Source organism: Klebsiella sp. 1SOBk10mer (assembly GCF_046602535.1).
Classification (GTDB): Bacteria; Pseudomonadota; Gammaproteobacteria; order Enterobacterales; family Enterobacteriaceae; genus Klebsiella; species Klebsiella quasipneumoniae.
Genome location: NZ_JBKIUP010000004.1, coordinates 282777 through 340447, shown reverse-complemented (window position 1 = coordinate 340447; position 57671 = coordinate 282777). Strand labels below are relative to the sequence as shown.

The window sequence follows — 57671 nt, the reverse complement described above, 5'->3', positions numbered from 1 at the left end:
TCGCAGGCCATTTCTACGCCCAAATATTTCAAAATATTGGAGAGAATCAGGACGTTACGAGGACAACGATATGCACGCAAACTGCACGCTGGCATAACTCAGGATGCAGTATTGTTATAAATCATATGGTTATATTACTTTCGGGTGCGGGTTCAACTCCCGCCAGCTCCACCAAAATTCTCCATCGGTGATTACCAGAGTCATCCGATGAAGTCCTAAGAGCCCGCACGGTGCAAGCCCTGCGGGCTTTTTTGTGCCTGTTGTTGTTCGAGAACATCCGGCTAAATCCTGTGATTATTGGTATACGATTTCACAAAGGAGTGTCTGTCGATCACGGCTGCTTTCGGTATTTCAGGTGTTCAGGTCACGCATATTCTGGACAGCATCGCACTATTTCGGGGCTACCCGGCGACAATAAGAACCGATCAGGGCCCCGAATTTACCTGCAGCGAACTGGATCAATGGGCCTTTGAACATAGTGTTGAGTTACGCTTAATCCAGCCGGGCAAGCCAACTTAGAACGGATTTATAGAGAGTTTCAACGGTCGCTTTCGGGATGAATACCTGAATGAGAACTGGTTCAGCGAAGTTCTTCATGCCCGGAAAATTATTCATGACTGGCGGCATGACTATAACGAGTCCAATCCTCATTCATCGCTGAATTACCAGATGACATCTGAATTTGCAGCAGGCTGGCGAAACAGGAAACATGAAGAAAAATCAACCTGAAGGTTATATCTAATACTGGAGGCAGATCAATAAAACGAAACACCAGCAGGCAGATGATTTCCCAGATAAAAGCAACAGCTATTCAGGTTACAGCCTGGAATTGCGATCATTTATCCCCAGAGATATCTATAGATTTAATTTTTTCAATAGCAACAACATTTCCAGACATCGCTTCATTGAGAACTTGTACAGCAGAACTAGCATCGCGGTTCTTAATGGACATGTAGACCTTAATATGAGCCTCCACGCTCTCAAGAGTAATACCCAGTGCACGGTTGAGCTCTTCAAGATAATAGTAATAGATATCTTTAATTGAGCTCATAACATTGTAAAAGACACTATTATGGGAGGCCTTGACAATGGCCAGATGGAACTCGTAATCCGCTTCTGAATACTTTTTATAGTCACCCTTGTTGATCAGCATATTGTTCAATGCTTCTTCGAGCTGACGAATATCGTCTTCGGTAGCGTTCAAGACCGCGAGTTCCACACATTTAAATTCCACGGTTTGGCGGAAAATCATCATATCGTGAAATTCTTCGCGACTCAGGTGCATGATTGGACGGGGCTCGTTACTCAACATGTGTGGAGTGAAGTTTTCGCTCACGTAGCTGCCGCTACCCTGCCGTGTCACCACTATCCCAAGATCACGAAAACGCTGTACCGCACTACGTACACTGACACGGCTAACGTTAAATGAGGCAGTTAGCTCCGCTTCCGAAGGTAAACGACTACCTGGCGCCCAGCTGCCGTCCAGCAGCTTGCTGCATATCTGATCATAAATTTCATTTACAACATTTTGTTTTTGAATGGATTTTATGCTCAAGATGGGTATCCGTTAAGATGTCGCTGAAGTAATTTATTGTATAACACTTCACTTTTAAGAACAAAGCGCCCGGCTGGACGCTTTTCACCGTTAATCGAAACGAATGAGCACCTTAGCAGAGACATTTTTGTCTGTGGCGGTAATCAATGCGTCTTCAATTTGCTGGGGCGGGAACTCGGCGCTGATAAGCGGGCGAGGATCGACACGACCATCTTCCAGCCAGCGTACCGCGGTGATGAACTCACCGATAAAACGGAATGACCCGACCCAATTGAGTTCTTTAACCAGCATCGGAGACACTGGCCAGCTTACCGCGCTGGCGCCCATCCCCACCTGAACGATGGTGCCTGCAGGGCGGGTGAAATCGACGGTGGATGTCACGGCAATCGGCGCGCCAGAGGCCTCAAACACGACATCAAAATAGCCTTTATGCTGCTGATAATAGACAACCTGTTCTTCAACCCGCGGATCCATCACCGCAGTGGCCCCCATCTGGCGAGCCAGTTCCAGGCAGCGAGGGCTGAGATCGGACGCCACCACTTCAGATGCTCCTGCACTGCGCGCCGCCGCGACGATCAGACAACCAATGGGGCCTGCGCCAATCACCAGTACGCGTTTGCCGGTCAACTGGCCCGCCTTTTTTACTGCATGAATAGCGACCGCCAGCGGTTCCGAAAAGGCCATCACGTTTGCAGGCACGCGCCTATCGTAAGGAATACATTGCTCCGGTTTTACCACCACGTATTCAGAAAAACCGCCATTGACATGTGGATTGAACTGCGCGCTGCCCATAAAGCACATGGAGCCGCACAGATTTTGATGGCCGGAAAGGCACATCTCGCACTGATTGCAGGGGCTGGACGGGTTCACAGCAACCGTCTGGCCAACTTTCAGCTCGCTGCCCGCTGGCACTTTGCTGATCACGCCAACAAACTCATGGCCAATCACCATCGGATGCTTGAGGACAGACATCCCCGCGCGGCCATGCTGATAGTAGTGGATATCAGAGCCACAGATGCCGCCGCAAGCGACCTTCACGACGACATCATATTCATCATGCTCGATTTCACGTGATTCAAAGCGTACGTCTTTTTCCGCATGGGCCAGACAAGCGTTACAGGTTATTTTTCCCATTTTGATGATGACCTCATTATTTGTTGGCAGTTGCCGGATTAATGGTATTCTTATCCACGGTGTCGGCATTCTTTTTTTCAGGCAGGATCACTTCAATCTTTCCCACCAAGAATATGTAGGCTAATAAGCCCAGTCCGGCGACGCCTGCGATATACCACATGGCGTACTGGAAGTTTTGCGTGCGCTGGAGAATAACCCCAATAACAATTGGGCTAACGATCCCAGAAAGGTTCCCGCAAATATTTAAAAAGCCGCCCATCGTGCCAAGGAAATTACGAGGAATCACATCGCTCCAGACCACCCAACCCAGGTTTGAAAAGGCGTTAGCAAAGAACGCAACAGACAGAATGATAATCGCAATAACCGGCTGGTTTTCAAAGAAATTGACCAGACCGATAATCATGGTGACGCATAGGCCAGCCATAACGGGTAATTTTCGTGCCAACGTTCGGGATTTTCCTTTTTTCAGCAGCATGTCGCTTAGCGTACCGCCACAAAGCACCCCCAGCATCGCCATAATATAGGGAAGCATAGCACCCACCCCGGCTTTTGAAATAGAGAGATGCAGCCCTTTTTCCAGGTAAACAATAAACCAGGTCAGGAAAAAATAGAGTGTAGACGAGCAGGCAAACTGGGTGATGAACAGGCCCCAAATCGTTTTTTTGCTGAGGAAGAACTTAATATCTTGCCAGCTGATTTTTGCACTCACGGAGGATTGGTTCGCCGAACCATAGCCGCCGCCTGCTTTGATATAATCCAGTTCTGCCTGGTTCACAGCGGTGCTGTGCTGTGGATCGCGGTAATACATAAGCCAGTAGATGCCAAACAGAATCCCGGCGCCCCCGGACAGATAAAACGACATTTCCCAACCGTAATTAGCCACAATAAAGGCGAGGGCAGGTGTCAGCAGCGCGAGACCAAGGTATTGTGCACTGGAATAAATCGCGGTCGCACGGGCTCGCTCATGGTCTGGGAACCAGGTTGCGATTATTTTCGTGTTAGACGGGAAGGACGGTGCTTCGGCAACACCAATTAATGCGCGGCAGGCCAGAAGCATGGCAAATGAAGCGGTTGCCGTCGCGAATAAATTGTGTGAGGCGAACCCCATCATAAAGGTAAAAATACTCCACAGAATAATTGCACCACCGTAAAGAATACGTGAGCCAATGCGATCAAGAACATAGCCGACAGGAATTTGACTGGCGGCGTAGGCCCAGGTAAACATGGAGAAAAGCAAACCCAGTTGTGTTGGCGTCAGACTGAAATCATTCTGGATATTCGAACCAGCAACGGCAAGATTGGCGCGATCCATATAATTAATTGCAGTCACAATAAACAGCAATGTGAGAATAAAGAGTCGTTGTCTTGAAGCCTTCATAATGATACCTGTGTTATATCGGCATGCATCGGGGTGAACACATGCCATCAATTTTAAAGGCGGGTAGGTAGAGTACGGGCGGCTTATAACACGGCGAGCCAGCCACCATCGACGTAAATAATCTGCCCGTTGATATAATCGGATGCTCTGGATGATAAGAAGACGGCCGTGCCGATAAGCTCATCCGGACGACCCCAGCGCTGAGAGGGGTTGCTGCTTTTCACCCAGGCGTCGAACTGTTTGTCTTCGATAAGTGCAGTGTTCATATCCGTCAGAATGTAGCCCGGCCCAATGGCGTTGGTCTGGATATTAAACTGTGCCCATTCTGCGGCCATCGAGCAGGTGAGCATTTTGATACCGCCTTTTGCCGCCGTGTACGGGGCAACGGTCGGTCGTGCAGCCTGGCTGGTAAGCGAGCCAATATTAATGATTTTGCCGCCACTGTTACGGGCCATCATCCGTTTTGCCGCCGCGCGGGACACCAGAAATGCGCTGGTCAGGTTAGTGTCGATCACCTTCTGCCAGCTTTCCAGCTCCAGTTCGACCATCGGTTTACGGTACTGAATACCGGCGTTATTGATCAGGATATCCACACTGATCCCTTCTGCATCGAGTTTGCTAAAAGCCGCCTCAATCGCCTGTTCATCGGTGACGTCAAAAGCCACGCCTTGTGCGTCGTAACCCTTGCTTGTCAGTGTATCCACGGATTCGGCCAGCAGTGTGTCGCGAATATCATTCAGGATGACCCGTGCGCCTGCAGCGGCAAGGCCCTCTGCGTAGGCAAAGCCCAGTCCGCGTGCAGAACCCGTCACCAGCGCCGTTTTCCCGGTTAAATCAAATAAAGCGTTCATGTTGTTTCCTCATTCGTTTAATTTGTATGACGACTGTCTTTTTTAAGGTTGAATTTTCATCCTGACAAAATCAACAGTTCACCTATGAATTTGCAACAAGGATCACAAACAGCTCCACTTCGCGATCATGTTATTAATATTAAATTATTGAATTATAAGTATTTGTTTAATTTTAATTGAACGCAATTTGATCGCTATCACAGAATGGCACTCTAAGCGATCCTTTGTAAAAGAAGCGTGATATAACAGCACCAAGTTGTAGGACAACTTACAAATATACACCATGTCATCCACAACGGTATGACATGCGGTAAATTCGCTGAGTTGAGGAGAGAAAGTGAGTAACCTGAAAATCACTAACGTGAAAACAATTCTGACGGCGCCGGGCGGCATTGATTTGGCGGTCGTTAAGATAGAAACCAATGAGCCGGGGTTGTATGGGCTGGGATGCGCGACCTTTACGCAGCGTATCTTCGCGGTAAAAAACGCGATCGATGAGTACATGGCGCCTTTTCTGATCGGCAAAGATCCGACCCGTATTGAGGACATCTGGCAGTCAGGCGCGGTGAGCGGTTACTGGCGCAATGGCCCGATCATGAACAATGCATTGTCCGGCGTGGACATGGCGCTGTGGGATATCAAAGGTAAGCTGGCGGGGATGCCAGTTTATGATCTGCTGGGCGGCAAATGCCGTGATGGGATCCCATTGTACTGTCACACTGACGGTGGCGATGAAGTTGAAGTGGAAGATAACATCCGCGCCAGAATGGAAGAAGGCTACCAGTACGTTCGCTGCCAGATGGGAATGTATGGTGGTGCGGGGACCGATGACCTCAAACTGATCGCCACGCAGCTGGCACGTGCGAAGAACATTCAGCCGAAACGTTCACCGCGCAGCAAAACGCCTGGCATCTACTTTGACCCGGATGCCTACGCCAAAAGCGTTCCGCGTCTGTTCGACCACCTGCGTAACAAGCTCGGTTTTGGCATCGAATTTATTCATGATGTCCATGAGCGCGTCACCCCGGTGGCCGCCATTAACCTTGCAAAGACACTGGAACAATATCAATTGTTTTATCTCGAAGACCCAGTCGCACCGGAAAATATCGACTGGTTGAAAATGCTGCGCCAGCAGTCTTCCACGCCAATATCCATGGGCGAACTGTTTGTCAATGTTAATGAGTGGAAGCCGCTCATCGACAACAAACTGATCGACTACATTCGTTGTCATGTGAGCACCATCGGCGGTATCACGCCGGCGAAGAAACTCGCTGTCTATAGCGAACTGAACGGCGTGCGTACCGCGTGGCACGGTCCTGGTGATATTTCACCAGTCGGGGTCTGCGCCAATATGCATCTGGATCTGAGTTCACCGAACTTCGGCATTCAGGAATACACGCCCATGAACGACGCGCTGCGTGATGTCTTCCCGGGTTGCCCGGAGATTGACCTCGGCTATGCCTACCTGAACGATAAGCCTGGCTTGGGTATCGACATTGATGAAGCCGAGGCGGCGAAATACCCGTGCGAGGGGGGGATCCCTTCCTGGACAATGGCGCGCACACCTGACGGCACGGCTTCAAGACCGTAAATAATAAAGACCCGGCTTAAATTTGCCGGGTCTTTATTACAGCTAGCCACTCAAAATAATGAGTCCGACGAATCACCATAAAAATCCAACGCATAAATACGCCTTTCCCTATCAATACCGTCACCACTCTTTTTGCGCCTTCCCTTCTAAGCAACCTATAAACATCCCCAACAGAATTGATCTACTCCTGCACTAATTACGCCGCTGCCAGCCCATCGGTGATTACCAGAGTCATCCGATGAAGTCCTGAAAGCCCGCACGGCGCAAGCCCTGCGGGTTTTTTTGTTACCTGTGCGGTCATATTCTCTGTATCAATCTCGAGCATCATCTATGCTTGTTTTGCACTACGATGCCATATCGTAAAAAACCATGGTGCAAAAACATACCTAACCAATTGAAATACCAAACTAATACCGAGTAGCAACTACGCGATGGCGACGGGCTGGCGTTGTTGATTAAGCCATTCGGCAGAAAGATCTGGTTCTTCAAATACACTCCCCCGGCGCTGAAAAAAAGGGCCACCATCAGCATTGGACCCCACCCCGCTTGGTGCCAAATGCCAACGCTGCAGCCATAATCTCACCATGGCGTGATGTAACAGATGACGACTGATGGTTATCTTCGTCAGGTACGTGATGTTTCTAAAGACAAAGAAAGGCGAATCATGGGCAGATTTCAAGGTAAACGCATCCTTATCACTGGCGGTACCAGCGGTATGGGATTTGCAGGCGCACTGCGCATTGTTAGTGAGGGCGGCAATGTTGCCATTACGGGCCTCAATGATGAAAGGCTGAAGCGCGCCCGTAGTCTACTGCCTGAATCATCTCTCATTCTGAAAAACGATGCAGCCAGCGAAGCAGATATAAGCGTTCTTCAGGCAGCGATAAGCGGCTGGGGTTCACTCGACGGACTATGGCTTAATGCTGGCTTCGCAGAAGTAGGTGCTCCGGAATCGGTGACAGCGGATGCTTTTAACCGCATGATGAATGCTAACGTCCGCGGCCCGATGCTGCAGCTTGCCGCTCTTTCTGGATCCCTCAATTCAGGCGCGTCTGTTCTTGTCACCTCATCTTCATCTGTATATGAAGGTGCGGCAATGACCAGCCTCTATGCAGCAACGAAAGGCGCAGTTGTCGCAATGGTTAAAAGCTGGGCCTCTGCGCTGGCTGTGCGGGGTATTCGCGCCAATACGCTGGTACCGGGTCCGATCGAAACGAACTTTAGACATTTCATGCCGGAAGAGTCGCGTCAGCAGTTTGAGGATTTTGTTGTCAGCCAGGTCCCCCTCGGCCGGGCAGGAACCGCGGAAGAAGCCTCTGCTGTCGCACTTTTCCTGCTTTCTGATGATGCATCCTATGTCACCGGCAGTCAGTACGCGGTAGATGGCGGGCTGGTGCATTACTAGATATGGCAACACCGGCATCATTTCCTGATTCAGATCCTCAAACCCCCACTGTAGAAGTGGGGAAAATAACGGCCCCTGCTTACATCAATAAACAATCCGTTACTCCAGAATCATCCATTTTTCGCTTAAAACAGCCCGGCAATATCCGAACGCAACGAACAGATTCAATGTGCAATATCTCCCGTTACCCAGACTGCCCATCAAACCGGTGAACACCAAAATGGTTCATTTGAAAGGATAAACGTGGTATTCAGGCATGGCGGGCGCGTGAAGAATCACTGACTGTTGATGCAGCGATGACATATCAGGCCAGCGACAGCAGTGTTATGTCCCTACCGCAATCTCAACTGGGCGGGGCGTTTATTCGGATGAGAAGGACTCACTCGGGGAGGGGGGCAATAATGGCAGATTCAGAACGCGATAAACCAGCTGCGTTGTCATTAAATATCGGCAGTAAAATAAGACGACTACGGCAGTCCCGGGGGATTTCGTTAAACGATCTGTCTAAATTGTCAGGGGTTTCAAAGGGAGCGTTATCCAAGCTGGAATCAGGATCTTCCAGTCCCCGAGTTGATACGCTGGACGCTATCGCCACCGCGTTACGTTTACCGGTCGGCGATTTGCTAAGCGGCAGCAGGATGTATCCCCGCTTTGAAAAATATCGCCCTGTGCCGGGCGATTATTCGCAAATGATGAAATTCCGCATCGGCCCCGGCAATACCTCCGAGATATGGTTGCTGCAAATGGAACCGCGGGTCACCATCCACAGCCCCGGACATTCAGAGGGGGCGCATGAACATATTCTGGTACACAGCGGAACTCTGCGCCTGCGCTTGAGCCAGTATGAAGTCATCACCCTGGAGCCCGGGGATTTTTATGCCTTCTCTGCGGAGATTGCGCACACGTACAGCGCAACGGAAACGGCGGTTAGCGCGATGGTGGTGATGACTCACCTCGAGCCCGGTTAACTCCGCCGCGCCATTATCGGACCTGGAGACCTGAGATATGGCGCCAGAGTTTCGGGCATCTGTTCACTTAAAGAAACAAAAACGGTCCGCTGAATGCCTGAGGGAAAATTATTTTAAAAATAAAATTAATTAAATTCAGTCGATTGATTGCGAACTGATAAATATCTTCCCCCGTCATCGGGAAACCCGTTGTTCAGTTTGCGGGTTAACTGTATTGTTATTTCGAACAGCAGAGCCGGCCTGCTTGCGCTGTATTTTCCCACAAAGCAAAGCAGGCGTAATAGCCGGAAAGCTGGCCATAACACGGTCACTTTCCTGATGATCCTGGCGTCTTTTTATTAGCGATCAATATCGCCTAACCCGGCTGTGCGCCGTGCGGCCCAATGCCTGCTCTTTTTTTATGACGAAATCAACCCACCCGCATTAAATATGTGTGACGGAGAAGATGAATGCGTAAAGTTAATTTAAAAGACAGTTTTGCTCTGTTCAGCGATTACTGGAGCCCGAAAGTTGTCGGCGAAATGAATAACGAATATGTCAAACTGGCTAAATTATCCGGAAAATTTGACTGGCATCATCATGAACAGGAGGACGAGCTTTTTCTTGTGGTCAGCGGCCGCTTGCGAATGGGCTTAAGAACAGGCGATATTATTCTTGATGCCGGTGAGTTTATTATTGTGCCGAAAGGAACTGAGCATTGTCCTGAAGCGTTAACCGAAGAGTGCTGCGTCGTTTTACTGGAGCCAAAATCGACCCTGAATACGGGTAATATCGTCAATGAACGTACCGTGCGTGAACTGGATAAACTCTAATCGTCTGGCTGTGCGGAACAAACCGGGCCAGGGGTCGTTTTAGCGTTACCAATTACCCGCCCCCCCTCTCAGGATAAGACCACCCACAACATCTCGCACAACCCTTGCACCCTCCGGCCGCGTCCGCGGCCGGAGGGATAGATTTACCCCTTGGCAGAATACGCGTCCAGCATGGCTAGGACCGCCCGACGCGCCGCATCGTCTGCGATATTGTCAGGCAGCGCATCAGCCCGCAGATTGACATAAGCGTCAGCAGCCCTTCGGATGGCAATCCCGACAGAGTGACGATCGTGCGTTGCCAGGGTGGAAGTCAGCAGGCCATCGGGATCAATGCCGAGGGCTTCTATTCGGCGAACGCCGCGTTGCGGTAGATTGGCACGACGGAACAGCATCGGCCCCAGTACTTGTTCCCGGAAGAAAGACAGCATCCCCAGCGCTTCGAAGAGTTCGCCCCTGCCCAGTTTAACCACGGCATAATGCAGCCAGATCCAGGCTCGGGACTCAAACCACTCCGGCGTCATGTTCGGCCAGTGCGCGCTAAATTTTGCCAGCTGTCGCTCGAGAGCATCGTGATCTCGGGTAAATAGCACGGCAGGCTCTTCAACGCGCTGAGTGAGCATGTCCAGGGTGATAAATTTGAGATCGACATGCAGAAGTTGCGGGCCAAACAGACAGATCAGCAGGCGAGGCTCGCCGACGTGTTCCCCGGTGAAAGCATGTAGCAGATGGCCGAGGGTTCCGGCGAACGCCATACGCTGAGCCATGATTTCGTCATAATAGAGAGGGTCGACCACCACCACGAAATCGAGATCGGAGTATTGATCAAACCCGCCATGGATAAACGAGCCGCCGGCGAGAAGGGCGAGGATCCGCGGGTCAGACTGTAATTTAAGCTTCAGTTGCTCTGCAAAACTTCTGTGTAAATCGGGGAGCGTATTAAACATACTTTTTCCTGTTCACAAAAAAGACAAAGCATTACAGAATATCGAGCGATTCATCAGCAGACCAGATATTTCTGCTGGAACCCTACCCTCCATCGCGAAGCGCTAAATGCAAGCAATACTCCCCTCAAACCACCTCGCTCATCCACTCAGCAAACGCCCGCACGGCGGGAGAGAGAAAACGCTGGTGCGGATAGAGCAAAGTGACGGGTACCGGGGGCGGCTGCCAGTCCGTCAGCACTTCCACCAGTCTCCCCTCCTGCAGGTGGTCAGCAACGATATTCTCCGCCAGCTGCGCCAGCCCGAAGCCCGCCAGGCACATTTTTATATAGAGCCCCGTTTCATTCACCGCGGCGGTGCCGCTGACGGGTACAGAAAAAGTCTCGCCGTGGCGAACGAAGCGGAACTCATCGGCCCGCCTCGCCTGGCCGGAGAAATAATGCACCGCCCGGTGCCGAGAGAGCGCCTCCGGTGACGGCGGCACGCCATATTCCCGAAGATAGTCCGGTGACGCGCAGGTCACCCAGCGAAAGCGGCCCAGAGGCCGGGCCACCAGGCTGGAGTTGTTCAGCTCTCCCGTGCGTATCACGCAGTCGATGCCTTCCTGAATGAGATCGACCGGCCGATCGCTGACGCCGATCATCAGGTAGATGTCAGGGTAGCGTCGGTAAAAGTCTTGCAGATGGGGCATGACGATGAAATGCGCGATGCCCGCGGGCATATCAACCCGCAGACGCCCCTGAGGCCGCGCGACAGACTCGCCCAGGCTGGATTCGCTATGTTCGATGAGGGCGAGAATTTCCCGGCACTGCGCCAGATACTGCATCCCTTCCGGAGTCAGGCTCACCCGCCTTGTGGTCCGGTTCAGCAGCCGCACCTTCAGGTACTTCTCAAGGCTTTTAATGGTACTGGTGACAGTGGAGGCAGGCAGGGAAAGGGTTTCCGCGGCACGCACGAAGCTCCCTGCCTCTGCGACGCGCATAAACATCTGCATAGCCTGGATACGATCCACCTTCTTTCTCTCCTGTAGCGAGCAGCTTACCGACAGATGGCATGATTATTCGTTGATTATGAATAATGAAAACAATTTAGGCATCTTTTTGCGCTTAATCGCCTGGCGTATCGTTGCACGGTGGATGACGAATGAGGGGTTGAAAATGACCATGACCTCAACAAATATCCATACAATCAACAAATTAAATAACACGCATAAAGGAAAAGTCATGTCCGTTCAGGCTGTCGAATTACGTAAGGCCTATCGTTTATTGCAGGTCGGGTCCACCACCATGATTTCCGCAAAATATGATGGCGTCGAAAATGTCATGTCAGCCGCCTGGGTTGGGCTGGCAGGCGAGCGAAAAGTGGTGGCCTATATCGGCACCCAGGCCTTCACTCGTCAGCTGGTGGAAAAGAGCGGCTATTTCGTCGTGCAGATCCCCGTAGTCAGCCAGATGGCAACCGTCCTCTACGCTGGCGGGCGCAGCTATGCCGATGCGCCGGATAAAAACGACACCATCCCCTTCTTTTATCAGCCGGAGTTCGATCTCCCCCTTGTCGCCGACTGCGCGGGCTGGCTGGTGTGTAAAGTGATGCCTTACCCGGACATCCAGCAACAGCACAATCTGTTTATGGGTGACATCGTCGCCGCCTGGAGCGATGACCGGGTATTCCGTAACGGGCACTGGATTTTTGATGATGCGCCGGACGAGCTGCGGACCGTTCACTATGTCGCTGGCGGGCAGTTCTATGCCATCGGCAAAGGCAGCAAATTCGATCATGGACCGGGTAAGGACTGACCCTCCCCGGTCATGAAGATCACTGACGAGATGTCTGCGCGGCAGAGCGGCTGATACTCCGGCGCCAGACGCCGGGCGCCTGGCCATACTGGCGCTTGAAGCTGCGGTTGAAGGACTGCTGGGAGTCAAAGCCGAGGGCGATCGCCACGTTGAGGATCGGCTCGTTGCTGTGGGCTAAGCGTTCAACCGATTTTTGCAGCTTTTGCGCCCGGATATACTCCCCGAGGGGGTGCCCGGTATGTTCTTTGAAGATCCGCTGCAGGTGCCACTTCGAATAGCCGGCTCGCCGGGCAACGGTATCAATATCCAGACGGCTATCAAGATGGTTGTCGATCCAGTCGATCAGATCCTGAATGATGGCGCCAGTGTTCATCATATTTCCCCCTCGCGGCCGGTTAAAAGCATCTTTAGCAGTTGCATTAAAAGGTGGCCTGGTTTTACACAAAATGCAAGTTTTATTGTTGCATTTAAAACCCTGCCAGGATCGCGCCTTTTTTCTCCGGCGAGGATCGCACATAAAGTGCAACAATTATTCTTGCACTTAGTTAAGCGCCTTCCTACAATCGCCGCGATAGTGTATTCGAAATTGTTACAATTTTGTGGCGATGATCGACACAAATGGCCTTAAGCCAGCCCGGACAAAGGAAGTGGCGCAACCTCTCAGGCTGCGTCTTGCCCGGCGGCTACAATGACTGGAATAAAAATAATGAGCCTGCAAAAAACCTGGGGAAACATTCACCTGACCGCGCTCGGCGCGATGATGCTCTCCTTTCTGCTCGTCGGCTGCGACGACAGCGTCGCGCAAAACGCCGCGCCGCCCGCGCCTGCCGTCAGCGCCGCTAAGGTGTTGGTGAAGTCGATCAGTCAGTGGGATAGTTTTAACGGTCGCATTGAAGCGGTGGAGAGCGTTCAGCTCCGCCCCCGCGTCTCGGGATATATTGATAAAGTGAATTATACCGACGGCCAGGAGGTGAAAAAGGGCCAGGTGCTGTTCACGATAGACGACAGAACCTATCGCGCCGCGCTGGAGCAGGCGCAGGCGACGCTGGCGAGAGCCAAAACGCAGGCCAGTCTGGCGCAAAGCGAGGCGAACCGCACCGATAAATTAGTGCATACCAACCTCGTCTCCCGTGAAGAGTGGGAGCAGCGCCGGTCAGCCGCGGTTCAGGCCCAGGCCGATATTCGCGCCGCGCAGGCGGCGGTGGATGCCGCGCAGCTTAACCTCGACTTCACCAAAGTGACTGCCCCTATCGACGGCCGCGCCAGCCGGGCGCTGATCACCAGCGGCAACCTGGTCACGGCGGGCGACACCGCAAGCGTGCTCACCACCCTGGTCTCGCAGAAGACGGTGTACGTCTACTTTGACGTCGACGAGTCCACCTACCTGCACTATCAGAATCTCGCCCGCCGCGGGCAAAGCGCCTCCAGCGATAATCAGGCGCTTCCGGTGGAGATTGGCCTGGTTGGCGAAGAGGGCTATCCCCATCAGGGCAAAGTGGATTTTCTCGATAATCAGTTAACGCCGAGCACCGGCACCATCCGCATGCGCGCCCTGCTGGATAACTCGCAGCGGCTGTTCACGCCGGGGCTGTTTGCCCGCGTGCGTCTGCCGGGCAGCGCGGCGTTCCAGGCTACGCTTATCGACGACAAAGCGGTGCTCACCGATCAGGACCGCAAATATGTCTATATCGTTGATAAAGATGGCAAAGCGCAGCGACGTGATATCACGCCGGGGCGGCTGGTCGACGGTTTACGCATCGTGAAGCAGGGTCTGAAGCCTGGGGATAGCGTCATCGTCGACGGCTTACAAAAAGTGTTTATGCCGGGTATGCCGGTTAACGCCAAAACCGTTGCCATGACCCCCAGCGCCGCCCTCAACTGATCCCTTATCAGAGAATCCAAGACATGGACTTTTCCCGCTTTTTTATCGACAGGCCCATTTTCGCCGCGGTGCTGTCGATTTTAATTTTTATCATCGGGTTAATCGCCATCCCGCTGCTGCCGGTGAGCGAATATCCTGACGTCGTGCCGCCCAGCGTGCAGGTGCGCGCGGAGTATCCCGGCGCCAACCCGAAAGTGATCGCCGAGACCGTGGCGACGCCGCTGGAGGAAGCGATCAACGGCGTTGAAAACATGATGTACATGAAATCGGTCGCCGGCTCCGACGGCGTGCTGGTGACCACCGTGACCTTCCGCCCGGGTACCGACCCGGATCAGGCGCAGGTTCAGGTGCAGAACCGGGTCGCGCAGGCCGAGGCGCGTCTGCCGGAGGATGTGCGCCGTCTGGGGATCACCACCCAGAAACAGTCCCCGACGCTGACCCTGGTGGTACATCTGTTTTCGCCAAACGGTAAGTACGACTCGCTGTATATGCGCAACTACGCCACGCTGAAGGTGAAGGATGAGCTGGCGCGCCTGCCCGGCGTCGGCCAGATCCAGATATTTGGCTCCGGCGAATACGCGATGCGCGTCTGGCTGGATCCCAACAAGGTGGCCGCCCGCGGTCTGACGGCCTCGGATGTGGTGACGGCGATGCAGGAGCAAAACGTCCAGGTCTCCGCCGGTCAGCTTGGCGCCGAGCCGCTGCCGCAGGAGAGCGATTTCCTGATCTCGATTAACGCCCAGGGCCGTCTGCATACCGAAGAAGAGTTTGGCAATATCATTCTGAAAACGGCGCAGGACGGCTCGCTGGTCCGCCTGCGCGACGTGGCGCGCATCGAGATGGGTTCCGGTAGCTATGCGCTGCGCTCCCAGCTCAACAATAAGGATGCGGTCGGGATCGGTATCTTCCAGTCCCCTGGGGCTAACGCCATCGATTTGTCGAACGCCGTGCGTGCCAAAATGGCCGAGCTGGCCACCCGCTTCCCGGAAGATATGAAATGGGCGGCGCCGTACGACCCGACGGTTTTCGTCCGCGACTCCATCCGCGCGGTGGTGCAGACGCTGCTGGAGGCGGTCGTGCTGGTGGTACTGGTGGTGATCCTGTTCCTGCAGACCTGGCGCGCATCGATTATCCCGCTGATCGCGGTGCCGGTATCGGTGGTCGGTACCTTCAGCATTCTCTATCTGCTGGGCTTCTCGCTGAATACCCTGAGCCTGTTCGGGCTGGTACTGGCGATTGGTATCGTGGTGGATGACGCCATCGTGGTGGTGGAAAACGTCGAGCGCAATATCGAAGAGGGGCTTGCGCCGCTTGCCGCGGCGCATCAGGCGATGCGAGAGGTCTCCGGGCCGATTATCGCTATTGCGCTGGTGCTGTGCGCGGTGTTCGTGCCAATGGCGTTTCTCTCAGGCGTTACCGGTCAGTTCTACAAGCAGTTTGCGGTGACCATCGCCATCTCCACGGTGATCTCGGCCATCAACTCGCTGACGCTCTCCCCGGCGCTGGCGGCCCTGCTGTTAAAGCCGCACGGCGCGAAGAAAGACCTCCCTACCCGGCTGATCGATCGTCTGTTTGGCTGGATTTTCCGTCCGTTTAACCGCTTTTTCCTGCGCAGCTCAAACGGCTATCAGGGGCTGGTGAGCAAAACCCTCGGTCGCCGTGGCGCAGTGTTTGTGGTGTACCTGCTGCTGCTCTGCGCCGCAGGGGTGATGTTTAAAGTCGTTCCCGGCGGATTTATTCCCACCCAGGACAAACTGTACCTGATTGGCGGCGTGAAGATGCCGGAAGGTTCGTCGCTGGCGCGCACCGATGCGGTGATCCGCAAAATGAGCGAGATCGGGATGAATACCGAAGGGGTCGATTATGCGGTCGCCTTCCCCGGTCTTAACGCGCTGCAGTTCACCAACACGCCGAATGCCGGGACGGTCTTTTTTGGCCTGAAACCGTTCGACCAGCGCAAACACTCGGCGGCGGAAATCAATGCGGAAATCAACGCTAAAATCGCGCAAATCCAGCAGGGCTTTGGCTTCTCCATCCTGCCGCCGCCGATTTTAGGACTGGGTCAGGGCTCCGGCTACTCCCTTTACATCCAGGATCGCGGTGGGCTGGGCTATGGCGCGCTGCAAAGCGCGGTGAATGCGATGTCCGGGACGATTATGCAGACGCCGGGGATGCACTTCCCAATCTCGACCTACCAGGCTAACGTGCCGCAGCTGGACGTGCAGGTCGATCGCGATAAGGCGAAAGCGCAGGGGGTATCGCTGACCGATCTGTTCGGCACGCTGCAGACCTATCTCGGCTCGTCTTATGTCAATGACTTTAACCAGTTCGGGCGTACCTGGCGCGTGATGGCCCAGGCTGACGGACCATACCGCGAGAGCGTGGAAGATATCGCCAATCTGCGCACCCGCAATAATCAGGGCGAAATGGTGCCGATCGGCAGTATGGTGAATATCAGTACCACCTACGGGCCGGATCCGGTGATCCGCTACAACGGTTATCCGGCGGCGGACCTGATTGGCGATGCCGATCCGCGCGTTCTCTCCTCCTCGCAGGCGATGACGCTGCTGGACGCCATGTCTAAACAGGTGCTGCCGAATGGGATGAATATTGAATGGACGGATCTCAGCTTCCAGCAGGCCACTCAGGGCAACACGGCGCTGATCGTCTTCCCGGTGGCGGTGCTGCTGGCGTTCCTCGTGCTGGCAGCGCTGTATGAAAGCTGGACCCTGCCGCTGGCGGTGATCCTTATCGTGCCGATGACGATGCTCTCCGCGCTATTTGGCGTCTGGCTGACCGGGGGCGATAACAACGTCTTCGTGCAGGTGGGGCTGGTGGTCCTGATGGGCCTGGCCTGTAAAAACGCCATTCTGATCGTCGAGTTTGCCCGCGAGCTGGAGATTCAGGGCAAAGGCATCATGGAGGCCGCGCTGGAGGCGTGCCGCCTGCGTCTGCGCCCGATTGTGATGACCTCCATCGCCTTTATCGCCGGGACCATTCCGCTGATCCTCGGCCACGGCGCAGGAGCGGAAGTTCGCGGCGTCACCGGGATCACGGTGTTCTCCGGGATGCTGGGGGTGACGCTGTTCGGTCTGTTCCTGACACCGGTGTTTTACGTGACGCTACGGAAACTGGTGACCCGCAGTAAGCCGATCCAGGAGGATCTGCCCGCCTAGCCTGCAGCAGATAACAAAAAACCGCCTTCACAATTTGAAGGCGGTTTTTTTTCGTCACCAGAAAATGATTAATGCGCTTTTTTAAACCGGGCGATCATTTCCGGTACCGGGTCGCAGCCGCTGGTATCGGCGTTTTTGAGCGCCTCCAGCGCGCTGGCCACGGTATGGCGAGCGAGAACGTTCAGCGAAGCCTGCTCCGCTTCGTCAGCGACCGATTTGAAGTACCAGCAGGCGTTGGCGCTGACCACGCAGCGAGCCGGGACCTCAGGACGCGACGCCCACAGTTTTTTATCTTCGATAACGGAAAGGTAGATATCACGCAGAGTGATTTTGTCCGCCGGGCGGCCAAGATGAATAGAGCCGTTGCGGCCAAGCGTGGAGACAATGATGCCGTCACGGGTGAGCGGAACCATTAATTTGCGGATAAAGCTCGGGTTGGCTTCCAGGCCGTAGGCCAGAATCGCACTCGTTGAACGTTCACCCATCTGCTCCGCCATTGCTACGCTGAGAACCATCTGCAAAGCTGTCGGGAAGCGGTAATCTAACATGGTTTTGTCCTGGATTGCGGTGAATCTTGTTCTTTTTGGCACCGCAGAGGTGAGTAATCAATGAACAACAATATAACAAATACGGGAATTTTTTTGAAGCAATCTGCGGTTAGCCTGCGAAGTAAATTTTCTGATTTCGTCCGCAAAGACGGGCTGAGAAACCGCGCTCTTCCGTACCGGTTTTACTGAACGGCAATCTCCTCACCGTTTCCCAGTGGCTGCCCCCTGCGTTAAAGAAATCCGCTGCCATAACGGCAGCGGATCCTGCAGGGTGTTATGCCGTTAATTCCAGCTCGGTTTCAAAGGTGGTCACCGGCACAAACGGCAGATAGGAGATCCGCAGCCTCTCGGCCACCTTCAGGCGATGCCAGCCAGCCGGCAGGCCACCGGGTTTGAGCACCGTGATGGTCGCCTTTTCACCGAAGTTCCACCGGTCGTCGTAGACGCTCTCCAGCTCGTCGAGCGTCCACTCCCGGCCGCGCAGCGCCAGGCGGATCGCCTGCCGCGGGATGGCTTCGCCGTTGAGGGTCACGGCGATATCTTCCACCATCGACAGACCCAGACCGCGGTAGTAAGGCAGACGGGCCAAAAAGCGCACGCCGATAACTTCTCCGTCGCGGGTGACGTTACTGAAACCTTCGCGGCAGATAATATGCTGATCAAACATGATAATGCTCCTTACTTGCCCAGCAGCGCCGGGGGTGGGGTTTCATCTAACAGGCGACAGAACATCAGCTGCTGGCGGCGGACCTGCTCCAGGCTGTCCACCTCCTGCGCGTCTTCCACCCAGCGGTTGCCTTCATACTCGGAGCACACATACCCCTCATAGCCGCCCTTCTGCAGCACGCGGAAGATCTCATCGTAGGGAATCGACCACTCGCTTATCTCATCGGTCATCTCATAGAATTTGGCATGAATGTTGTGGATCCGCGGCATAAAATCGAGCATCCGCTTCGGCTCGAACGCCGCGTTGTGGCGCAGCGTTTCCGCCATCGCCAGCTGCGGGCCCGGTCCCCATTTTTGCATCACATCCAGGATCACGTATTCGCTGAGCGTCCGCTCCTCATAGGCTTTCTCGATAAAATCCGCTGCCGCCTGTGGGCAACCGTTACGAATAAAGCGCTCTTTCCACACCCGCGGGAAGCGGGCTAAAAACATTCCCATATCCGGCAGGAAGCCCAGCGCCCGGGTATTGGCTTTTTCATAGGCTTCGGCATGACGAATAATCCACGGATGATCGAAATGCAGCGGGGCGTGCACTTCCAGCAGAATGGTGATCCCTTTGTCTTCCGCATACGGCGCCGCCGCCACCAGCACCTCCGGCGCCACGGAAACCAGAGAGCGGATAAAGCGCATGCCCAGCCGGGCGGCAAAATCGATGTCGTTTTGCACGCTGCGCACCTGCTCGTCAAACGGCATCGGCCGGTCTTTATAACGCTTATAGTCGAGCATAAAGTCATGGCACACCGGCACCGTGTCATGGCGCTGCATCAGACGGTGCCAGTCGGCGATCGCCGCCTCCGGCATGCCGCACTCCGGCCAGCCGGCGAAGGTCTGTTCGCCGACGACTTCAATCCCGCGGGCGCCGAACGCCGCGCAGTGACCGATCGCCTGATCGAGGGACATCTTGCCGAGATAGGTCTCATTCTGAAAACTGTACAGACTGACGCCGCGTTTTATTTTCTGAGTCATAAAAGTACCAGGTAAGTTGGTTAACAGGATAAGCCGGTCGCTTCGCGGGCGCGGGCCACCGAGGCCGCTGCGGGCAGCGACGGTTTATACTCCAGGCCAATGGCCCCGTTGTAGCCCAGGCGTTGCAGCCGGGCGATCACATTGGGCCACTCGCCGCTGCGCGGATCCGGTTCGTTACGATCCGGCGCCTGCGCTATCTGCACGTGCCCCACCCGATGCATTCTGCCGCCGAGCACCTCCTCCATCTCCTCTTCCATCACCATCGAGTGATAGACGTCAAACAGTAGCTGCAGCCGCGGGCTGTCGACCGCCTCGATAATGTCCAGCGCCAGCCGAGTATTGTTTAAGAACATCCCCGGATGATCGATGCGGGTGTTGAGCGGCTCCAGCAGCAGAGTGACCCCGGCGGCTTCCGCCAGCGTCGCCGCCTGGCGCAGGATGTGGATCGCCTGCGCCTGCTGTTCGGCGATCGCCACCCCTTCGCGGCTGAAGCCGGAGGCCACCACCAGCGGCGGCGACCCCAGCTGGCGCGAGACCGCCAGGCTGTCGCTCACTGCCGCCAGAAACTGCTCATGCTCCGCCGGATCCACCAGGCTGCGCCGGGGCTCCACCACGAAGCTCGACAGCGTCACGCCGGTCTCCTCCAGCGCCTGCGCCAGCGCCGCCAGCGGTTTATCACGCCAGAGATGAAACTCAACATGGCTGAATCCCTGCGCTTTCGCTGCCCGGACCCGATCGCTGAAATCGGGATACTCTTCACGAAACAGCCATTCAATACATGCGGACAAATACATCCGACCCCCTTCTCTACTTGCCAGAACAAAACAAACAAAATTAGAATAAGAATTCTTATTCTGTTTCGAAGCGGCAGTGTGACGCCTTCCCTTCTGGCGTCGCGGTCAACAGCAGGATCCGACGCGGCATAACCAGAATGAGTGCTCTAATTCTAATCTCTGGTTGCTATAAATTGTCAACATCATTTAACAAGTTTTTAACCAAATCTGAAGGTACATCATGCTCAATAACGCTTCGGCGGCCACGGTTCAGGCGCCTCCCTATACCAGCGAGCGGCAGCGCACGCTGGCCACGCTGGTGGTTTCGATAGCGCTGGTGCTGGAGATCATCGACGTCTCGATCATTAATGTCGCCATCCCGGTGGTACAGCGGGATCTGCTCGCCAGCCCGCGGCAAATTGAATGGGTGGTCACCGGCTACCTGTTCTTTTTCTCCATTCTGCTGCTCACCGGCGGTCGGCTCGGCGATCTGTATGGCTACCGGCGGCTGTTTATCAGCGGCCTGCTGGCGTTTGGTGCCGCATCGGCCGGCTGCGGACTGGCCGCCAGCCCGGAGATGCTGGTGGCGATGCGTATTGCGCAGGGGGCCAGCGGGGCGATGATGGGCCCGCAAATTCTCTCCCTGATGCAGGTGCTGTATCGCCCGCACGAGCGTTTCCGGGTGATGAGTATTTTCGGCCTGCTCGGCGGCGCCGCCGGGATCCTCGGCCCGGTGCTCGGCGGGATCATCATCGAAAGCAATCTGTTCGGCCTCAGCTGGCGGCCGATCTTTTTGATCAACGTGCCGGTGATCGTTATCGCCGTCGCTCTCGCCTGGCGGGCGCTGCCGGCGGTGCGCAGCCCGGAGGCCAAAGGTATCGATCCGCTGGGAACCCTGCTGGCGGTGGTGGGCGGCGGCGCGCTGCTGCTCACCTTGATCGAAGGCCCCGCCCTGCGCTGGCCGCTATGGATGGCGCTGCCGCCGCTGCTGTCGCTCATCACGGTGTCACTCCTCTGGCGTCATCTGCTGGGCCGTGAACGCCGGGGCGGCACACTGCTGTTGCCCCCCGCGGTGCTGCGCGACCGCTTCTTTCGCGCCGGGATCGTCATCACCCTGCTCTATCAGCTGACCACCGCCTCGCTGCTGCTGGCCACCGCGCTGGTGCTGCAGAGCGGACTGGGCTTCAGCCCGTTCCATACCGCCCTGCTGCACATCCCCTTCGCCCTTGGGGCGATGTTTTCCATCGCCGTCGCCGGCCGCCGGCTATCGCCTCGTCTTGGGCGTAACGTGACGCTGGTCGGGGTGGCCGTGCAGATGAGCGGCCTGCTGCTGATGGGCTACGGGATCGCCACGGCGCCGGGGACGCTGGCGCTGACCGCGCTGGGTCTAGGGTTCGGCCTGTGTGGCTGTGGGATGGGGCTTATCTCCGCCCCGCTGCCGGCCTTTGCCATGGCGGCGATCCCGGTGGCCCACGCCGGCGCGGCGTCGGGATTATTTCGCACCGGCCAGCAGTTTGGCGCCGCCCTCGGCATGGCGACCCTCGGCGGCTTCTATCTGGCGCAAAGCGCCTCCGCGCCGGACGCCTGGCGCGGGGCGTTTATCACTCTGCTGACCCTTGGCGCCCTGATCCTGCTGGCGATTGCCGCCCTCAGCCGCCTGCTGCCCGTCTCGGTGCTTCCCCCGGCGGGTAAGCCATGACCTATCGCGTCCGGCAATGGCTGCTATCATGAGGAACCATTTATCAGGACGCACAAAGCTGTAGTACCTATTTTCTGTACACCTGCAACGGGCATGCGCCCGGAGAACAACAAAGGCATGGACTGATATGGATGAAAACATCGATGTACTGATCATTGGCAGCGGCCCGGTGGGCGCCACTTTCGCGCGGCGGATTGCCGATCGCCGCGCCGCGCGGATCCTGATGGTGGAAGCCGGCGAAGCGCTGACGTCCGCGACCGGGGTTAATATCCGCAACCTGGCGCCAGCGCAGCGGGAAACGGCCTACGACCGCGTCCGGGCGTTTCCGCTGGCCGCCCTGCCGGAGAACCTGCCGGCAGACGCCCTGCAGGCACGGCCCGGCACCCACCTTCTCGACCCGGCGGCGCCCCACAGCGGCATGCCGGCCGCCGCGCTCTCCACTAACCTCGGCGGCATGGGCGTCCACTGGACCTGCGCCTGTCCGCGACCGGGCGGCAGCGAAGTCATTCCCTTCCTCGATCCGCGGGAGATGGCCGACGCCTGGGAGTCGGCTGAGCATTATCTGCAGGTGACCCGCGAAGGATTTCCGGCCACCGCCATCGGCCGGCAAATCGTCGATGCCCTTAATCAGCACTTCGCCAGCGACCGTCCGCCGGCGCGGCTGGCGCAGCCTATGCCGCTGGCCTGCGCTGCGACGCCGGAGGGCAAGCCGCGCTGGTCCGGCGTCGACGTGGTGCTTGGCGAGCTGGCGGAGGAAGAGACCCGCCGCCAGCGCGGGGTGGAGATCCGTACCGCCACCCTGTGCACCCGGATCCTCAGTGAAGACGGCGTCGCCTGCGGGGCGGAGCTGCGCGATCTGCGTACCGGCGAGCAGTACGTGGTGACGGCCAAAGCGGTAGTGGTCGCCGCCGATGCGCTGCGTACCCCTCAGCTGCTGTACGCCTCGGGCATCCGCCCGCGGGCGCTGGGGCGCTGGCTCAACGACCAGCCGCAGGTGATCGCCCTGATTGAAGTGGACGCCCCGCCGGCCGCCGCCTCGCTGACCTCCCCGCTGCGCGACGGACGGGACAATGTCTCCGGCGTCACCTGGCTGCCGTTCCATGAGCCTGATTTCCCGTTCCACGGTCAGCTGATGCAGATGGATACTTCGCCGATCGCCTTTACCCAGCCGCCGGGGACTGCGACGAAGCCGGTGGTGGGCCTGGGGCTGTTTCTCGCCAAGGAGCTGCGCGAGGAGGATCGAATCGTCTTCAGTGATGACACCGACGCCGTAGGGCTGCCGAAAATGCAGCTTAACTATCAGTTAACCGACGGCGATCGCCGGCGTTTACAGCAGGCGGTGGCAGTGACCGAACGCGTCGGCGCCGCGCTGGGCCGCGTCGCGCCTGGCGGTGAGGCCATTATCCTGCCGGCGGGCACCTCGCTGCATTACCAGGGAACTTGTCGCCTGGGAGAAGCGAACGACGGCACCAGCGTGGCCGACCGCCGCTCGCGGGTGTGGGGTTTTCACAATCTGTACGTCGGCGGCAACGGCGTGATCCCCACCCCAACCGCCTGCAACCCGACGCTGACCAGCGTCGCGCTGGCGATCCTCGCCGCTGACGATATCGTGGCGCGCCTGCTGTAGCGCCTCTGGCTTACCGGGGCAAAAGCGGCCCCGGCTCCTCGCGAAAGGCGACATCGGTCGCCTTTTTATTGCCGCAAAACCCACATAAAACCAATGGTATTTTTGTTTGTGATGGATCACATACGTAATCACAATTTTTCCCCGCGCCGTTCCTGCTCCTACTCTTAAATCCGCGGCTATTCCCGCCGCCACCTGTATCCCTGACCTGCATACTAAAAAACCGCGCCGCCGCCAACGACAGGCGACCCGCGCGATAAAAGGAGAACGTCGTGAGCCATAGCCTGAATCCGCCCCACGCGCCACAAGCCGGCGCGATCCAGGGCATCATCATCGCCCTGACCGCCTTTCTGCCCATCCTGGCGATCGTTTCCCTGGCGCCGGCGGTCCCGACGCTGATCCAGCACTTCGCCGGGGTGCCTTATGTCGAAACCCTGGTGCCGCTGATGCTCACCGCGCCCGGTCTGGTGATCGCCATCGCCGGGCCCTGCACCGGCTGGCTGGCGGATAAATTTGGCCGCCGCAAACTGCTGCTCAGCGCCACGCTGCTGTATGGCATCTGCGGCACAATGCCGCTGTACATCACCTCCCTGACCGGCATCTTTTGCAGCCGCCTCGGCGTCGGGCTGGCGGAGGCGGTGGTGTTGACCATCGCTAACACCATGCTGATTGATTACTTTGACGACAAACAGCGCCGCTTCTGGCTGACGGTACAGGGGGTGATTGGCCCTGCGCTGGCGGTGCTGGTGCTGGCCAGCTCCGGCTATCTGACCGCCCTGCGCTGGAACGGCGCCTTTATGATCTACTTTGTCGCCATCCTGCTGTTTCTGGCGATGTACTTCTGGATGTTCGAACCCGCTCAGGCGGCCCGTCCGCAGCACGCCGCCCAGGCGGTGCAGCATAATCCGTTTCCGTGGCCGCGAGTGATCGCCCTCAGCGTGCTCACCTTTGTCTGCGCCATCATTTATTACGTGTACACCATCAACGGCGCCAACGCCTTTCATACCCTGCAAAACGCCAGCCCGCAGCGTATTGGCCTGATTATGTCGCTGGTCAGCCTCGCCGTGCCGGTCGGTTCGCTGCTGTTCGGTCTGGTCTCCCGCCGCTATACGCCGGAGCGAGTGCTCGCCATCATGCTCTGCCTGATGGGGATCGGAATGCTGGTGGTGGGCGAATCGCGGACGCTGATCGCCATGGGGATCGGCTCCGCCATCCAGCAGCTGGGTGCCGGCATGGCGATTAATGCGATGATTTACTGGGTAGGGTCGTTGATTCCGCCCGCCTACTGTGGCCGGGCGATGGGCGCCTGGTCCGGGGCCTTCTTCGCGGGCATGTTCGTCAGCCCGATTATCGTCGGCGCGATCCGCCTGCGGGCCGGGAACGATGTGCTGAGCGCCTTCCTGACGCTCGGCATCGCGGCGCTGGTGCTGGCCGCCGCGATATTTCTTTATACCTTCTCCCGCCATAGCCAGCGCCTGCGTCAGCACAAGCAGGCCAGCGCCTGGCAGTTAGCGAAGTAAAATCCCGCGGCTTAGCCGGCCTCGACGGGGGTAACCAGATAGCTCAGACACATCATGCCCAGATGGCGTTTGAGCTGTTCCCAGTCGCCCTCACCGGCGGCTTCTGCCGCCGACCCCAGGCCGAGGAAGCGCGCCAGCGCGGCATAAGAAACCGTAAAGCAGAAGCGGGCGGCCTGCTCTGGCTCCGGGTGGCGGATCTCCGCCGCGGCGTCGAGCAGCTGGTCGATGAAGGTCTGCTCGTTTTTCTGGTAAGCGGCTTTACCAATCCCCGCCACGCGCTCATCATCCGCCCGCGCCATAAACGGCCGCAGGATCCCGGCATGGCGCCGCAGATACTCCGCCTGGACATCCATCAGCGCCGGAAGCCGCTGGCGCAGCGGCAGATTGCGCGCGTGCAGCTGCTGGATCAGCTGCTGCCATTCGGCGTCCAGCTCCTGCATCACCTCCATCATGACGGCGATAAACAGATCTTCTTTGCCGCCGAAGCGGGCATAAATCGAGCCGACAGAAACGCCCGAGCGTTTACTGATTTCAGCAATGGTCAGCAGCTCAAAGGTGCCTTCATGCAGGATTTCACGGCTGGCGGCCATCAGCCGCTCCAGCGCCACCCGGCTCCGGTCCTGTTTCGGCTGGCGCATCGCGGGAAGATCGGTCATCGCAGTTCTCACCTCTTTATCCATAGAAAACCCCCGCAGTGTATTGCAGTTAGCAACCGCGCTGCAAATTGCCCGCCCGACTCACTCGTGGGCCATGTGGCAAAAGTGTGATGGCGGTCATTTTCATTCTTTGATAAACAACTAGAATCATAATTCTAGTTCTATTTAATAATAACAACCACCACACAACCCAGGAGTTGCTATGCGTTTCTCTGTTTTCCTCGTCGGCCGTTCCACCGCCCCCGAGCAGGATCGTTTTGTCATGCAGTCGCTGATCGATCATGCGCGCCAGGCCGAAGATCGCGGCTTCGATGCGGTCTTTATGCCAGACCATCACTTCACCGGCTATGCGCCGATGTCCAGCGATCCGTTTGTCTTCGCCGCCTACCTGGCCGGCCAGCTGAAAAAGATCCACTTCGGCATGTCGGTGACCACCGTCCCGCTGCACCACCCGGTGCGCTTCGCCGAGCGCGTTAACCTGCTGGATCAACTCACCGAAGGCCGCCTGCTGGTGGGCATCGGCAGCGGCACCACGCCGGAAGAGATGATCGGCTTTGGCGTGAACTACAAGGACGCCTCCAGCCTGCTGCAGGAGAACCTCGATCTGGTCCAGCGGCTGTGGGAGAAAAATATTGAAGACGATCCGATCATCTTCGAAACCGGCCACTATAAGGGCGCGGTGGTCCAGCGCATCGTTCCTGCCCCCTGGCAAAAACCCTTCAACCGCATTATGCCGGTGGCGCTGCGTGAAACCAGCATGCAGCGCGCCGCCGACAACGGCTGGCCGGCCTTTATTCCCGCGTTTACTCCGCCGATCCCGGCCAGCAACGATCCGTTTGGCCAGCTGACCCACTATTTCACCCGCTACCGCGATGCCCTGCTCAACGCCGGCCATAGCGACGAGGTGGTGAACCACTGCCTCTCGTGGACCACCCACACCTGGCAGTGCGTCCATATTGCCCCCACCGACGAGCAGGCCCGCGAAGAGATGCTGCAGATCATGGGCTGGTACCAGCAGGCCATCGACCGGGAATATGAGTACAACAAGCGGGCGGAAGAGTTCAGCGGCGTTACGCTGCACCGCCATCCGGACTGTTTCAGCGAAGAGTGGATCAAAACCTGGTGCCTGTACGGCAGCCCGGAGACCGTCGCCGAGGAGCTGGAACGCCATCAGCAGCTGGGCATCGGCAACGTGCTGCTCGGCTTCACCAACGGCCCGCTGACCGAGGAACGCCTGCGCCTGAGCCAGCAGTCGATCTCGTTGTTTGCGGACCAGATCCTGCCGCGCTTTCGCTAATCCGACCGGGAGATCCTGCTATGAATAAGCCTGCTTTCTCACGCCCGCCGCTGCTGATCGGCATCGGCGGCACCACCCGCCCGGGCTCCAGCACCGAGCGCGCCCTCGCCGCCGCGCTGGCCCACGCCCGCACGCTCGGCGCGCAGACCCAGCTGTTCGGCGGCGCTGAACTGGCGGCCCTGCCGCCGTTTAACCCGGAAGTCACCACCCGCACGCCGCAGGAAACGGCGTTTGTCGACGCCGTGCGCCAGGCCGACGGCATTCTGCTGGCCTCGCCGGGCTACCACGGCGGGGTGTCTGGTCTGGTGAAGAACGCCATCGACCTGCTGGAAGATTTGCGCGGCGACAGCCGGGTCTATCTTGATGGCCGGGCGGTGGGCTGCATCGTCACCGCCGCCGGCTGGCAGGGTTGCAACACCACCCTCGGCGCCATGCGCGGGATCGTTCACGCCCTGCGCGGCTGGCCGACTCCGCTGGGGGTGACCCTCAACACCGCCGGCGTGTCGCTGTTCGACAGCGAGGGCCGCTGCACCGACGACGCGGTCCAGCGCGCGCTGGCCACCGTAGCCGAACAAGCGCTGGCCTTCGCCCCCGCCGCCCCCTTACGGAGACATGCCGATGCCTGCGCTCAGTCTGTCGCTTAGCGTTGCCGAAAAAGCGCGGCTCACCGCCGGGATGGGGATGTGGTCCACCCACCCTATCCCCCACTCCACGCTGGGTTCAGTCACCCTGTCCGACGGCCCGATGGGGATCACCGGCGGCCGGGTTGACGAGCGGGATATTGCCCTGCTCAGCCCCTGCGGGCTGGCGCTTGGCGCCAGCTGGGACCGCCAACTGGTCAGCCGGGTTGGCGGCGTCATCGGCGAGGAGGCGCTGCGCACCGGAACACAGGCGCTGCTGGCGCCTAACCTGAACCTGTTGCGCAGCCCCCTTGCCGGCCGCGCGTTTGAGCTTTTCGGCGAAGACCCGCGGCATATCGCCGAGCTGGGCGCGGCGTGGATCGACGGCGTCCAGCGTCAGGGGGTGGGCTGCATCGTCAAGCATATGGTCTGCAATGATTCGGAAACCGATCGGCGGACCATGAACGTGGTCGTCGATGAAGCCACCCTGCGCGAAGTCTATTTCTGGCCGTTCGAAGTGGCGGCCAGCCGCGGCGTCTGGGGCATGCTGACCGCCTATAACCGGGTGAACGGGATCTATTGCGCCGAGCAGCATCAGGCCATCAGCCAGTGGCTGAAGCGCGATCTCGGCTGGGACGGGCTGGTGATGTCCGACTGGTTCGGCACCCAGAACGGCCCGGCCAGCTTCCGCGCCGGGCTGGATCTGGAGATGCCGGGCCCGGCCCGCCATATGGGCGAGCGACTGCTGCCCGCGCTGATGGATACCGACAGCGACGCCCGGCGGCTGGACGATGCCGCCGTCCGGCTGGCGCGGCTGGCCGAACGGGTCAGCCATCCCCTGCCCTGGGATGGCTCTGCCGCCGCCGAGGCGCAGCGGCGTCACACCCTCGAAGAGGCGGCGGCGGCGGGGTTTGTCCTGCTGCACAATCGCCAGCGGCTGCTGCCCCTCGCCGCGCAGGCGGGACAGCGGCTGGCGGTGATTGGCCCCAACGCCACGACGCCCTGCTTCCAGGGCGGGACCTTTGCCAGAGTGGCGCTGATGCCGGGACTGATCTCTCCTCTGGAGGCCATTCGCCAGCGCTTTTCCGCCGCTGGGGTCGAAATAAGCTATGCCCAGGGGGTGGAGAGCGATTACCGCATCCCACCTCTGCATCATTTGCCGCTGCGCACCGCCGCCGGCGAGCGCGGCCTGGACGTTGCCTACGCCACCGCTGACGGGGGCGTGGTTCATCAGGAGGTGCGCGACGCCTCCTCGCTGATCTGGTTCCGCGATATGCCGGGCGTCGGCGACATGCTGCGCCTGACCGAACGCGCCACCGTGACGGTAAGCTGCCAGTTCACCGCGCCGGTGAGCGGCCGCTACGGCTTCTGGATCGGCGGCACCGGGGAGATCGCCCTCCAACTGAACGGCGAGCGCGTGGCGACCTTCAACGGCGAGGCGCTGGAGGGGGATATCATGGGCAAGCTGATGCAAGCCCCGCATACCCGCCTTGAATTTCCGCTGCAGGCGGGGGAAAACCTGACCTTCCGGGCCGAGATGGCGCTGGGCAGCAGTATCGCCCACGGCATCTGGTTCGGCTGCCAGCCCCCTCAAACCATCGACCTGCTGCAGCAGGCGGTCGACCATGCCCGGGCGGCCGTCAGCGTGGTGCTGGTGATAGGCGAAACGGCCGATGCCGGTCTGGAGAGCATCGACCGGGACGCTACCGCGCTGCCGGCGCATCAGGTTGCCCTGATCCGCGCCGTCTGCGCGGCGAACCCACGCACGGTGGTGGTGCTGAATGTCGCCCATCCGGTGGATACCGGGTGTCTGGCTGACGCGGCGGCGGTGATGGTCGTCTGGTATCCTGGCCAGGAGTTTGGCCCGGCGCTGGCCTCGGTGCTGGCCGGGGATCGTGAGCCTGGCGGTCGCCTGCCGGTCACCTTCGCCCAGCGCCTGGACGACTATCCGGTACGCAGTCTGACGCCGGACGCCGCGGGGGATCTCTGGTATCACGAGCGCCAGCAGGTAGGCTATCGCTGGTTTAACGCCCGCGAACGCCCCGCCGCCTGGGCCTTCGGCCACGGTCTGGGGTATGCTGATATCACCCTGATCGCCGCTGCGCTGACAGGCGACGAGGTGGACGCTCTGCAGCTGCGCTGCCGGTTGGAAAACCGCGCCGCCCGCGCCGGGAAAGCAGTGGTCCAGCTCTACCTGCGGGGGCCGGAGACGGCCTGGTCGGCGCTGGCGGAGTTTGCGGCGGTCAGCGTCCCGGCGCACGACGAGGCCGCCCTGACCCTTGGCCTGCCGCGTCACGCGCTGCAGCGCTGGCAGGTGCCTGCCCAGGAATGGCACCTGGCCAGCGGCCCCTGGCAGCTGGCGGTGGGTTTCGCCAGCGACGATATCCGGGCAACCTTTGACTTCGTGCTAACTCCCGACGGGAAAATCAGCCACCGGGGCTAAGCCCGGACCGATGGCAAAGAGGGTCGGCAACGTGCCGGCCCTCTTTTTTTATTCCTGCGCCAGCCGGTTCGCGATAAAAAAACCGCCCGGCGGTAGCGTACCGACGGGCGGGGTTAAAATCCTCGGACGGTCTGTGTCAGAAGTTCCAGTACATCGAGGACTGCCAGAGGACCGCCGACTCATGCTTCGGCACCAGCGTCGGGTTATCCTGCCAGGTGATACCGTTGATCCAGTAAATACCTTTCGTCACGCGCAGGGCGTGCGACAGGGAGATGGCGTTGATGCTCTGCGGCGCCTCCATTCCCGCCTCGCCGACATAATCGCGGAACTTCTTACTGATAAAGGAGCGGGTGTAGCCCAGCGAGGTCATATCCTGCTCGCGGCCGGGAAACAGGCCGATGTCAAAGAAGGTCACCTGGAAGTCGCTGGTGTAAGCATTGCGATCGTCCGGAGCATAGTCCGCTTTCACATCGAGATACAGCCCCAGCGGAAGCCCCTTTTTCGGCTGGGTCAGCTGCATGGTGTTGGCGACGTAGAACGCATAGTTACTGCTGCTGTCGCCGGGCTGGTCAAAATACTGGTAGTGCGAGGTGTTATAGATAGCCCCGGCGCGGAACCACAGCGAGCGCTGCGACTCGCCCGCCGCCTGCTTAAAGCCAAACTCGTTTACCAGGATCGGGTTGGCGCCATCGACGTGCCATTTCAGCCCCGAGGGGTTCTGCTCCACGTCGTCGAGGTGTCCGGCAGGCGACATACTGCGGCTGACGGCAAAGTTGTTATAGAATTTCTTATCGCTGTCGCGGACGATGGCGGTGAAGGTCGGCGTCGGCGCATTGAGGCTGATCCCCACCTGCACCGGTATCACGCTGGTCGGCCCCAGCGCGGCTGAGGAGGAGTTGCCCCCCAGCACCATGCCGTAAAACTGACGAATTAACGGATAAAAACCATACTGCAGCTCCAGCTGGCCGTTTAATAAGGGCTGGTTCACCGCCAGCACCGCAATATTATGCAGTTCCGGATAGCTGTCATGATAATTCGAGGTCGCCCACTGGGGAGAAAAAGTAAATTGCGCGTCTTTGCTAAAACCAATTCGACTTAAATCATAGGTGACGTTCAGCGACATATTTTGTGACCAGGTAAAATTCTGCCCGGCATATTGTTGCGGGTCGGCGGACTGGCCTTTCAGATCGTACATCACCATCGGGTTCCAGCTTAACTGGACACCCCAGCCACGGTCGGCCAGCGCGCTGCGAAAGCCGCCAATATCGCCGATGAGCGATTCGCAGGTCGACGGAGGGCTGACAACCTGCGCTGAGCGGGTATTCAGTTTATCCAGTTGCTCACAGGTCCAGGTATCGGCCAGCGCGGTGCTGGAGAATATCGCCAGCGTCAGCGCCGAAAGTGGAAAAACTATTTTCTTACTTACGTCGGTACAGCAGAGACTCATAATAAACCCTCATTTTTATTTTTTGCAGGTAAGATGCGCCATATCGTGAAAAATAAATTGGTCACAATATGTTTATTAACAGGGATTAATTAGGCTGAAAGTTAACGCTAAATAAGGTGTACGCTTTTTCTAAATAATGGCCTCCCCTTCCCGCCGGAAGACCGGCGGGCGTGTGGTAATGATGTCGTCAGGTGAAATTAACGAGCCAGCGCGCGGCGGCCCCCCATCCGGGCGCTGGCGATACCCGTCGCGCCGGCGATAGCCAGCGTCAGCAGCGCAAACAGCAGCAGGCTGTCCTGCATGCTGCCGGTCATGCCATTCAGCAAGGTCATCAGAACCGGGCTGATGAACATGCCGAGGAAAAAGAAGGTGTGCCAGATGCCGATCCCCGTCGCCCGGTGCGGCGCCGGCAGGGCTTTCATCATCCAGGCCAGCATCAGAGGGATCAGCATTCCGTTACCGACCTGCGCGACGAACGCTGCCGCCACGCCGGCCAGCGGATTGTGGGCCACGGCGATAAACAGCAGCCCGAGGCCAAAAATGGCGTAAAAAAGGAAAAACTGCCTGTCGACGCGCTGCCTGGCGTTGCGGCCATACAGCCAGGCGCCCAGCGGCACGCCAATGCCGGCAACGGCGGTAGCGATGCCAATCTGGCTGCTGGAGGTCAGCCCGAGCTGACTGAACACCTGGCTTATCTGCAGCGGTTCGAGAAAATAGAGGATCGCGCTGGCGAGGGTAATCAGGCCGATCGCCGCCATTTTGCGCCGTGGAAAAGCGACAGCCTCCTCGCCAGCGACACTGTCCACGCGACGGCGCGTCGCTGGCTCTGCGGTGAACAGACACAGGCCGATAAAGACCGGGATCGCCAGAGCATACAGGTAGATCGGACCATACCAGCCCTGGGTTCCCAGCAGGCCAGCCCCCAGCACGATCAGCGTCGACAGTATCGACCCTATGCCGCTCTGCACCGCCAGCCATTTGCTACGCGCCTCACCGGTAAAGTAGTCGCCAATCAGCGCATTGGCGGTGGTAAGAATAAAGGCGTCGGCAATGCCCATCACCAGCCGCGCCAGCAAAATGGCATACAGATCGTCGAGCATCACCGGCAGCAGGCCAAACCCCGCGTACAGAGCGGTGGCGGCAATCAGCAGGCGGCGACGGCTCAGGCGATCGCCTACCATCCCCGCCAGCGGAGCCAGCAACGCCATGCTCGCCGCCGGTATGGTGATGATCATCGGCACCAGCAGCTGGGCGTGCGGCTGCGCGGCAAAATGACTGAACAGGAGCGGCATCACCGGCAGCATGGTCAAGGTCCCCATGATCGGCAACAGTGCCGCCAACATCAGTAACATCGCCTGTACGGCCCCCGCCTCGCGCGGGGTTGCTGAAACCTTGTGCATCACCATCTTCCGCTCTCCGTCACTGCTCTTTATTTAGAATATGAATTACAGTTCTATTTTTTATCGGTAAAGAAAGGCGTTTTACGCCCCGGCTTAATGGCTGGAAACGCATCAGCGAACTCAGCACATATACCGTTCTACCCTACCGGATGCAGGTGGCATGGACTGCGATTGCTATCACAATTAATACAATGCATTCACATTAAATTAACATAATCATCGACGCCTTCAGGCGTCGACAATCGCCACCGCGCGAATAAACCCGGCCGAGCCGCGGCGGATCTTGTAGGGAAAACAGCTCACCCAGAAGCCGTGGTCGGGAAGCTGCTCCAGGTTACTCAGCTTCTCCATTTGCCCATAGGCGATCTCCCTGCCGGCTTTATGCCCCTCCCAGATCAGCCCGGCGTCGCCGCTGGCCTGAAAGCGTTCGCGGGTAAAGTGGAAGGGTGCATCCCAGCTCCAGGCGTCGGTGCCAACCACCCGTACCCCCTGCTCCAGCAGCCACAGCGTCGCCGCCCGGCCAATGCCGCAGCCGCGCTGCAGGTAATCCGGCTGGCCGTAGCGGGCGCCGGCCGCGGTATTGATCAACACAATATCCAGCGGCGACAGGCAATAGTCTATTCGCGCCAGCTCGCGCTGCAGATCCTCCGGCTGCAGGATCGCCCCGTCGGCGACATGGCGAAAATCCAACCGGACGCCGGGGCGCAGGCACCACTCCAGCGGCAGCTCATCGATGCCAAACGCCGGTTCGCCGCCGTTGGTGGTCGAGCTGTAGTGCCAGGGGGCATCCATATGGGTGCCATTGTGCGGCGTCACGGTCAGGCGCTCCGAGGCCCAGGCCTCCTCTCCCGGCATCTGCGCTTTTTCCAGCCCCGGGAACATCGCCGCCATTTCCGGCCATCCCTGCTGATGATCCTGATACTCAATGCTCGGCAGCAGCGGCGGCGGATCGGTCCAGGGATTGTTGTCCAGGCTGACGGAGAGGTCGACCAGCCGACGCCCCTGTAAAAGATTGATCATGGTTTACTCCGTTAACATCACAACGTGTTGATCCAGTACGCCAAACAGCGGCCGGCCATCGGGGGCGTGGGCTTCCATCGTCACCCGCTCCCCCGGGGATAAAAACGGCGTGCGCGGCTCGCCGAAGGCCAGCATCTCTATGGCCCGCACCTCGGCGATACAGCTGGCGCCGCGGCTGGCATCCGGCCCGGACACCGTGCCGGAACCCACCACCGTCCCGGCGCGCAGACGGCGGGTCTGCGCCGCATGGGCAATCAGTTCGCCAAAATGGAAATGCATCTCGCTACCCGACTGGCAGCCAAACGGCTTGCCATTGCGGGTTACCTGCAGCGTCAGCACCGCCCGCCCGTGCTGCCAGGCCTGTCCCAGTTCATCCGGGGTAAGGGCCACCGGTGCAAAGGCCGAGGCGGGTTTGGCGTGAATAAAACCAAACCCGGTCTGCATCTCGCGCGGCGCCAGCGCCCGCAGACTGATATCGTTAAGCAAGACGATCAGGCGGATACAGCTCAGCGCCTGTTGCGGCGAGCAGCCCTGCGGCACCTCGTCGACGACTACCGCGAACTCGCCCTCAAAGTCGAGGCCATCCTCGACCCGGCGGCAGACTATCCCGGCGTGGGGGGCAAGAAAGTCGTCCCCGCTGCCCTGATACATCAGCGGCGTCTGGTCGGCGCCGGCAATCGGCGGCAGGTGAAAGGCCCGCTGCATGCGCTCGCCATGGCTCAGGAAGGCCGAACCGTCCAGCCACTGCCACGCCCGGGGCAGCGGCGCCATCAGGCGCCGGGGATCATAGGGCTGCGCCGCCGGATAGCGGCGCGCATTGAGCGCCTGATAGCGCGCCTGCAGCGCAGGCCACACCCGCGCGGCCTGCTCCAGCGCCTGCTGAAGCGTCGGAGCGATGTCCGCCGCATCGGCCATCAGCGTCAAATCGCCTGAGACCACCACCAGGCAGCCGTCGCGTTCACCGTTATCTCGTGTTGCCAGTTTCATGACCTGCCTCCTCCAGCAGACATAGCCAGCCGTCGACGTCCACGTCGCCAGCCAGCGGACTCAGACGTTGTCCAGCGCAGGCGCCCTGCACGCAGAGGCCGCTGTCCGGCATAAAAATCGCCCCGTGGGCGAAGCAGACCAGCCGGTCGCCCCGGGCGTTGAGAAAAGCGTCCTGCCGCCAGTTCATCGGGGTATCGAGATGCGGACAGCGGTTGCGCCACAGATAGAGCGTTCCCTGATAGCGGCAGGCAATCACCGTCGCCTGCCCACTGCCCGTGGGGTCAAATCCCCGCGCCTGGCCCTCAGCCAGGCTGTCGGCACGGCACAGGCGAACCATCAGCGGGCGTTATCCGGACCGGGAGCCCACTTCTCGCGATACCCCAGCAGGAAATATTGCGAGTTATCGGCCCCCGGCAGCGCTTCGCGCGGCTGCCAGTGGTCATCGTGCTGATCCATATCGGCGTCGTATTCGATGTGACACCCGAGCGGGCTGTTGAAGTACCAGAACCAGTTCGATCCCAGCTGATGGCGCCCCGGCCCCCAGAAGGTCTGATACCCCTTCTGCTGAAAGCGGCTGCCGGCCATCATCAGCTCGGTGGGGCCGCCGAGATGAAAGGTAAAGTGTTCAATACCGGTCATAAACGGCGGGGCCTGGATCAGAAACAGGGTATGGTGATCCTGAGTGCCGGCGGGCCGCAGGAAGGGGCCAACGTGGGTGAAGCGATCGGTACAGACAAAGCCCAGCCGTTGATAGAAGGCTTCCGCGCGCGCGGCGTCCGGCACAAAATAGACCACATGGGAGAGCGAGCGCGGCTCTGCCGCCATGTCAGCGCTGGCCCCGGTCTGGTTGACCGGCCGCCCGGCGCGATCCCCCGGGGCGTTGATTTTCTCCCCTTCCCGCTGCAGCGGCTGGCGCTGGCTGACGCGAAACCCGAGGGCAAAGCCGGCATCATCGACGCAGCGCAGCACGCCGTCGGCGCCAAGTTTCACCTCGCGATCGCGGCGCAGCGTCTCGGCAATAGCCTCAAGCGTGGCGCTATCCGCCACGCCATAGACGGTTTCCCGCAGCTGGCTGCCGCTGGGCAGCGCCGCGGGCAGCGACGGATCGTCACGTCCCCGCAGCAGCACCCCGGTGCCATCCAGCGCGCTAAAGAAACCGTTCTCCTGCTCGCGTAAACCGTAGTCGATAAGAAACTGTCGACAGCCCGCCAGGTCATCGACGCCAAATACCAGATAATCCGGACCAAGAATATTCATCGCGGTTGTTCCTTATGCGTGTTCAGGCCACCCGGCCGCCGAGGGCTTCCGCCACCCAGTCAGCGATGTAGTGCCCGGCGTTAATTGAGTTGTCGAAGCTGGAGTGCTGCACACCGCCCTCGCGGTCAGTGAAAATTTTCAGCTCGCGGCGCGGGCTGTTCACCAGCTGGTCGTAGGTGCGCTGCGCCCATTTCACCGGGATCTGCGAGTCCTTTTCACCATGGGTGACGAGAAAAGGCACCCGTATACGGTCAAGAATGCCGTCGAGATGGACGTTCTCCGCGATGCGCATAAAAGCGTCGATATCCTCGCCGCCCCACACCCAGCGCACGTGCTGCCAGTAGTGTGGTACCGGAAAATCCCCTTCGCGTTCGCGGCGGCGCTGCTGTACCTCCCGCCAGTCGTGATTGGCGCCCCACACCACGCCGCAGGCGAAGCGCGGCTCAAACGCCACCGCCCGCGGGCAGTAATAGCCGCCCAGCGAGACCCCTTCCATGCCGATGCGCCCGGCATCCACCTCCGGGTGCTGTTCCAGCCAGTCAACGATCCGGCTGGCCCAGTGCTCGCTGTCATAGCGGGCTTGCATGCCGTGAAGACGCAGCGCTTCGCCGGTTCCCGGCTGGTCGACCACCAGCGAGGAGACCCCGCGCCGCGCCAGCCACTGCGGCAGCCCCACCAGATATTTCATCTCTTTGGTGGAGTCGAGACCGTTGACCTGCACCAGCAGCGGCGCGCGGCCGGTCGCCCCTTCGGCGCGGACGTAAAGCGCCGACAGGGTTTTGCCCTCGTAGGGGATAGTCACCCGCTGACAGTTGGCATGGGTATGGTGCAGCCCGGCGGCAAAGACATCGAGAAAGCGGCAGTACAGCGCATCGCGGTCCGGCGCGCCATGCGCCTGCAGGCGCTCGCAGGTCAGGTAATAGTTGGCCGCCCGAAGATACTTCTCTCCTGCCGACAGCCGCCGTCCACGCGCCTCATCTTCGCCGGCCAGCGCGCATAATTTATCGGCCATGCGGGACCAGGTTTCCCGGAACGCGCGGGTGCCTTCGGCGTCGGGATGCTCGGACGCGGCCAATAGCGGCGCGCACATCTCTTCGATCTCACCGATGCGGGCGCCCATCTCGATGGAGAGATCCACCGACAGGTTCCAGACATAGTTTTTAGGGAAATAGCGAAACATAGGGTCATCCTTCAACATTCAGTCGCAATCGCTGTAGCGCAGGCACTGTCACATAAAGCACCTGCGGGCGACCAATCATGTCTCAGGATGTCAGGTATCGACGGGAACAATACCAGTGGGTTAGCGTGCGCTGGCGACGATTTTCGCTTTCAGCCAGCCGAAGATAGGATCGTTATCCAGCGAGCGGTGCCAGCCGATAAATTCGCGCATCACCGGCAGCGTCACCGGGACCGGGAAAAGACGCAGCGGCAGCATCGCCGCGTACTGCTCCGCCAGCCGCCGGTGCAGCGTGGCGATCCGCGAGGTGCCGATCAGCAGCTGCGGAACGCAGTGGTAGCTGTGGGTCACCACCTCGATACGGCGGCTGAGCCCCGACTCGGCAAACAGATTGCCCTCCAGCCCCGGCTGCCGCTCGCGGCCAAAGACCACCGACACGTGCCCCAGCTGTTGCCAGGCATCGAGGGTCAGCGCCTCGCCGGTGTGGGGATTATCCGCCCAGGCCAGGCAGACAAACTCTTCGTCAAACAGCGCTTCGGCGGGATGGTCGGCGGCCATAAAACGCTCCGGCGCCACGATGATATCCAGCTCGCCGCGGTTGAGCATGCCGGTGGACTGGGCGTCCGGCGAGAAAAACTCAAAGGTCATATTCGGCGCCTGCAGGTGTACCGCCTGCAGCGCATCCTTCAGCATCACGTTGATCACGTAATCCGAGGCCATAATGCGGAAATGGCGCTTGCTGGTTGCCGGCTCATCCACCGGCCGGCGGGCAATGGAGGTCTGAATTTTCATCAGCACGTCGCGGACCGGCTCCCGCAGCTCTTCCGCCAGCGGCGTGGGCCGCATCTTTCTGCCCACCTGGGTGAGCAGATCGTCCTCAAAGTAGGTGCGTAGCCGGTTGAGCACCCCGCTGGTGGCAGACTGGGTCATATGCAACCGGCCCGCGGCGCGGGTGATGTTCTGTTCATCAAGTAACACATCCAGTGCCACCAGTAAGTTCAGATCAAGATGTTGGTAACGCATGGGTCCCCCGGCGAGAAATGGCGTGCTTATCCTGTGGCTGAATTTAACTTTTCTGCAACTTTTTGTTTTCAATTTCCACGGCGATATCGTTTTTTGCGATAGCGATCATTCTTTATCGCGATTAGTCAGCGCGCCGCTGGCCTGGTTAACGTCCTTACTCTGTACCCTGGAGAAAACAGCTACGATGAACATCAATAACACATTAATCGTTGGCGGCGGCATCGGCGGTCTGTGTACCGCCATCGCCCTCCGCCAGGCCGGCGTCGCCGTCGATGTCGTAGAGATCCAACCGCAGTGGCGGGTCTACGGCGTCGGTATCATTCAGCAGAACAATGTCGTGCGCGAAATGCAGCGGCTTGGGGTGCTGGAACGCTATCTGGACGCCGCCTGGCCGTTTGACAGCGTCTCGGTGCACACCCTGAGCGGCCAGCAGCTAGCCAGCTTTCCCGGCCAGCGGCTGGCCGGTGAACAGTTCCCGGCCAACGTCGGCATCTCCCGCCTGGCCCTGCACAACGTACTCTGTTCCACCGCCCGGGAGCTGGGGGTCCGACTGACCACCGGCGAGAGCATTGACGCCTTCCGTCAGGTTGACGATGCGGTTGAGGTGAGCTTCAGCCGTGGCGGTCAGGGGCGCTACGATCTGCTGGTGGGCGCCGATGGGATCTACTCCCGGGTGCGCGGCATGCTGTACGGCGAGCGCTATCGCCCCCGCTTTACCGGTCAGGGCGTATGGCGCTACAACTTTCCGCGACCGCCGGAGGTGGACCATCTGATGTGCTTTATGGGCGAGAGCTGCAACTGCGGGCTGGTGCCGCTGGGGGACGATCTAATGTATCTGTTTATCACCTCCCACGAAGCGGATAACCCCCGCTACGCCCGCGATCAGCTGGCGGCGGAGATGCGCCGCCGTCTGCCGCCCGGCGCGGGGTTGCCGGGCAGCCTGCACGCGCATATCGTTAACAACGACGAGGTCGTCTATAAGCCGCTGGAAGAGCTGTTCGTCGACGATCCCTGGTATCAGGGACGCATCGTGCTGGTGGGCGACGCGGTTCACGCTACCACTCCGCATCTCGGTCAGGGGGCGGGCATGGCGATTGAGGATGCCATCGTGCTGCGCGAAGCGCTGCAGCAGACCGACAGCGTCGCGGCCGCGCTGGCGCACTTTGACGCCCGCCGCCGGCCGCGCTGTCAGCAGATCTGGGCCGCCTCGCTGCAGGTGGGCGAGAGCGAGATCCACCGCGATCGCCATTTTGACCGCCAGCGGGCGATCGGCGATATGATGACCCTGACGGCGAAGCCGATATAAGCCCTGCCCGGCGCCCTCCGCCGGCCACGCTGGCGGATTATTCCCCGGTTCATTGGCCGGCACTCCCCTTTCACCCGCCGCTAATCCCTTGTCAACGACGATATTCTTCTCGCGCAGTATCATATTTGACACCCCTGAGCTCCCATGGCTAAGGTATATTTCAGTGCTCCCCTTAATCATGGAAAGGAATATACGGATATGAATATTCTCTCGGCAGAGTTTTTCAAATACGCGATCGCGATTATCCCGCTGATTATTCAAATTTTTGCCGTGCGTTCTGGCTGGGTATTCCCTAAAGATAAAATATTCACCTCGCGCAAAAACATCAGTGAGTTCGCCGCTGCGCTGCATAAAAATAGCGACGATCCCGATCTGCAACGGATCGCGTACGAATATGGTATCGCCGCGCTGACCAAAGATAAAAACCTGACCATGGAACAACGAAAAATACTGTTGAAATGCAAAAATCCGGTCAGCGATATTGATAATTACAGCAAATGCCAGCATTTAATTTCCGTCAATAATGAAAAGCGGATATTCAAATGGAAAAAGCCGGGCTATCGCTTCTGGCTCTATCGCAAATGCGTCGAAGTCATCAGTCTGGCGCTCTATTTTATTGGCGGCTTCTTAACGGCTCTGCCTTTCCTGTATGAAGGCCTCGCCAGCCCGGCGGTGATTGAGCGGATTAATCATTTATCCCGTCTGCAAAAATTCTGTATGGCAAGTTATCTGTTCGCCTGTGGGGTTTGTCTGGCGCTGATCTGCCTGCATAAACTCTCCACCCTCTCGATCGCGGAAAAAACCATCAAAGCGAATCGCTAACCCGCCCACCGCCCGGCGACCTGTCCACATCAGCGGCCCCTAACCCTGTGGATAACCTGGAGGCAGTTGTCCGGCAGCCGCAGCCCGGGCGGGCTACCGGCTGCCGTTCGTTTTTTGAACAGGGAAACCGCCCCCGCCGGGCAGCGCGCTTAGCGCGAAAACCGCCACCACGGCGGAGGAAAGCGCCCGCCCCGCTTAATAATTCCACTTCGGCCGCGCCACCGTGTTCTTCTTCAGCAGATCGCGGAACGCTTTCAGATAGGGTTCATTGCTGCGCCCGCGCTTACAGATAGCCGAGAACGGCGACTGAAAGCCAAACTCGTTGGGCAGCAGCACCCGCAGGCGGTTCTCTTTGATCCACGGCCAGGCGTAATGCTCCGGCAGATAGCCAATATATTTTCCCGAGAGGATCAGCAGCAGCTGGGCGTCGACGGTCTCAACGGTGGCGCTGCCTTTGCTGAAGCCCCGGCGGCGGAGATCGCTGGTGTTCCAGTAGCTGCGGGTCACCAGCGGGCACTGACTGATCTGCTCTTTATCGAGCTGGCGGCTGAAGAACATCGGGTGCAGATCGCTGCAGTAGAGCCAGTGCTGCTCGCGGTACAGCGGCTCGCTGATGATGTTATGCACCTGCGAGTTGTAGCTGCCGATGGCCAGGTCGATATGGTTGTTCAGCACACCGTTCAGTTGCTCCGCCGGGGTGCGAATAATCAGTTTGATATGCACATGGGGAAATTTGTCGCTGAAGCTGCGCAGAACCACCGGCAGCGAGAGCGCCGTTTCGGTCTCGATGGAGTCGAGCGTCGAGATGCACAGGGTGCCGCTGTGCTCACCTTTAAGCAGGGCCGACTGCCGCTCCAGTTCATTGAGTTCACTCAGCACGCGGATCGCCTGCTGTAAAAACTGCTGTCCTTTTTCCGTTAAGGAAAAGCCGCCGCGCCCGCGCTGACAGAGGGTGAAGCCGAGCTGTCCCTCCAGTTGCGACATCGCATTGCTGATGGCGGAGACCGAAATGCCCAGCTCCTGCTGGGCCCGGCTGTAGCTCTCCAGGCGCGCCACCGCCTCGAAAACCTGCAGCTGGCGAATATTGAGGCTGGCGTCATTATGCATCGTATTTAGTTCACCAATAAATGAACTGAGTATTTACGCCAGACGATGTAAAGTCCAGCGCGGGTTGCGCACTATCTCTCCTGTTACGTTTCATCCGTCAGATTCAGGAGCAGACATGGATAACCTCTTTCACCAACCGCAGGGTGGCAATGAGATGCCACGCTTCGCCGGCCGCGCCACGATGATGCGCCTGCCGTTTATCGAAGATTTACAGGGACTTGATGCGGCGTTTGTCGGCATTCCGCTGGATATCGGCACCTCGCAGCGCTCAGGTACGCGCTACGGACCACGCTATATTCGCGCCGAATCGGTGATGATCCGTCCGTACAATATGGCGACCGGCGCCGCGCCGTTCGACTCGCTGTCGGTAGCCGACATCGGCGATGTGCCGATCAATACCTACAGTTTGCTCAAATCGGTGCAAATTATTGAAGATTACTACACCGGTTTGAATAGTTATCCGCTGATCCCCCTCACCCTCGGCGGGGACCACACCATTACCCTGCCCATCCTGCGGGCGCTGACCAAAAAACATGGGCCGGTGGGGCTCATCCACGTCGACGCCCATACCGACACCAATGATGAGATGTTCGGTGAGAAAATCGCCCATGGCACTACCTTCCGCCGCGCCGTTGAGGAGGGACTGCTCGACCTCAAACGGGTGGTGCAGATTGGCCAGCGCGCCCAGGGCTACGCCGCCGGCGACTTCCAGTGGGGCGTTGACCAGGGCTTTCGCCTGGTGCAGGCGGAGCAGTGCTGGCATACCTCGCTGGCGCCGCTGATGGCCGAAGTCCGCCAGCAGATGGGCGACGGGCCGGTGTATCTCAGCTTTGATATCGACAGCCTCGATCCTATCTGGGCTCCGGGAACCGGGACGCCGGAAGTTGGCGGTCTGACCTCCATTCAGGCGCTGGAGATCGTCCGCGGCTGCCGCGGCCTGAACCTGATCGGCGCCGATCTGGTGGAGGTCTCGCCCCCCTACGACGTGAGCGGTAATACCTCCCAGCTGGCGGCCAACCTGCTGTACGAGATGCTCTGCGTCCTGCCCGGCGTGAAGTACGCCTGAGGAAGCCGCCATGGAGCTGAAATGCTTTCGCACCCTCTGGGGAGTGACGACCCCCTGGCCGCAAACGCTGGATGAACTGCAGCGCGTCGGCTGCTGCGGTATCGAAGCCCGCGTCCCGTTGACGGCGGAGGAGCGGCGGCAGCTCGCCGACCGCCTGCAGGCGTCGGGGCTGGAGTATATCGCCATCCTCTTCAGCGGCGGTGGGGTGCTCCCCGCCCAGCATGAAACGCCGGAACAGCATCTGGCGCGCCTGCAGACCCGCTTCGCCGAGGCCAGCGGTCTCAACCCGCGCTTTGTCAATCTGCTGGCGGGCAACGATCGCTGGCCGCTGGCGCAGCAGGTCGATTTTCTCGGCAGGGCGCACGAGCTGGCCGCCGGGTTTGGGTTGACCTGCAGCTTTGAAACCCATCGCGCCACCTCGCTGTACAGCCCGTGGCTCACCCTGGAGATCGTTCAGCAACTCCCCCAGTTGCGCTTTACCGCCGACATCAGCCACTGGGTGGTGGTTAGCGAGCGCTTGCTGGATGACCCCTGCGATGACTTCAGCGCCTTTATCGACCGCGTGCATCACGTGCAGGCCCGGGTGGGCTACGACCAGGGGCCGCAGGTGCCGCACCCGGCGGCGCCGGAATATCAGCCGGCGCTGGCCTTTGCCGAGCGCTTCTGGGAGCAAATCTGGCATTCACAGCGCCGGCGCGGCTATCAGCAAACTACCCTGACGCCGGAGTTTGGCGCCGACGGCTATCTGCACCACCTGCCGTTCACCAACGTTCCGGTGGCCGATCTCTGGTCGCTCAACGCCTGGATGGCCGCGCGCCAGCAGGCCCACTTTCAGCAGTTTTTAACGCTCACTGAACAGGAACCGCAGCCATGACCGCCGTGAAGCACGCTTTTACTGAACTCCCGACCATCGATATCCGCGATCTGGCCGGCGACGATCTCGCCAGGCGCCAGGCGGTGGCCGACGCCATCGGCCGCGCGGCGCGCGAGGTGGGCTTTTTCTACATCACCGGCCACGGCATCGACCCGGCGCTGATCGCCGGCGTCCGCGAGGCGGCGAAGCAGATCTTCGCCCTGCCGATGGAGGAGAAGATGAACTACTACATCGGCCGCTCCAAAAGCCATAAGGGCTACGTCCCGGAAGGAGAAGAGATCTACGGCGCTGGCAAGCCGGACCATAAAGAGGCGTTCGATATCGGCTTCCAGGCGGCGGACGACCATCCGCTGGTGCTCGCCGGTACGCCGCTGATCGGCGCCAACGAGTGGCCCGATCTGCCGGATTTCCGCGCGCGGGTGCTGGCCTACTACGATGCGGTCTTCGCCCTCGGCCACCGCCTGTTCGACGCTTTCGCCCTCGCGCTCGGCCTGCCGGAAGGGTATTTCAAACCGATGGTGTCTTGCCCGCCGGCTAAGCTGCGGCTAATCCATTACCCGTTTGACGCCAGCGTCGAAGATGTTCCCGGAATTGGTGCACACACCGACTATGAGTGCTTCACCCTGCTGCTCGCCGACCAGCCCGGACTTGAAGTCCTCAATGAAGAAAGCATGTGGATCGACGCGCCTCCTGTCACGAACGCCGCCGGAGAAGAGGCGTTCGTGATCAATATCGGCGACATGCTGGAAGTGCTCAGCGCTGGCACATTTGTTGCTACAGCCCACCGGGTGCGCAAAGTGCCGCAGGAGCGGTACTCCTTCCCGCTGTTTTTCGCCTGCGATTACCACACGCTGATCCGCCCGCTACCGACCTTTCTGGCCGCCGGCGAAGCCAGCGAATATCAGGAGCTGAGCATCGGAGAGCATATGTGGAGCCAGGCGCTGCAAACCTATCGCTATCTGCGCGAGAAGGTCAATCGCGGCGAGCTCCAGCTGCCGGAGCGCGCGCGCGGCACCAATACCTTTGGCCATTTGAAAAAACAGGCACAGCAAAAAAACCCCCTAACCCCCCGTGAGGAACCATGATGACTAGCACCCTGAAAAAAATCTCGCGCCGCGTCGCGCTTACCCTCGCCGTCAGCGCCTGTTTCTCCTCTGTCACCCAGGCGGCGGAACTGCTGACCGAGGGCGTCTTTAAGGTGGGGATGGAGGTTACCTACCCGCCGTTTGAGTCCTATGACAGCAATAACAACATCGTCGGTCTCGACCCGGAGTTCGCGACGCTGATCGCCGAGCATCTGCAGGCCAAACCGCAGCTGATCGACACCAAGTTCACCAGCCTGATCCTCGGCATCGGCAAGAAATATGACGCGGTGATCTCCGGGATGTACGTGACGCCGGAACGCCAGAAGCAGGCCGACGCCATCCCTTACGCCCTCTCCGGCGCGTCGATCATCGCCCTGAAGGGCGGCGCGGTGCAGCCGAAAACCGAAGATGAGCTGTGCGGCGTGAAGGTCGGTCTGCAGGCAGGCACCACCTGGGTGACCAGCCTGAAAAAACACTCCGATGAGTGGTGCCTGAAAAACGGTAAACCGGCCATCACCATTCAGGAGTTCCCGACGGCGCCGGAAGCCTCCCAGGCGCTGCTGTCGAAGAATATCGACGCCCAGCTCGAGATCGCCCCGGCGGCGCAGATTATCGTCGATAAGAGCCGCGGTCGCCTGGCGATAAGCTCGACGCGCCTGGTCTACCCGCTGCCGCTGGGGATCTACGTCGCCAAAGGTAACACCGAGCTGGCGGAGGCGATTAAGGCCACCCTCGCCACGCTGAAAGCCAACGGCAAATATGCCGCGCTGATCAAAAAATACAACTTAGAAAGCATCGATTAAGACAATAAGCACTGCGCAACAGGAGTCGGTATGGCGTTCGATTGGGGATACTTTTTTTCATTGTTTAGCATTGGGGCATTCTGGCAGGCGTGCGTGACCGTGATCGTGGTCAGCACCTTGTCCTGGGGGATCGGCCTGGTGGTCGGTTTTCTGCTAGCCTGCGCGAAGCTCTCGGCGCCGCGCTGGATCAAGATCCCCGTCGAACTCTATATCTGGTTTTTCCGCAGCGTGCCGCTGATGGTGCTGCTGGTGTTTGTCTACAACCTGCCGCAGCTGTTTCCGGTGACCCAGCCGCTGCTCGGGGTGCCGTTTATCGCCGGGCTGGTGTCGATGACCGTCACCGAAGCGGCCTATATGGCGGAGATCCACCGCGGCGGGCTGTTGTCGGTGGCCAAAGGGCAAAGCGAGGCGGGCCATGCGCTGAGCTTCAGCTTTATCGGCATCCAGCGGCTAATTATTATTCCTCAGGCGTTTCGCATCTCGCTGCCGACGCTGATCAATGAATACATCACCATCATTAAGCTGAGCTCGATTCTGTCGGTGGTCTCCTTACCCGAGCTGCTGCTCACCGGCCAGCGCTTGTACGCGCAAAATTTCCTCGTGATGGAGACGCTGCTGGCGGTGGCGGTGTACTACGTCATGGTGGTTACCGTCTTCACCTGGCTGTTCCGGGGGCTGGAGAATAGCCTCGATATTCAGCGCAAGCGTCCGCAAACCCTCAGCGAGGCGGAATGCCAGGCGCTGCGCCAGAGCCTGCCGGCGCTGACGGAGGAGATCAAAACTCCGGCCGTCAACGGCGCGCCGCCGGCGCTGGATCTGCGGGGCATCCGCAAATCCTGGGGTCAGCATGAGGTGCTGAAAGGCATCGACCTACAGGTGGAGAATGGGGAGGTGATCAGCATCATCGGCCCGTCCGGCTCAGGCAAAACGACCCTGATCCGCACCATCAACGCCCTCGAAAGTATTGATGGCGGGGAGATCATTCTCTACGGCGAGGACTACCTGAAAGGCGGAGCCATCGTCGATAAACGCCAGATGCGCGCCGGGGTGCGGCGTATCGGCATGGTCTTCCAGAGCTTCAACCTGTTCCCCCACCGCACGGTGCTCGACAACGTGATGCTGGCTCCGCGCTACCACCAGCTGCTGGATCAGCCGGTCGCCCGCGAGCAGGCCCTGGCGCTGCTCGACCGCGTCGGTCTGCTGGCCCACGCCCACAAATACCCCGGCCAGCTCTCCGGCGGCCAGCAGCAGCGCGTGGCGATCGCCCGGGCGCTGGCGCTGAAGCCGGACATCATGCTGTTTGACGAACCGACCTCAGCGCTGGATCCCGAGCTGGTGGGCGAGGTGCTGAAGGTCATTCAGTCGCTGGCCCGCGAAGGCATGACCATGCTGATTGTCACCCACGAGATGGATTTTGCCCTGTCGATTTCCGACCGCGTGGTGCTGATGGAGAACGGCGTGGTGCAGGCCGACATCGCCCCGCAGGTGATCCGCAGCCCGCTGGAGGCCCCTTCTCTGCAACGAATCCGTGAATTTATGGGAGTACGCTAAATGGCAACTGAGCAACACCTGCGCCAGCAGTTGGCCGCCGCCTACCGGCTGGCGGCGCTGTTCGGCTGGGAGGATACCCTCTACACCCACTTCTCCGTGCGCTTGCCCGGCGATGGCGAGCCGCGTTTTTTAATTAACCCCTTCGGCATGATGTTTGACGAAGTCACCGCCAGCAACCTGATCGTGGTGGATATGCAGGGCAAGGTCGTCGAGGGCGACGCGCCAGCTAACTCGGCGGGCTTTACCATCCACAGCGCGGTGCATATGGCCCGGGAAGACGCCCACTGCGTGATCCACACCCATACGCTGCCGGGAATGGCGGTGGCCGCCTGCGAGGACGGCCTGCTGCAGCTTAACCAGATCAGCACCGAGTTTTACCAGCGCGTCGGCTACCATCCCTATGAAGGGGTGGCCTTTGACCTCGACGAACGGGCGCGCATCCAGCGCTCGCTGGGGAATAATATCGCCATGATCCTGCAGAGCCACGGCCTGCTGTCGGTGGGCCGCACCGTGGCCGATGCGTTTTACATCATGTACTACCTGAACCGCGCCTGCGAGATCCAGATGGCCACCGCCCAGCTGGCGGCCCTCAGCCCGATCCACACCATCGCTCCGCACCTCAGCCAGCACGCCTGCGAGCAGCTGATGGGCGTAGAGCATGAACGTCAACAGGTCTGGCAGGCGTGGCTGCGCCGTCTTGACCGTCTCGATACCTCTTACCAAGACTAACGCCTATGTCTGATATCACTATCGTTGTGGATTGTAACGACGCGGATTTCGCCCGCGATATTTGCGCCGCCCTGCAGCAGTTTCCCGACGTCACGGCGCTTCTGCCCCATCACCAGGCGGCACGCGACGCCCAGTACGCCAGCTGCTGGTTCCCGGACCCGCAGCTGCTGAGCCGCTCGCCGGGGCTGAAGCTGATCCAGGCCGCGTCCGCCGGGGTCGATCATCTGCCGCCCGCGCTGTTCGCCAGCGAGATCCCGCTGTGCCGGGTGATCGATGAAGATTTTCGCCACGGCATGTTCGAATATGCTCTGTGGAGCGTCCTGTGGTTTCAGCGCCATTTCGACCGGGCGCTGGCCCACCAGCGGACCCAAACCTGGAAGCTCTATCCCCAGCGCGCCGCCGCCGACTTCCATATCGGCATTATGGGGCTCGGCGAAATTGGCGGCTATATCGCCGACCAGCTGGCCCGCCTTGGCTATCGGGTCTCTGGCTGGTCGCGCAGTGAAAAGCAGCTGGCTGGCGTCACCTGCTATCGCGGCGCGGAGGCGCTCGACAGCTTCCTCGGGTCGCTTGACGGACTGATTAACCTCCTGCCGCTCACCGCGCAGACCCGGGGTATCCTCGCCGCGCCGCTGTTCAGCCGGCTTCCCGCCGGAGCGGTATTAATCAACTGCGGGCGCGGAGAGCATATGGTCAATGAGGATGTGCTGGCGGCGCTGGAGAGCGGCCAGCTCGCCGGCGCGGTGCTCGACGTCTTCCCGCAGGAGCCACTGCCGGCTGACGATCCGCTGTGGCGCCATCCGCAGGTGGTGATCACCCCGCATATGGCCTCTGCTGCCCCTGCCGAGGTGATCGCCCGCCAGCTGCTGGAGAACATTCAGCGCCAGCGTCGCGGGCTGCCGCTCAAAAACCTGGTCAATAAGCACGCCGGTTACTGATCCCCACCGATACCGTCGCTGCTACGCTTAATGGGTGATTCACAACCAGAAGGCAGGAACATGAAGATTGATTTATCGGGGAAAGTCGCGCTGGTCACCGCCTCCACGGCGGGTATTGGCTTTGCTATCGCCAAAGGCCTGGCGGAGAGCGGCGCAGAGATCATCATTAACGGGCGCAGCGAGCAGAGCGTGAACGCCGCCATCGCTCGTCTGCAAAATGAGGTGTCGGGCGCGAAGGTGCGACCCGCCATCGCCGACCTCAGCGGTGCCGACGGCGCAGCCCAGCTGCTGCGGGCGGTGACCAGCGTCGATATCCTGGTCAATAACGCCGGGATCTATGGCCCGCAGGATTTCTACGCCACCGACGACGCGACATGGGACAACTACTGGCAGACCAACGTCATGTCCGGCGTACGCCTGTCGCGGGGGCTGCTGCCGGCGATGGTCAGCAAAGGCTGGGGACGGGTGGTGTTTATCTCCTCGGAATCGGCGCGCAATATCCCGGCGGATATGATCCACTATGGCGTCACCAAGACCGCCCAACTGTCGCTGGCCCGCGGCCTGGCGAAATATGTCGCCGGCAGTGGAGTGACCGTTAACAGCGTTCTGCCGGGGCCGACGATTTCTGACGGCTTTGCCGAAATGCTGAAAGACGAAGTGGCGAGAACCGGCCAGTCGCTGGAGGAACTGGCGAAAGCGTTCGTCATGACCCACCGTCCGAGTTCGGTGATCCAGCGGGCGGCCTCGGTGGAAGAGGTCGCCAATATGGTGGTCTACGTCTGCTCGCCGCAGGCGTCGGCCACCTCCGGCGCCGCGCTGCGCGTCGACGGCGGCGTGGTGGATGATATTCTCTGACGCCTCTCATTCAGGGGAGTCCCCCTCCCCTGTCGCCTTTCCCGGCGCTAAAAAGCGCAAAATGTTAAAAAACAGCCGCAAAGTCGCACAAAGTGAACAGGAACATGTATTCCCAAAACTTATGATATTTGTTTTAACTATAAGTTGTGGTGTTAATGTCTCTGTTACGAAGCTTGCTTTTCTTTCTCGGCGCGGCGGTCGCAGCCGCTCTCGCGGTACTCTGCCTGTGGGTGGATATTCGGGTATTTGGCAACGACATCCCGGAGGTGTCGCTGACTGAAGTGGTGCAGGAGAGCGTGCTGGCCGTCATCGTACTGGTTCACTTCCTGCTGGCGCGCAACTACCCCCACTTACGCTACAGCAATATCCTCATCGGCGGCTTCTTCCTCGCCATGCTGATCCGTGAGCTGGATGGCCTGTTTGATTTACTTTCCCATGGCAGCTGGGTGTGGTTTGCCCTGCTGGCCACCGCGGGGTCGCTGCTGGCGCCGCTGCGCCATCTGCGTCAGACCCTGTCGCAGCTGGCGGCTTATACCCGCACGCCCTATTACGGCATGATGATCAGCGGCCTGCTGGCGATTCTGGTCTTCTCGCGGCTGTTCGGCATGCACGGCCTGTGGTACGCCGTACTGAATGAGAACTTCGCCCGGGTGGTGAAAAATACGGTGGAGGAAGGCAGCGAGTCGTTTGGCTATATGCTGTGCCTGACCGCCACCCTCGGCTACGCCTGCTACTTCCGCGGTCTGGCGCGACAGGCGCTGTCGCCGCAGGGCTGACTGCGGCCGATAACCACCGCCGGACGCGCCCGCCGGCGGTGACGCGCCGCCGCGTTAACCGCGAATTTTCCACTTCCGTTTGAGAACCTCTTTGTCCTGGCTATCCAGCCACTGGTTCACTTTCTCCAGCAGCGCCGGATTATCTTTACTCATCATATACACCTTATCGCTGGCGGTGCCGGCGAACGGCGTCTCGTTGGCGACGCAGAACACGCCGGGCTCTTTGCTCTGGTAATAGTCGCCTTCGATCAGATCGGTCACCATCATATCGGCCGTTTTCTGCCGCAGCGCCTCCAGATTATCGACGTTGTTCTGTACGCGAATAATCTGCGCCTGCTTAATATGCTCATCGACAAAGCTCTGGTTTGTGCCGCCAGGGTTGACGACCACCTTCACCTCCGGACGGTCAATCTTCTCCAGCGATCCAAGCCGTGGCGCAGCCTGACAGTTGGCTAAGGCGATTTTACCGTTCGCCACCACCGGGTGGCTGAGGGCGAAGTCCTTCGCCCGCGCCGGCGTCTGCGTCACGCCGCCCATCGCAATATCGAATTTGTCCGCCTGCAGATCGGCGGCGAGCGCGGGCCAGCTGGTGTAGACGAAGCTCACCTTCAGCCCCAGCGTGCGCCCGAGATCGCGGGCCATGTCGACGTCATAGCCCTGCAGCTCGCCGGCGGCATTGCGAAACGCCAGCGGGGCGTAGTCGCCCGGCACGCCGACCTTCAGTTCACCGCTGCGCTCGATGGTTTGCATATCGCGCGCCTGGGCGCCGCAGGTCATTATCGCCAGCGTCAGCGCCAGCCCCACCGTCAGTTTCATCTCGCCATCCTTATTGTTATCGGGTTTGCGCGCCGGGGTGGCGGGCCGCTTCTCAGTCAGCACCCTCCGCCGCGCGTAACAGGGAATTCATCCTATTTTTAAATTCCGGGACATACAACCCGGCGTGGCGGTTGCCGATCGCAAATCTGACAACGAAACAGGGCTATCGCCCGGTGAATGATTTCTCATCCGCCGGGCGTAGCCTTACGCCAGCGATCGTATTTTCCAGCCTGACGTGATGTCGAAATTAGGTTCAAAAACAGCAGCAGGAAAAATCTAACTCATTGTATTAAAATAACAAAACATTTTATCTCGCGATATCCCCCCTTCCACTCTGGTCATTGTCCGTCTTATTTACTCCGCTATTTCCCCACGCTAATATCCCGGTAAAGCGATAATAAATAACATGCGCAGATTATTTCCAGACGTAAATAAATTGGTAAGTTAAATAAATTAATTAAAAACATATCCAGTGCAAATAATTCCCCCCTGACGCGGCAGAATTCATGCTCTGGCGATCTGTTTTATCGGCAATACAGAAGGAAAGAAAATGAAATTAATCTCGCTGTGTCTGGCGACATTGGTTGCCGGATTGGTTGCCGGCCCGGTTGGCGCGGCAGACGGCACGCTGAACTTTATCGGTAAGGTTGTGAACGGGGCATGCAAGCTTGAGGGAGCGGGCGACAACGGGGTCATCAACGTCAGCATGGGCGACATTCCGCTGTCGCGGCTGAAAAACAGTCAGTCTGGCACCGGGCCGGCGGTAGGTGTCGATATTCGCGTCAAAGATTGTGAGAAAGGCACCTACTATATTGTGGTGGATGGCCCCACCCCCACCGGCATGCCTGAACATCGCGTACTGGCCCTCGACGGCCGCGGCAAGCCGGCCGGCAACGTAGGAATTCTGCTCACCGACCGTACAGGCACTCCGCTCAGCCTCGATGAACGCATCGATCCGCAACACGATCCCCGCATTGAGATCCCGGTGGACGGCGGCTCCGGCACCTTCAGGCTCAAAGCTTTCTACTACACCTGGGATAAAGCCCACATGGATCCTGGCGACGGCAACGCGACGGCCCGGTTTACCATTATGCAGGAATAGCTTTCCGGTCAGGGATGAAACGTCGACGTAAAGGAAGCGATCATGAAAACTCAGGTGGCTGTTTTGCTCAGCGCATTGGCCTTTCAGGCCTGCGCCGGGATAACCATTAATGCCTCACGGGTGATCTATTCAGGAAAAGACAAAGTCGCCAGCCTGAATATCAATAACCGCAGCAGCACCCCCTATAAAGTGCAGATCTGGCTGGATGCCGGGCTCAATGCCTCGCGCGTCGGCCTGCCGATGGTGGCGACGCCGCCGCTGGTCTATTTATCGCCGCAGCAATCCGCCCAACTGCGCTTTATCTATCTCGGCAGCGGGCTGCCCGACGATCGGGAAAGCCTGTTCTGGGTCAATATCCAGGAGACGCCGCCGACCGCCGGCGACAATCATACGCTGCAATTTGTCGTCCGCACCCGTCTGAAGCTGTTTTATCGTCCACCCGCCATCGCCACCACCCTCGTCAAAGAGGTGCAAAAGCTGCAGTGGCAGCAGAGCGGCAATAACCTGCGCTTGACGAACTCAGGCCCTCTGCATATCACCCTGGTCAACGGAGCGCTGATCGATAATAAAGGCCACCTCTCGCCGATGAGAAACGTGATGCTCCGGCCCTACAGCAGCCATACCGTAATGACCACCGACAGCGCTCGCCTGTACCAGTTGAACTATATCGACGACTACGGCGCGGTAGTGCCGATCCCGCTGCAGGGCAGTCTGCCCCCGGGGCCAGGCTAGTTATACTCCAGGGCGAAGGTCACCATGCTGTTGGCCGTGCCCGCCGCCACAGTGGCGTCGGTTTGCACATACTGCGCGTTAAAATTGATAGCCTCGGCGGTCCCGGCGCTGGCGCCGGTTACCCTTTTCAGGATCGGCAGATTGCTGGCCTCATTGATCTTAACGCTGGTGCCGTCGGGCACCGCCGCGCCGGGGTTATTGCCGTAGGTCAGCTTCACACCGACGCCGCTGGCGCTGTTGCTGACCTGGCTCAGCGCCAGGGTATCGCTCTCCACGCTCACGCCGAAAAAGCCGATGCGCACGTCGGTCGGCGTCGGACAGAACACCGGGATCGAAAAGCGCTTCGCCTGGCCGCCGGTGCTCCCTTTACCGTGAAACTCCGCCCGGTTTACCGTGCCCAGAGTGACCTGGATCGACGACGTCGTCACCTGACAGCTACCGCTGCTGCCGATGTCCACGTTCAGGGCAGCCATATCGATACTGACCGGCGCGCTGGCGACATAGCCGGCGCTGCCGCTGGCCTGCTGCTCAATGGTCATCTCCCCCACCTGCGGCAGCGACGGCGAGTTAGTATGCGTCCCGTCCGCCAGCTGCACCGTCCCGGTTTTATAGAAGGTCACCGCGATCCTGACCGTGGTTTGCTGCTGCGTCATCAGCGCCGGGAGCATCGCGCTGTCGCACACCACCACCGACTCGCCGCCCGCGGAGTGGCTGCCGTCGATAGCGCGCATCGGGCCGCCGGCGCACTGAAAGCTGAGCGAATACCCGATGCCGTCGATGGCGCTGGGGTAGACGTGCTGTCCATTAATCACCACCGGTGCGCCGCCGGTTTTCAGCTGCTTATAGACGATGCGTTTGGCGCTCGCCGTCGGCAGCTGCAGGTCGCAGGAAAAGGGGATCCCGCTGCCGTTATCCGCCATCGCGCTGGTCATCTGGGTATTGACCGGCAGCGTGGGTAAATACTTGATATTGGGGATATTGACCGTGGTCTGACCGATATTCGCGCGGCAGGTTTCCGCCCGCAGGCCGGGAAGATAACCGCTCAGCGTCAGCAGAAAGAGGAAAGGAAGTAGACGAAAAACAGATTTCATAGCCGCCTCAGCGTGTCTGGCACAGTCCGGAGACGGTTTTCACCGTGTTCAGACTCTGCTGTGGGTTATCCGGAAGATGAAAATGCAGCCTGCAGCTCTGCGACTGGTTGTTCACGACCCAGCTCACCGCCAGGGTCCCCTCCTGCGGTACACCGCTGAGGTACACCTGGCCGCCGTCAGCCACCATGCCGCCCGGCGCATTGCCGCTCTCCTCCGCCGTGACCAATTGCGCGCTGGCGCCAAACGGTAACGGCCCCTGGGCATTGCGCAGGGTAAACAGCACCCGGTTGCCAATGTGGGTCCGGTAGTTGGCCATCACCACCGCGCCGCCGCTGGGGATCACCGTCTGCCCCTGCTGGTCGACGTCGGTATCATCCGCCATCGACTCCGTGTCGAGGGTAATGACATTTTTCCGATAGGCGGTGAGGGACGGCACCACGGCATAGCCGCGCCAGTCGGTGTGCACATTGTTGCCGTTTTGTACCGCCACCCCGGCGGCCCCCGGCGCGCGGACGATGGCGAAGCTCTCGCCCACCGTCTGGCCGAAAGTGACCCCGTGCGGATGCGCGACCACCGAGCCGGCGCCTCCCCAGGTCAGCTGGTTGCTGGCGGCGTCATGGCGATAGCCAAGCTGGGCGTTGCCGAAGCCGCCGTGGTAGTCGAGAGCAGCGCTGCTATTGCTGCCTCGTCCCTGATTGCCATAGCCCTGCTGAACCGAGTAGAACAGGTTCGGCCGCGACGGCACCGCGCCATACAGCGACACCTGCTGCGAGGTATAGCCATTGCTGTCCGAGGTGGTGTTGTAGCTCACCGCGCTGTCGGACAGCGGACCACCCAGCGGAATATTGATATTGAAAGACCAGGAGCGATCATTTTTTTGCTGACCGCTGGCGCGGGTGTAGTAATAGCCCACGCCCCAGGAGATCCCTTTCCAGGCGCTGTAGAACCCGAGATGCACCGTCTCATCCCGACTCTGCCGGTGCCAGTATTCCTGCGACCAGGCGGAAACCGCCAGACTGCCCAGACCGCCGAGGCGTTGTGACACCGACACTTCCTCCCGGCGGCGCCGGTTGTCCACCTGCCCCTGCGCGCTTTCGACGGCGCTGGCTTCGGCAAAATCGTAATAGCCGCTGGAGGAGTAGCGATAGCTGGCGAGGCTGAACGTGGTGCCCGAGCTGACGAAATCTTTCTGATACTGAGCGCGCAGCGAATGGCCCGCATAGCGCTTGCCCGACGGCGTACGGGTGACGGCCTGGGTGACGTCGCCTCCCAGCGAACCGAACTCGCCAAAGCCGCGGCCCAGGCCCAGCGCCCACGACTGATAGTCCTGGGCCAGCTGCGTGCCGCCGTAGAGGGTAAATCCCGCCGACAGACCATAGAACAGGGTGCCCTGCAGGAATTCCGGCGAGCGCACCGAATCCGCCCCGGAGTGGTAGCGACCGGCGCTGAGGCTGAATTTGCCGCGCCCTTCGCGCAGCATATACGGCACGGCGGAATAGGGCTGGGTAAAGGTGCGCACCGAACCATTGCTCTCGGTCACCTTCACCTCCAGATCGCCGCTCTGCGAGGTGGGATAAAGATCGCTGATGGCGAACGCCCCCGGCGACACGAAGGTTTCGTAGATCACATACCCGTGCTGGGAGACGGTCACTTTGGCATTGCTGTGCGCCACGCCGCGGATGGTAGGGGCAAAGCCGCGCTGGCTGTCCGGGAGCATCTCATCGTCAGACATCAGTTGGACGCCGCGAAACGGAATGCTGTCAAACACATCGCCGGTGGTGTAAGTATCGCCGATCCGCAGCAGACTCTTCAGCGAGCGGACGTCGCGCTGCAGCCAGGTGCTCTGTGAATCCCAGTGCCGGCGCTGCTGGTCGTACTGCATTGAGGAGACATTGCGCAGCCGCCAGGCGCCCAGGTTCACGCCGCTGCGTAAATTGAGATAGTTTGAGCGGCTGCTCTCCCCTTCATCGGCATTCTTTATTTGCGCGCCGGAAAAATAGTAATCGACAAACGCGGCCGGCACGCCATCGTCCCAGCGCGAGGGATCGACATAGCCGCGGCTTTGCACGTTCATCGCCGCCTGAGGAATGCTCAGCGTCAGGCGCTGGTTAGCGAAGGTGAAGCGGCTGCTGGCGTCGGGAATAAACTTCTCGATCCGGGTGAAGGTCTCACCCTCATGCAGCGTTTGAAAAGCCGGAAACGCGCTGACGTTGACCCCATAATCCGCCAGCTGCCCGGGCGTCAGCACCGGCTGCAGCTGCCCGCCATCGTCAACAAAGGTGATATCGGCCTGGCCCAGCTCCTGGTCGTTAACCACCACGGTGACAGGATAAGTGCCCGGCTGCTGCCCGCCGGGTTTGGCGAAGTAGTGCAGATCGGAGGTTTGCTGCTGCGGGTCGGCAAACTCCAGCGCCGCCGGATCAAAATAGTCGTCGGCCAGCGCCCTGCTCAGCGGGCTGAGACAGCACATCATCGTCGGCAGCGTCGCCAGCGCCAGCGCCCGTCCGGCGGTGACGGGCAACGCGGCATACTCCCGCACCCTGGCTGTTGTTATTCTTTTCATGCTGGCGCCGTCCGGTAAGCTCATCACAAAGGGGAATTACTACTGGGCGTAATCGCTGACGCCGCCGTAGTCGTTAATCGCCCGCCATTTGACGGTGCCGTGCCCGCTCACCGGCCACGTTTTCTCGCCAAAGGGGGCGACCATGCCAGGCTCGTCGATTGCCTTCCCGCCCACTTCGACGGCGTAAAAAGAGACAAAATAGGGAGTGGGGTTTGCCACCGTCAGATGACCGCCGGACTGGCTAAACTTCAGCTGCTGCCAGGCTTTAGCCGGGTCGCCCACCAGGCCGTTGGGGCGATAAAAGATTTTGAATTTCGACTTAATATTGACCTGCAGCTTGTTCACCTCGCCCTTGGGCGTCGGGGCGATACTTTTGACGTTCAGCCAGTAGACCGATTCACGGTCGCTGGGCAGCGAGGCGCCAATAAAGTTAATGCGCAGGACGTTATTTTGCTCCGGATCGAGACGGAATAAGGGCGGCGTAACAATAAAGGGCACCCTGGCCTTATCGCTTTCCGCGTAATTTTCCACCCACGACTGCACCAGATAGGGCGTATGGGTATCGGCATTAGTGACTGAAATAGCGGCTTCACGCTTCCCTTCCTGATAAATCACACGGGTTCCACCCATGACAATACCGGCCTGCGCTGCCGTGGAGCACAGCAGAAAGGCCGCAACGGCAATTATTTTCTTCATCATGACTTACCATCAGGTAAAGGTTGAACAAACAATAAAATAAAGCAGGGAATATCAGAGCCAGTACCCGTCGGGATAATTAGCAAA

General features: G+C 59.4%; 51 protein-coding genes and 2 pseudogenes. 28 read left to right on the top strand and 25 right to left on the bottom strand.

Annotated elements, in window-relative coordinates; all coding sequences use genetic code 11:
* Positions 1–300 precede the first annotated feature (300 nt).
* Positions 301–729 (top strand): annotated as a pseudogene (locus ACLH1I_RS14010) (integrase core domain-containing protein); the annotation flags it as partial.
* A 106-nt stretch (positions 730–835) separates the two neighbouring features.
* Here ACLH1I_RS14010 and ACLH1I_RS14005 read toward each other — a convergent pair.
* From ACLH1I_RS14005 to ACLH1I_RS13990, 4 genes are all read right to left on the bottom strand, one after another.
* Complete coding sequence (locus tag ACLH1I_RS14005) at positions 836–1555, bottom strand: FadR/GntR family transcriptional regulator (RefSeq protein ID WP_048325388.1); 720 nt, start codon at positions 1553–1555, stop codon at positions 836–838.
* Positions 1556–1645: 90 nt separating this feature from the next.
* Positions 1646–2689 (bottom strand): L-idonate 5-dehydrogenase, encoded by a 1044-nt coding sequence (gene idnD / locus ACLH1I_RS14000; protein WP_065802699.1) that lies wholly within the window; start codon positions 2687–2689, stop codon positions 1646–1648.
* Between the two features lie 16 nt (positions 2690–2705).
* On the bottom strand, positions 2706–4067 hold the full coding sequence (locus ACLH1I_RS13995; RefSeq protein WP_065802698.1) for an MFS transporter: 1362 nt from the start codon (positions 4065–4067) through the stop codon (positions 2706–2708).
* Between the two features lie 83 nt (positions 4068–4150).
* Positions 4151–4918 carry an SDR family oxidoreductase gene (locus ACLH1I_RS13990; RefSeq protein ID WP_135731488.1) on the bottom strand — a complete coding sequence of 256 codons (768 nt, stop codon included), beginning with the start codon at positions 4916–4918 and terminating at the stop codon, positions 4151–4153.
* Between the two features lie 337 nt (positions 4919–5255).
* On the opposite strand from ACLH1I_RS13990, the gene ACLH1I_RS13985 reads away from it, so the two are divergent.
* From ACLH1I_RS13985 to ACLH1I_RS13965, 5 genes and pseudogenes are all read left to right on the top strand, one after another.
* Positions 5256–6509, top strand: coding sequence for an enolase C-terminal domain-like protein (locus ACLH1I_RS13985; RefSeq protein WP_048325396.1), 1254 nt, complete (start codon positions 5256–5258; stop codon positions 6507–6509).
* Positions 6510–6933: 424 nt separating this feature from the next.
* A pseudogene (locus ACLH1I_RS13980) lies at positions 6934–7053 on the top strand (integrase arm-type DNA-binding domain-containing protein); the annotation flags it as partial.
* Between the two features lie 120 nt (positions 7054–7173).
* Positions 7174–7914 (top strand): SDR family oxidoreductase, encoded by a 741-nt coding sequence (locus ACLH1I_RS13975; RefSeq protein WP_048335038.1) that lies wholly within the window; start codon positions 7174–7176, stop codon positions 7912–7914.
* A gap of 401 nt (positions 7915–8315) precedes the next feature.
* Complete coding sequence (locus ACLH1I_RS13970) at positions 8316–8882, top strand: helix-turn-helix domain-containing protein (RefSeq protein WP_198079850.1); 567 nt, start codon at positions 8316–8318, stop codon at positions 8880–8882.
* A 449-nt stretch (positions 8883–9331) separates the two neighbouring features.
* A complete protein-coding gene (locus ACLH1I_RS13965) occupies positions 9332–9694 on the top strand; it encodes a cupin domain-containing protein (RefSeq protein ID WP_049003956.1) in 363 nt (120 codons plus the stop codon).
* A 143-nt stretch (positions 9695–9837) separates the two neighbouring features.
* Here the strand turns inward: ACLH1I_RS13965 and ACLH1I_RS13960 are convergent, their stop codons facing one another.
* Complete coding sequence (locus ACLH1I_RS13960) at positions 9838–10638, bottom strand: nucleotidyltransferase domain-containing protein (RefSeq protein WP_151629087.1); 801 nt, start codon at positions 10636–10638, stop codon at positions 9838–9840.
* A gap of 124 nt (positions 10639–10762) precedes the next feature.
* Positions 10763–11647 (bottom strand): LysR family transcriptional regulator, encoded by an 885-nt coding sequence (locus ACLH1I_RS13955; RefSeq protein ID WP_151629085.1) that lies wholly within the window; start codon positions 11645–11647, stop codon positions 10763–10765.
* 211 nt (positions 11648–11858) lie between these two features.
* Between ACLH1I_RS13955 and ACLH1I_RS13950 the strand changes: the two genes are divergently transcribed.
* Positions 11859–12431: a flavin reductase family protein gene (locus ACLH1I_RS13950; protein WP_151629083.1), complete on the top strand. Its 573-nt coding sequence runs from the start codon at positions 11859–11861 to the stop codon at positions 12429–12431.
* A 19-nt stretch (positions 12432–12450) separates the two neighbouring features.
* Here the strand turns inward: ACLH1I_RS13950 and ACLH1I_RS13945 are convergent, their stop codons facing one another.
* A complete protein-coding gene (locus tag ACLH1I_RS13945; protein WP_004205765.1) occupies positions 12451–12804 on the bottom strand; it encodes a helix-turn-helix domain-containing protein in 354 nt (117 codons plus the stop codon).
* Between the two features lie 333 nt (positions 12805–13137).
* Here ACLH1I_RS13945 and oqxA point away from each other — a divergent pair, with 333 nt between their 5' ends.
* The gene (gene oqxA, locus ACLH1I_RS13940) at positions 13138–14313 is read left to right on the top strand and encodes a multidrug efflux RND transporter periplasmic adaptor subunit OqxA (protein WP_085846550.1); all 1176 of its coding nucleotides are present in this window, start codon (positions 13138–13140) and stop codon (positions 14311–14313) included.
* Positions 14314–14336: 23 nt separating this feature from the next.
* Positions 14337–17489: a multidrug efflux RND transporter permease subunit OqxB gene (gene oqxB / locus ACLH1I_RS13935; RefSeq protein ID WP_151629078.1), complete on the top strand. Its 3153-nt coding sequence runs from the start codon at positions 14337–14339 to the stop codon at positions 17487–17489.
* Between the two features lie 68 nt (positions 17490–17557).
* Here the strand turns inward: oqxB and ACLH1I_RS13930 are convergent, their stop codons facing one another.
* The 4 genes from ACLH1I_RS13930 to ACLH1I_RS13915 form a co-directional block, all read right to left on the bottom strand.
* Positions 17558–18037, bottom strand: a complete 480-nt coding sequence (locus ACLH1I_RS13930) for an RrF2 family transcriptional regulator (RefSeq protein ID WP_004205761.1) — start codon at positions 18035–18037, stop codon at positions 17558–17560.
* Between the two features lie 274 nt (positions 18038–18311).
* On the bottom strand, positions 18312–18704 hold the full coding sequence (locus ACLH1I_RS13925) for a DUF6379 domain-containing protein (protein ID WP_048325404.1): 393 nt from the start codon (positions 18702–18704) through the stop codon (positions 18312–18314).
* A gap of 11 nt (positions 18705–18715) precedes the next feature.
* Entirely contained in the window at positions 18716–19729 is a 1014-nt protein-coding gene (locus ACLH1I_RS13920) for a sugar phosphate isomerase/epimerase family protein (protein WP_048325405.1), read from the bottom strand.
* A 20-nt stretch (positions 19730–19749) separates the two neighbouring features.
* A complete protein-coding gene (locus tag ACLH1I_RS13915) occupies positions 19750–20523 on the bottom strand; it encodes a TIM barrel protein (protein WP_048295375.1) in 774 nt (257 codons plus the stop codon).
* Positions 20524–20743: 220 nt separating this feature from the next.
* On the opposite strand from ACLH1I_RS13915, the gene ACLH1I_RS13910 reads away from it, so the two are divergent.
* The 3 genes from ACLH1I_RS13910 (at position 20744) to ACLH1I_RS13900 (ending at position 25345) form a co-directional block, all read left to right on the top strand.
* Entirely contained in the window at positions 20744–22201 is a 1458-nt protein-coding gene (locus tag ACLH1I_RS13910; RefSeq protein WP_049115838.1) for an MFS transporter, read from the top strand.
* 127 nt (positions 22202–22328) lie between these two features.
* Entirely contained in the window at positions 22329–23828 is a 1500-nt protein-coding gene (locus ACLH1I_RS13905; RefSeq protein ID WP_151629074.1) for a GMC oxidoreductase, read from the top strand.
* Between the two features lie 269 nt (positions 23829–24097).
* A complete protein-coding gene (locus ACLH1I_RS13900; RefSeq protein WP_096833922.1) occupies positions 24098–25345 on the top strand; it encodes an MFS transporter in 1248 nt (415 codons plus the stop codon).
* Between the two features lie 11 nt (positions 25346–25356).
* Here ACLH1I_RS13900 and ACLH1I_RS13895 read toward each other — a convergent pair whose 3' ends face one another.
* Entirely contained in the window at positions 25357–26001 is a 645-nt protein-coding gene (locus ACLH1I_RS13895) for a TetR/AcrR family transcriptional regulator (protein WP_012967405.1), read from the bottom strand.
* A gap of 202 nt (positions 26002–26203) precedes the next feature.
* Between ACLH1I_RS13895 and ACLH1I_RS13890 the strand changes: the two genes are divergently transcribed.
* The 3 genes from ACLH1I_RS13890 to ACLH1I_RS13880 are packed head-to-tail and all read left to right on the top strand — an operon-like array spanning position 26204 to position 30361.
* Entirely contained in the window at positions 26204–27298 is a 1095-nt protein-coding gene (locus tag ACLH1I_RS13890) for an LLM class flavin-dependent oxidoreductase (RefSeq protein WP_014907086.1), read from the top strand.
* A gap of 20 nt (positions 27299–27318) precedes the next feature.
* Entirely contained in the window at positions 27319–27942 is a 624-nt protein-coding gene (locus ACLH1I_RS13885) for an NADPH-dependent FMN reductase (protein ID WP_048298064.1), read from the top strand.
* Positions 27917–30361: a beta-glucosidase family protein gene (locus ACLH1I_RS13880; RefSeq protein WP_151629073.1), complete on the top strand. Its 2445-nt coding sequence runs from the start codon at positions 27917–27919 to the stop codon at positions 30359–30361. Before ACLH1I_RS13885 ends, ACLH1I_RS13880 begins: the two co-directional genes overlap by 26 nt.
* 136 nt (positions 30362–30497) lie before the next feature.
* Here the strand turns inward: ACLH1I_RS13880 and ACLH1I_RS13875 are convergent, their stop codons facing one another.
* From ACLH1I_RS13875 to ACLH1I_RS13840, 8 genes are all read right to left on the bottom strand, one after another.
* Positions 30498–31808 carry a carbohydrate porin gene (locus ACLH1I_RS13875; RefSeq protein WP_043521376.1) on the bottom strand — a complete coding sequence of 437 codons (1311 nt, stop codon included), beginning with the start codon at positions 31806–31808 and terminating at the stop codon, positions 30498–30500.
* A gap of 197 nt (positions 31809–32005) precedes the next feature.
* On the bottom strand, positions 32006–33208 hold the full coding sequence (locus ACLH1I_RS13870; RefSeq protein ID WP_225983764.1) for an MFS transporter: 1203 nt from the start codon (positions 33206–33208) through the stop codon (positions 32006–32008).
* A 228-nt stretch (positions 33209–33436) separates the two neighbouring features.
* Positions 33437–34228, bottom strand: coding sequence for a cyclase family protein (locus ACLH1I_RS13865; RefSeq protein WP_048325416.1), 792 nt, complete (start codon positions 34226–34228; stop codon positions 33437–33439).
* 3 nt (positions 34229–34231) lie between these two features.
* Positions 34232–35215 carry a fumarylacetoacetate hydrolase family protein gene (locus ACLH1I_RS13860; RefSeq protein ID WP_062913721.1) on the bottom strand — a complete coding sequence of 328 codons (984 nt, stop codon included), beginning with the start codon at positions 35213–35215 and terminating at the stop codon, positions 34232–34234.
* Positions 35193–35552 (bottom strand): Rieske (2Fe-2S) protein, encoded by a 360-nt coding sequence (locus tag ACLH1I_RS13855; protein ID WP_048295391.1) that lies wholly within the window; start codon positions 35550–35552, stop codon positions 35193–35195. The genes ACLH1I_RS13860 and ACLH1I_RS13855 overlap by 23 nt, the downstream gene beginning before the upstream one ends.
* The gene (locus ACLH1I_RS13850; RefSeq protein ID WP_043521370.1) at positions 35552–36472 is read right to left on the bottom strand and encodes a VOC family protein; all 921 of its coding nucleotides are present in this window, start codon (positions 36470–36472) and stop codon (positions 35552–35554) included. Before ACLH1I_RS13850 ends, ACLH1I_RS13855 begins: the two co-directional genes overlap by 1 nt.
* A 22-nt stretch (positions 36473–36494) precedes the next feature.
* A complete protein-coding gene (locus ACLH1I_RS13845) occupies positions 36495–37652 on the bottom strand; it encodes an alpha/beta hydrolase family protein (protein WP_043521368.1) in 1158 nt (385 codons plus the stop codon).
* A 120-nt stretch (positions 37653–37772) separates the two neighbouring features.
* The gene (locus ACLH1I_RS13840) at positions 37773–38672 is read right to left on the bottom strand and encodes a LysR family transcriptional regulator (protein ID WP_048325423.1); all 900 of its coding nucleotides are present in this window, start codon (positions 38670–38672) and stop codon (positions 37773–37775) included.
* A gap of 184 nt (positions 38673–38856) precedes the next feature.
* Between ACLH1I_RS13840 and ACLH1I_RS13835 the strand changes: the two genes are divergently transcribed.
* Entirely contained in the window at positions 38857–39978 is a 1122-nt protein-coding gene (locus ACLH1I_RS13835) for an FAD-dependent oxidoreductase (RefSeq protein WP_096833937.1), read from the top strand.
* A 198-nt stretch (positions 39979–40176) separates the two neighbouring features.
* Positions 40177–40800 carry a hypothetical protein gene (locus tag ACLH1I_RS13830; RefSeq protein ID WP_151629069.1) on the top strand — a complete coding sequence of 208 codons (624 nt, stop codon included), beginning with the start codon at positions 40177–40179 and terminating at the stop codon, positions 40798–40800.
* 195 nt (positions 40801–40995) lie between these two features.
* Here ACLH1I_RS13830 and ACLH1I_RS13825 read toward each other — a convergent pair whose 3' ends face one another.
* Positions 40996–41907, bottom strand: coding sequence for a LysR family transcriptional regulator (locus ACLH1I_RS13825; protein WP_004205760.1), 912 nt, complete (start codon positions 41905–41907; stop codon positions 40996–40998).
* Between the two features lie 115 nt (positions 41908–42022).
* Between ACLH1I_RS13825 and speB the strand changes: the two genes are divergently transcribed.
* From speB to ACLH1I_RS13780, 9 genes are all read left to right on the top strand, one after another.
* Complete coding sequence (gene speB / locus ACLH1I_RS13820) at positions 42023–42973, top strand: agmatinase (protein ID WP_004145693.1); 951 nt, start codon at positions 42023–42025, stop codon at positions 42971–42973.
* Positions 42974–42983: 10 nt separating this feature from the next.
* Entirely contained in the window at positions 42984–43847 is an 864-nt protein-coding gene (locus ACLH1I_RS13815) for a sugar phosphate isomerase/epimerase family protein (protein WP_048325427.1), read from the top strand.
* Positions 43844–44932 (top strand): isopenicillin N synthase family dioxygenase, encoded by a 1089-nt coding sequence (locus ACLH1I_RS13810; protein ID WP_096833926.1) that lies wholly within the window; start codon positions 43844–43846, stop codon positions 44930–44932. The genes ACLH1I_RS13815 and ACLH1I_RS13810 overlap by 4 nt, the downstream gene beginning before the upstream one ends.
* Positions 44932–45735: an ABC transporter substrate-binding protein gene (locus ACLH1I_RS13805; RefSeq protein WP_023318954.1), complete on the top strand. Its 804-nt coding sequence runs from the start codon at positions 44932–44934 to the stop codon at positions 45733–45735. The genes ACLH1I_RS13810 and ACLH1I_RS13805 overlap by 1 nt, the downstream gene beginning before the upstream one ends.
* Positions 45736–45765: 30 nt before the next feature.
* Complete coding sequence (locus ACLH1I_RS13800) at positions 45766–47286, top strand: amino acid ABC transporter permease/ATP-binding protein (RefSeq protein WP_023318955.1); 1521 nt, start codon at positions 45766–45768, stop codon at positions 47284–47286.
* Entirely contained in the window at positions 47287–48015 is a 729-nt protein-coding gene (locus tag ACLH1I_RS13795) for a class II aldolase/adducin family protein (protein ID WP_053810042.1), read from the top strand.
* Between the two features lie 5 nt (positions 48016–48020).
* Positions 48021–48953 (top strand): 2-hydroxyacid dehydrogenase, encoded by a 933-nt coding sequence (locus ACLH1I_RS13790; protein WP_064795142.1) that lies wholly within the window; start codon positions 48021–48023, stop codon positions 48951–48953.
* Between the two features lie 60 nt (positions 48954–49013).
* Positions 49014–49808, top strand: a complete 795-nt coding sequence (locus ACLH1I_RS13785; RefSeq protein ID WP_096833927.1) for an SDR family NAD(P)-dependent oxidoreductase — start codon at positions 49014–49016, stop codon at positions 49806–49808.
* 155 nt (positions 49809–49963) lie between these two features.
* Positions 49964–50584, top strand: a complete 621-nt coding sequence (locus tag ACLH1I_RS13780) for a hypothetical protein (RefSeq protein WP_004205741.1) — start codon at positions 49964–49966, stop codon at positions 50582–50584.
* A gap of 54 nt (positions 50585–50638) precedes the next feature.
* Here the strand turns inward: ACLH1I_RS13780 and ACLH1I_RS13775 are convergent, their stop codons facing one another.
* Complete coding sequence (locus ACLH1I_RS13775; protein WP_032426131.1) at positions 50639–51400, bottom strand: transporter substrate-binding domain-containing protein; 762 nt, start codon at positions 51398–51400, stop codon at positions 50639–50641.
* Positions 51401–51950: 550 nt separating this feature from the next.
* On the opposite strand from ACLH1I_RS13775, the gene ACLH1I_RS13770 reads away from it, so the two are divergent.
* Positions 51951–52502, top strand: coding sequence for a fimbrial protein (locus ACLH1I_RS13770; protein ID WP_048295413.1), 552 nt, complete (start codon positions 51951–51953; stop codon positions 52500–52502).
* A gap of 42 nt (positions 52503–52544) precedes the next feature.
* Complete coding sequence (locus ACLH1I_RS13765; protein ID WP_017900629.1) at positions 52545–53234, top strand: molecular chaperone; 690 nt, start codon at positions 52545–52547, stop codon at positions 53232–53234.
* Here ACLH1I_RS13765 and ACLH1I_RS13760 read toward each other — a convergent pair.
* Genes ACLH1I_RS13760 through ACLH1I_RS13750 form a run of 3 tightly spaced genes read right to left on the bottom strand, consistent with a single transcriptional unit; the run spans position 53231 to position 57587 of the window.
* Complete coding sequence (locus ACLH1I_RS13760) at positions 53231–54325, bottom strand: fimbrial protein (protein WP_017900628.1); 1095 nt, start codon at positions 54323–54325, stop codon at positions 53231–53233. The two genes, ACLH1I_RS13765 and ACLH1I_RS13760, sit on opposite strands and share 4 nt — an antisense overlap.
* Before the next feature lie 7 nt (positions 54326–54332).
* Positions 54333–56888, bottom strand: coding sequence for a fimbria/pilus outer membrane usher protein (locus tag ACLH1I_RS13755; RefSeq protein ID WP_151629065.1), 2556 nt, complete (start codon positions 56886–56888; stop codon positions 54333–54335).
* A gap of 39 nt (positions 56889–56927) precedes the next feature.
* Positions 56928–57587, bottom strand: coding sequence for a molecular chaperone (locus tag ACLH1I_RS13750; RefSeq protein WP_151385347.1), 660 nt, complete (start codon positions 57585–57587; stop codon positions 56928–56930).
* Positions 57588–57671: the final 84 nt, after the last annotated feature.

Excerpts from the sequence above, each read along its gene's own strand:
- ACLH1I_RS13825 (WP_004205760.1), bottom strand. The coding sequence starts at position 41,907 with ATGCATAATGACGCCAGCCTCAATATTCGCCAGCTGCAGGTTTTCGAG.
- ACLH1I_RS13845 (WP_043521368.1), bottom strand. The coding sequence starts at position 37,652 with ATGTTTCGCTATTTCCCTAAAAACTATGTCTGGAACCTGTCGGTGGAT.
- ACLH1I_RS13790 (WP_064795142.1), top strand. The coding sequence starts at position 48,021 with ATGTCTGATATCACTATCGTTGTGGATTGTAACGACGCGGATTTCGCC.
- ACLH1I_RS13885 (WP_048298064.1), top strand. The coding sequence starts at position 27,319 with ATGAATAAGCCTGCTTTCTCACGCCCGCCGCTGCTGATCGGCATCGGC.
- ACLH1I_RS13910 (WP_049115838.1), top strand. The coding sequence starts at position 20,744 with ATGCTCAATAACGCTTCGGCGGCCACGGTTCAGGCGCCTCCCTATACC.
- ACLH1I_RS13775 (WP_032426131.1), bottom strand. The coding sequence starts at position 51,400 with ATGAAACTGACGGTGGGGCTGGCGCTGACGCTGGCGATAATGACCTGC.
- ACLH1I_RS13920 (WP_048325405.1), bottom strand. The coding sequence starts at position 19,729 with ATGACTCAGAAAATAAAACGCGGCGTCAGTCTGTACAGTTTTCAGAAT.
- ACLH1I_RS13770 (WP_048295413.1), top strand. The coding sequence starts at position 51,951 with ATGAAATTAATCTCGCTGTGTCTGGCGACATTGGTTGCCGGATTGGTT.
- ACLH1I_RS13835 (WP_096833937.1), top strand. The coding sequence starts at position 38,857 with ATGAACATCAATAACACATTAATCGTTGGCGGCGGCATCGGCGGTCTG.
- ACLH1I_RS13795 (WP_053810042.1), top strand. The coding sequence starts at position 47,287 with ATGGCAACTGAGCAACACCTGCGCCAGCAGTTGGCCGCCGCCTACCGG.
- ACLH1I_RS13930 (WP_004205761.1), bottom strand. The coding sequence starts at position 18,037 with ATGTTAGATTACCGCTTCCCGACAGCTTTGCAGATGGTTCTCAGCGTA.
- ACLH1I_RS13815 (WP_048325427.1), top strand. The coding sequence starts at position 42,984 with ATGGAGCTGAAATGCTTTCGCACCCTCTGGGGAGTGACGACCCCCTGG.
- ACLH1I_RS13840 (WP_048325423.1), bottom strand. The coding sequence starts at position 38,672 with ATGCGTTACCAACATCTTGATCTGAACTTACTGGTGGCACTGGATGTG.
- ACLH1I_RS13975 (WP_048335038.1), top strand. The coding sequence starts at position 7,174 with ATGGGCAGATTTCAAGGTAAACGCATCCTTATCACTGGCGGTACCAGC.
- ACLH1I_RS13925 (WP_048325404.1), bottom strand. The coding sequence starts at position 18,704 with ATGTTTGATCAGCATATTATCTGCCGCGAAGGTTTCAGTAACGTCACC.
- ACLH1I_RS13750 (WP_151385347.1), bottom strand. The coding sequence starts at position 57,587 with ATGATGAAGAAAATAATTGCCGTTGCGGCCTTTCTGCTGTGCTCCACG.
- ACLH1I_RS13915 (WP_048295375.1), bottom strand. The coding sequence starts at position 20,523 with ATGTATTTGTCCGCATGTATTGAATGGCTGTTTCGTGAAGAGTATCCC.
- ACLH1I_RS13785 (WP_096833927.1), top strand. The coding sequence starts at position 49,014 with ATGAAGATTGATTTATCGGGGAAAGTCGCGCTGGTCACCGCCTCCACG.
- ACLH1I_RS13950 (WP_151629083.1), top strand. The coding sequence starts at position 11,859 with ATGTCCGTTCAGGCTGTCGAATTACGTAAGGCCTATCGTTTATTGCAG.
- ACLH1I_RS13880 (WP_151629073.1), top strand. The coding sequence starts at position 27,917 with ATGCCTGCGCTCAGTCTGTCGCTTAGCGTTGCCGAAAAAGCGCGGCTC.
- ACLH1I_RS13990 (WP_135731488.1), bottom strand. The coding sequence starts at position 4,918 with ATGAACGCTTTATTTGATTTAACCGGGAAAACGGCGCTGGTGACGGGT.
- ACLH1I_RS13855 (WP_048295391.1), bottom strand. The coding sequence starts at position 35,552 with ATGGTTCGCCTGTGCCGTGCCGACAGCCTGGCTGAGGGCCAGGCGCGG.
- ACLH1I_RS13875 (WP_043521376.1), bottom strand. The coding sequence starts at position 31,808 with ATGAGTCTCTGCTGTACCGACGTAAGTAAGAAAATAGTTTTTCCACTT.
- ACLH1I_RS13965 (WP_049003956.1), top strand. The coding sequence starts at position 9,332 with ATGCGTAAAGTTAATTTAAAAGACAGTTTTGCTCTGTTCAGCGATTAC.
- ACLH1I_RS13760 (WP_017900628.1), bottom strand. The coding sequence starts at position 54,325 with ATGAAATCTGTTTTTCGTCTACTTCCTTTCCTCTTTCTGCTGACGCTG.
- ACLH1I_RS13945 (WP_004205765.1), bottom strand. The coding sequence starts at position 12,804 with ATGAACACTGGCGCCATCATTCAGGATCTGATCGACTGGATCGACAAC.
- ACLH1I_RS13805 (WP_023318954.1), top strand. The coding sequence starts at position 44,932 with ATGACTAGCACCCTGAAAAAAATCTCGCGCCGCGTCGCGCTTACCCTC.
- ACLH1I_RS13765 (WP_017900629.1), top strand. The coding sequence starts at position 52,545 with ATGAAAACTCAGGTGGCTGTTTTGCTCAGCGCATTGGCCTTTCAGGCC.
- ACLH1I_RS13755 (WP_151629065.1), bottom strand. The coding sequence starts at position 56,888 with ATGAAAAGAATAACAACAGCCAGGGTGCGGGAGTATGCCGCGTTGCCC.
- ACLH1I_RS13970 (WP_198079850.1), top strand. The coding sequence starts at position 8,316 with ATGGCAGATTCAGAACGCGATAAACCAGCTGCGTTGTCATTAAATATC.
- ACLH1I_RS13810 (WP_096833926.1), top strand. The coding sequence starts at position 43,844 with ATGACCGCCGTGAAGCACGCTTTTACTGAACTCCCGACCATCGATATC.
- ACLH1I_RS13960 (WP_151629087.1), bottom strand. The coding sequence starts at position 10,638 with ATGTTTAATACGCTCCCCGATTTACACAGAAGTTTTGCAGAGCAACTG.
- ACLH1I_RS13800 (WP_023318955.1), top strand. The coding sequence starts at position 45,766 with ATGGCGTTCGATTGGGGATACTTTTTTTCATTGTTTAGCATTGGGGCA.
- oqxB (WP_151629078.1), top strand. The coding sequence starts at position 14,337 with ATGGACTTTTCCCGCTTTTTTATCGACAGGCCCATTTTCGCCGCGGTG.
- oqxA (WP_085846550.1), top strand. The coding sequence starts at position 13,138 with ATGAGCCTGCAAAAAACCTGGGGAAACATTCACCTGACCGCGCTCGGC.
- ACLH1I_RS13890 (WP_014907086.1), top strand. The coding sequence starts at position 26,204 with ATGCGTTTCTCTGTTTTCCTCGTCGGCCGTTCCACCGCCCCCGAGCAG.
- speB (WP_004145693.1), top strand. The coding sequence starts at position 42,023 with ATGGATAACCTCTTTCACCAACCGCAGGGTGGCAATGAGATGCCACGC.
- ACLH1I_RS13895 (WP_012967405.1), bottom strand. The coding sequence starts at position 26,001 with ATGACCGATCTTCCCGCGATGCGCCAGCCGAAACAGGACCGGAGCCGG.
- idnD (WP_065802699.1), bottom strand. The coding sequence starts at position 2,689 with ATGGGAAAAATAACCTGTAACGCTTGTCTGGCCCATGCGGAAAAAGAC.
- ACLH1I_RS13995 (WP_065802698.1), bottom strand. The coding sequence starts at position 4,067 with ATGAAGGCTTCAAGACAACGACTCTTTATTCTCACATTGCTGTTTATT.
- ACLH1I_RS13905 (WP_151629074.1), top strand. The coding sequence starts at position 22,329 with ATGGATGAAAACATCGATGTACTGATCATTGGCAGCGGCCCGGTGGGC.
- ACLH1I_RS13870 (WP_225983764.1), bottom strand. The coding sequence starts at position 33,208 with ATGCACAAGGTTTCAGCAACCCCGCGCGAGGCGGGGGCCGTACAGGCG.
- ACLH1I_RS13860 (WP_062913721.1), bottom strand. The coding sequence starts at position 35,215 with ATGAAACTGGCAACACGAGATAACGGTGAACGCGACGGCTGCCTGGTG.
- ACLH1I_RS13850 (WP_043521370.1), bottom strand. The coding sequence starts at position 36,472 with ATGAATATTCTTGGTCCGGATTATCTGGTATTTGGCGTCGATGACCTG.
- ACLH1I_RS13830 (WP_151629069.1), top strand. The coding sequence starts at position 40,177 with ATGAATATTCTCTCGGCAGAGTTTTTCAAATACGCGATCGCGATTATC.
- ACLH1I_RS13865 (WP_048325416.1), bottom strand. The coding sequence starts at position 34,228 with ATGATCAATCTTTTACAGGGGCGTCGGCTGGTCGACCTCTCCGTCAGC.
- ACLH1I_RS13780 (WP_004205741.1), top strand. The coding sequence starts at position 49,964 with ATGTCTCTGTTACGAAGCTTGCTTTTCTTTCTCGGCGCGGCGGTCGCA.